Consider the following 45,602-nt stretch of genomic DNA (forward strand, 5'->3'; position numbering starts at 1 on the left):
TGCAGCACGGCCGCGCGCTCAAGACGTATATCGCGTACGTCTGGCCCGAGTACGATTGGGACACGGCGTTTCGCAATTTCATGGACGAGTATTCGCTGACCTGTTCCGTGGAAGATTTCGAAAAGACGCGTGCGCTGGAAATGGTCGCGCGCTGCGTCGTCGAAACCGGCACGGCCACGTTGTATCGCGCGATTGGCGAGTGTTCGGACGAACCCGTGCTCAAAGAGATTACGGACAACATTCGGACCGACGAAGTCCGCCATTACAAGCACTTTTTCAAGTACTTCAAAAAGTACAACGTGATCGAAGGCAATGGCCGTCTGGCCGTGCTCGGCGCGTTGATGCGCCGCGTGATGGAGATCAAGAGCGAGGATTCGGAAATCGCATTGCGGCACGTCTTCGCCATTCGTTATCCCGAGCGCGTGCACGACGACGCCTACAACCGGGCACGCGCCGCACGGATCAGCTCGCTCGTGCGGCGTAATCTGTCGGCCGATATGTGCGTCAAGATGCTGCTCAAGCCGCTCAATATTCCGGCGCGCATTCAGCCCGGCGTGCATTATCCGCTTGCGAAAGTCGCCCAGCATGTCTTCTTCCGTTGAGCCCGCGGCGCTCGCGCTCGCGCAGCGCGTGTTCGACGAATGGCCGCCCGCGTTGCGGGCGCTGTTCGACGGCACGGCGCTCGGATCGAAGGCCGGGTTCACGGTTTCGCTGATTACCTGCGATGCCGGCGGGCATTTGCGTACGTCGCTGCTGGGGATCGGCGAGTTGTATGCGCCGGATGCGAGATCGCTGGCGTTCGCCTTATGGCCGACCTCGCGTGCCGCGCGCACGCTGCGAGCGGCGGCCGAGGCGGGGGCGCATACGCCGGAGCACGGTCGGGGGTGCGCACAGGCCGCGCTCACGTTCGTGCACGACGGGGCGTTTCATCAAGTGCAGTTGGCGGTGGCGCCGTTGGCGAGTGGCGAGGGCGAGTCAGGATGCGGCCCCGCGCTGTTCCTCGCTTCGATCGATACGGGAGAGGCCCAGCAAGTCGGCTATGCGCGCCTGACGAGCGGCATTGCTTTCGAGCTGTCGGGACAGGCGGGCGAGCAACAAGCCGTGCTCGCCCGCTGGGAACGTCAGATCGACGCGTTGCGGCAGGCAGCCGACGGCGCGCGAGGCGCCGGCAGCCGCTGAGCGTTCGAACATCGCTATGGCGCGGCTCGCGGGCGGGGCGGCCGGCTGTCCGCCTGCGACCGCTCTCGGCGCTCGGCGCGAGCCCGATTCACCCGCGTCGGGGCCCCCGATCAGCCGCGGTGACCGTCGCGCGTGGAAGATCCCGTACGCGGCTTGCCGCCGAGCAGCGCGCCCGGGTCGTTTTGACGGCGTCCGCGATCGGCCTGGCTGCCCTGGCCGTCGTTCGCACCGCGATGTTGACCTTCGGCGCGGCCTTGGCCCTGCGGCTTGCCTGACGACTGCGGCCGGCCCTGTTGCCCGTGCGGCTTAGCTTGACCCTGCGGCTTAGCTTGACCCTGCGGTTTGCCCGATCCCTGTGGCTTACCTTGAGACTGCGGTTTGCCCTGACCTTGGCCTGCCCCGCGAGGCTGCGAGGCCTTCGGTTGATGCCCTTGCGGTTTGGCCGCGCGATTTGTTTGGCTGCCCTCGGCGCCCGCTTGCCCGTCGCGTCGCGCCGGCGTCGGGCGCGACGCCGGTTGGCCGGCCTGGGCGCGCGCGTTGTGCTTCGGCTGTTCGGCCGCGCGCGCCTTTCCGCCAGCGCGCGGCTTTTCGCCAGCGCGCGGTTGGCGCCCCGCGTTGCCTTGGCCTCGACGCTGTTGAATCGGCTCAGGCTTCGCATTCGGATCCGGCTCGAAACCCGGAATCACTTCCTGGTCGATCGTGCGCTTGATCAGCTTTTCGATGTCCTTGAGCAATTCGCGCTCGTCGACGCACACGAGCGACACCGCTTCGCCGCTCGCCCCAGCCCGCCCCGTGCGCCCGATGCGGTGCACGTAGTCTTCCGGCACGTTAGGCAGGTCGAAGTTGACCACATGGGGCAACTGATCGATGTCGATGCCGCGCGCGGCGATATCGGTCGCGACGAGCACTTGCAGCGTGCCGTCCTTGAACTCGGCCAAGGCGCGCGTGCGGGCCGATTGGCTCTTGTTGCCGTGGATCGCGAGCGCGCTGATGCCGTCCTTCGTCAGCTGTTCGGCAAGCCGGTTGGCGCCGTGCTTCGTGCGCGTAAAAACGAGCACCTGGAACCATGCGTGCTGGCGGATCAGATGCGTCAGCAGTTCGCGCTTGCGATCGCGATCGACCGGATGGATCTTTTGCGCGACGAGTTCGGCCGTTGTGTTGCGGCGGGCCACTTCGATCAGTGCCGGTGCGTCGAGCAAGCTGTCGGCGAGCGCCTTGATCTCGTCGGAGAACGTTGCGGAGAACAGCAGGTTCTGCCGCTTCTCGGGCAAGCGCGCGAGCACGCGCTTGATGTCGTGAATGAAACCCATGTCGAGCATGCGATCGGCTTCGTCGAGCACGAGGATCTCGAGCCCCGACACGTCGATCGTCTTTTGCTGCATGTGATCGAGCAATCGCCCCGGTGTGGCGACGACGATATCGACGCCGCGCTTGAGCGCGTCGATCTGCGGGTTGATGCCCACGCCGCCGAACAGCACCGTGGATTTGAGCTTCAGATACTTGCCGTAGGCCCGCACGCTTTCCTCGACTTGGGCGGCGAGTTCGCGTGTCGGCGTGAGCACCAGGGCGCGCACCATGCGTTTGCCGCCCGCATTCGTGGGCGTCGGCGCCGCACTCAGACGTTGCAGGATCGGCAGCGTGAAACCGGCCGTCTTGCCGGTGCCGGTTTGCGCGCCGGCGAGCAAGTCGCCGCCGCAGAGCACGGCCGGAATGGCTTGCTGTTGAATCGGCGTGGGCGAGGTATAGCCAAGTTCGTGGACGGCTCGCACCAGGGGTTCGGACAAGCCGAGGGAATCGAATGACATATGGTATCTGTGCAATGCGGTGAGGCAGCCGGCGCGCGTCTTCGTGAGCCTGCCGAAAGACGCTCGTGCGCACGCGGCGCTCGTGGCGCCGGCGGGCCGCTTGGGTCCTGGCGCCGCCGGTTGATCGGCGCCGGAAATGAGAAAGGGCGCGGCCGCGGTTGCCCGCGTGGCCGCGCCCTAGTGTCTCGAGTTTTCCGACTCGAGACACTTTGGCTCTGGCAGTTAGTCGAGCGGCGCCGAGCGCAAGTCGCTGACTTGCTGCGGCGACACCGGCGTACCGTGGTTGCCCCACGACATCCGAATATACGTGACGACCGCGGCGACTTCCTCGTTCGACAGCGACTGCGCGAACGGCGGCATGCCGTACGGATGCGGGTTGCCGTCCGTGCTCGGCGGGTAGCCGCCGTTCAGCACCATACGGATCGGGTTCACGGCCGACGGCATTTGGATCGACTGGTTTGTCGCGAGCGGCGGGTACGCCGGCGGCTTGCCGAGGCCGTTATCGGCGTGGCACTTCGCGCAGTTGTCGGCGTAGACCTTCTTACCCGTTTGCAGCAGCTCGTCGCCGAACTTCTCCGACGTCTCGTACTGCATGGTTTCCGGCGCTTCCTTCTTCTGCGGGATCGTCTTCAGGTACGTCGCCATCGCGCGAATGTCGGTATCCGACATGTACTGCAAGCTGTTGTGGACGACTTCGGCCATCGGGCCGAACACGGCACCGCGCGCCGAGACGCCGTTCTTCAGCAGATCGCTGATGTCCTTGACGTCCCACTCGCCGAGACCGGCTTCCTTGTTCGACGTGAGCGACGGTGCGTACCAGTTTTGCAGCGGGATCAAACCGCCTGCGAACGCCGACGAATTCACCGGGCCGCCCATGAGGTTGATCGACGTATGGCACATCGTGCAGTGGCCGAGGCCTTCGACGAGGTACGCGCCGCGATTCCATTCGACCGATTTCGTCGGATCGTCCTTGTACGTGCCTTCACGGAAGAACAGCGTGCGCCAACCGATCAGCAAGTTGCGGTTGTTGAACGGGAAGCGCAGCTCGTGCGGGCGGCTCGGCACGGCAACCGGCGGCACCGACCGCAGGTAAGCGTAGATCGCGTCCGAATCGGCGCGCGTGACCTTCGTGTAGCTCGCGAACGGGAATGCCGGGTAGAGCTGGGTGCCGGCCTTCGAACGACCGGTATGCAGGGCACGGTAGAAATCGTCCGACGACCACTTGCCGATACCGTATTGGTCGTCCGGCGTGATGTTCGGCGTGTAGAGCGTGCCGAACGGCGTCGCCATCGGCAGGCCGCCGGCGAATTGCTGACCGCCGCGTACCGTGTGGCACGCGATACAGTCGCCTGCGCGCGCGAGGTATTCGCCGCGCTTGATCAGGGCCGCTTGATCGGCCGGGGTGGCCGCTTCGGCCGAACCGTTGTGCAGGTTGTCGCTGCCCGACCAAAGGACAGGCACGAGCGCGGCGGCCGCAACGACGAGCGCCGACAGAGCGAACAGGGACTTGCGTTTCATATCTGTGTCTCTCCTCGCGCTTACTGTGGTTCGCTACCGCAAGCAAGCGGAGTTTTCATCGAGCGGGCCGGAGCCGGGACCGGGTTGGCCGGGGCGGGTTGGGTCGACAGCCATGCGGCGACGGCCGTCACATCCGCGTCCGTCAGGCGCGAGGCGATTTCGTGCATGCAATCGGGCGCGATCGCGTGACGCGTGCCGGACCGCCATGCGCCGAGCTGCGCGCTGATGTAATCGCTATGCAAGCCGACGAGGCCCGGGATGGCGGGCTCCATGCCCGTCAACGCTTTGCCGTGGCAGGCCGCGCAAGCGGGAATCTTCTTGGTTTGGTCGCCGTTCAGGACGATCTGCTTGCCGCGCGCAAGGACGTCGTTGCCCACCGTGGGCTTGCTCGGCGTCGGATACGGCGGACGCTGTTGCGAGAAGTACGTCGCGATCTGGTGCAGGTACTCGTCCGAGAGGTACGTGACGAGGTAGTTCATCGGCGGGTACTTGCGCCGACCCGCACGGAAATTCTCGAGCTGGTTGTACAGATAATCGGCGGGCTTGCCCGCGAGGCGCGGGAAGTAGTCGTTATCGGTTCCTTGGCCATGCGAACCGTGGCATGCCGTGCAACCTTGCACGCGCTGCTCCATCGTATCGGGGGCCTGGGGCTGACTCTGCGCTTGCGCTGCGCTGTAGACACCGGCACTGCCAATCAACAGAAGGGCGAGTAGCGGGCGGAAAATGCGTCTGGAAGACACGCGTAACTCCATCGTTATTCGGGGACCTACCGGGCTGCGATCGGCTCGGTATGGCTCTGTGGCTTGGTATTGACTGTTCGATGCGCGATGTTGCAGCGGCCGAGGCAGGTGCGCTGTCGGCTTGACGCTCGGGCCAAGCCAGGCGCTGCGACGCAGCATTCTATCATCGATGGGGGGCTCAGGCTATTTGCCTCAGGCGCCGTGAAGCCGTCCGAATGCGACGGCGCGACAATATGCCGCGCGTAACGCAGTCGCGGCGTGCGTTTCGGCGTCGGGGCTTGGCCGCGCATCGTTGTCTCCTTTTTGCACACCGGACGCCCTCTCCACGTACACTCACGCCTGCGGCGCGCTCGCACCGGTCGGTTCGTCGAGCGATCCGCCGGTCCGCATTCGCATCGGTTTGCCCGAATGGTTTGCCGGGGCGCCGGCCGCGCATTTCAATGCCCTTTCGATCGACTTCCAATGACGTTTCCTTTCGCGCTTCACCGCCGCGCGCGCGGCGTGCCGCTCATTTGTGCGCTCGTTCGTTTCCAACCGCAAGGATGTTTGCACCGATGAACATGACCGGACTCACGATCGGACAGGTGGCGCTTGCCGCCCTCGTGGACATCGCCTTCGCCTTGGCGATCGGCTCGGCGCTGCTCGAACGCTGGCTCGCCCTCGAAGGACAATTGGCGCGTGTCGCTCGGCAGCGGGCACGCGCGTCGCTCGTCGCCGCGTGCTTCGCGCTCGTATTGGCCGATGTGCTGTGGCTGCTTTACGAGTCGGCTTCGATGAGCGGGCTGCGCTCATGCCCGCCATCGGAACCGTGCCTACCGTGCTAGCCCAGACGCAGGTCGGCCTCGGTTGGTGCATCGCTTTCGCCGGTGCGGTGCTGGCGTTGGCGACGGCGCTCGCGAGTCGGGGCGGTCGCGCCGGCCAGGGTGCGTTCGTCGTTGCCGCCGTCGTCGTGGCGGTGGGCAAGGCATCGATCGGTCATGCGGCCGACGCCGGGCCGTGGTCGGCCGCCGTCGCCGTACACGCGCTGCACATCCTTGCAACGGGCGTATGGGGCGGAATTACGTTGGCCGGCGGGCTCTTCGTCCTGCCGGCGCTCGATCGCTCGACAGCCCGCGGGGCGCTCATTCGCGTTGCCGGGCGTATCTCGTACGCGGCGGGCATGGCGCTGGCCGTCGTGCTCGCGACGGGCTTGTACAACGCCGTGCGAGGCTTGGGCGGATCGCTCGCTTCGCTCTCGGAAAGCGGATGGGGTCACGTACTCACGCTCAAGGGCGCGCTCGTGCTGCTGGCTGTCTTGCTCGGCGCGCTGAACCGCACCTCCGCACTGCCGCGGTTGCGCCGCACGGCTTCGACCACGGACGCGCATACGTTCAACAACGTCCTGCACTTGGAGGCGCTCGTCATGATCGGCGTCTTTATCGTGGCCGCGGTCCTCGCGCATATGGCGCCCGGCTACGCGACGGCGCATTGAACGTCGAACGCGCCGAAGGGGGCGACCGCGCCGCCGAGAATGCGAGCCGTCAAGGATGCGCGGTGCGGTCCGCGATGTCTCATTAACGAGACGACAGCGGGGACGACGGCCGCAAGTTCGCGCGTGCGTTCTGGCGCCGAACCCCGAGGGCTGCGGCAAGGCGCGCGGCTCGACGCGACAAAGCCTGGGCGCGACGGCCGTTACGCGCCCGTGCGCGGGCGCTCGGCGCCGCCGGATGCGGGGCGAGCACGCATCGGCCGAATCGAGTGGGATCATTCATAGCCGAGCCTGTGACTGAGGATGGGCGAGAAAAACAGCGCCATCGCTGCGCCGATCACTTTGCCTTCCAGCTCGGCCGTCGCCGCGTGCACGACATAGCTGTGCGAGAGGACGTCGACGAGTTGCGGCGCGCAGTAAAGGGCCGCCACGCCGATCGCGCATTTTTCGACGATGGCGATCGGCCAACCGCGGTTGAACGCGGTCACCGCGGCCAGGATGCGCGCTACGGCGAAGACGACGAGTGCGCCGACCGCGGCCTGTTCGCGCAATAGATAGTCCGGAATGAATTCCCCCATGGCCCGCTCTCCCTAAGTGGTCGTTGTGCTGGTCGCGACAACGCAAGGAGTGGGCCAACGGCCGGGCGGGGAAGGGGGCAATCGGGCGGTGAAGCTTGTCCGGTAAGGCTTTTGACCGGACGACGCCCGTTCGGGGCAGGCGCCGATTCGTCCCGATGCAGGCGAGCGCGGACCGAAGTGTTACGTTCGTGAACGTAACGCGTCGTGACGCGCCGAGGGCGAGATCGCGCGCTTGGCCGCTTCTTCGGCGATCCGGCTGCGATGAATCGCGAGCATCGCCGCGGCAAGCAGCGACCACGCAAGGCTCAGCGGGACAGGCGTATCGAAAGGCAACGCCGCGCTCGCGGCAAGCGCTAAACCGAGCATCGCGTAATAAGCCACCCCGAAGAGGGCGCCGGCGCGTCCGAGGCAGCTCGCATAGTCGCGCAGCGCGGGGGCCAGGATATTGGGAATAGCCAGGCCGAATCCCAAAAAGAGCGGGAGCGCGGCGAAAGCCCACCCGATGCCCGGGCGCGGCGAGACCAGCACAAGGATCAGTTGGCCGATCGCGCCGGCAAGCACGGCGAGCAGACCATAGCGGACCCGCTGCTCGGTGCCGACCGAAGCGGACAGCCGGCGATTCAAAGCCGCGCCGAGACTGCCGGCCAGCGCCACCGCCAGGCCGATCCAGCCGAAGCCCAAGCCCGGCAGATGCCCCACCATGAAGGGGCCTGCGGCATAGAACGAGAACACGAGCGCATTGAGGCCCGCCACGAGCAGCGCCGCGCGCCACAACGCGCGATCGGTTAGCGTGCGACGCGCCACCGTCAGCATCGGCGCGGTGTCGACGACCGGCGGCCGTGTTTCAGGTACCAGGCACAACCCGCACGAAATCAGCACCGATACCGATACGGCGGTGATCGAGAGCGCACCTCGATACCCGGCGAGATCGGACGCGAGCTGCCCGAGCATCGGCCCGACCGCGGGCGACCAAGCCAGTACCATCCCGATCGTGACGAAGTATTGGGTCAGCGGCGCGCCGCTTAGCCGGTCGCGCAATAGCGTTTGCGTCGTGACCGAGCACGTCGCCATGCCGAGCGCCTGGACGAAGCGTCCGGCCAGCAATGCCGCGTAACTGGGCGCGACGATGCCCCAAGCGGTTCCGGCGAGCGCCAGTGCCAAGCCCAACAGGAGCGCGGGGCGTCGCCCCCATCGATCCGCCACCTGTCCCCACAACAGGACGCCGGCGGAAAAGCCGAGGAAGAATAGGCTCATGACCCATTGCGTATCGGCCGCGCTCAATTGCCAGGCGCGCGCGACGCTGGGTAGCCCCGGGGCCAAGACGGTTTCGGCGATTTGCGGCAACGCAAGACAGGCGATGACGAGCCATGTCGGCGGCAATTCGCGGCTGCGATGGAGGTGAGGGAACGACATGATGCCTTTCTCGTGGGAAAACGAGGAATTGTCTCCGTCATACGGCAGGCATAATCGCGTTGTTCCGACGAAAAACATTGCAGGACAGACATGCCGCGCTGCGAGCCCGACCAAGCTATCGATCCGGACACCGCGCGCTGTCCCGTGGTGGGCCTTGCGATCGACACTCGCAAACACGAGTCGGACTGGCATGCGCATCGAAGAGCGCAGTTGCTGTATTTGGCGCAGGGTGCGGTGACCGTCTACGCGGACGGCCGCGTCGGGCAACTCGCGCCGTCGCAAGCCGTGTGGTTACCCGCCGGGCATCGGCACAAAGCCGTCATGCACGGTCCGTTCGCGTATCGCAGCCTGTATTTCGATGTCGAGGCTTACCCGGATCTGTCCGCGTCGCCCGGTATTGTCGAAATCAATGCGTTGCTCAGGGCACTCATCGTTCGGGTCGCCGAGTGGCCGTCCGATCAGGCGCTGGCGCCCGCGCAGCGCCGCTTGGTCGCCACCTTGCTGGACGAACTCGGCGCGGCCGATCGCGCCGCGCTCCATTTGCCGATGCCGCGCGAGAAGCGGTTGCGGATCGTCGCGCACACGCTGCTGAGCGATCCCGCCGTGTCATGGTCGCTCGACGAGTGGGGCGTGAAGGTCGGCGCCAGCGCGCGCACGCTCGCGCGCGCATTCGTCCGGGAAACGGGGATGACCTTCGCTCAGTGGCGTACGCAATGCCGCTTGCTGGTCGCGCAGACGCGGCTAGCCGAAGGCCTCTCCGTGACGACCGTGGCGCATATGGTCGGATACGCCAGCGATAGTGCCTTCATCGCCATGTATCGCCGCTTGTACGGGGTGCCGCCCGGAAGGAGAGCGAGGGCGAGCACCTTCGGCTGATACGTGTCAGGGCGGCCGGTACTCGCCGTGGGCGCTTCCCGGGCTTGCCGGACGAGCGGCTGCGCCGCTCGCCCTACCGCATTACCACTCGGCGACGCTGCCGTCCGCATGACGCCACACCGGGTTGCGCCAACGGTGGCCGACCTTCGCCATCTCGCGCACTTTCTCCTCGTTGACGTCGATGCCGAGCCCCGGGCCCTTCGGGATGGCGACGAAGCCGCCGTCGTACTTGAAGACTTCGGGGTTGTGCAGGTAGTCGAGCAGATCGTTACCTTGGTTGTAGTGAATGCCGAGGCTTTGCTCTTGGATGAACGCGTTGTAGCTCACCGCGTCCAGCTGCAAGCAAGCGGCCAGCGCGATCGGCCCGAGCGGACAGTGCAGTGCTAGGCCGACGTCGTAGGCTTCGGCCATCGACGCGATCTTGCGGCATTCGGTGATGCCGCCCGCATGGGAGGCATCGGGCTGGATGATGTCGACATAGCCCTCGGAGAGGATCGACTTGAAATCCCAGCGCGAGTACAACCGCTCGCCCAGCGCGATCGGCGTATTGGTTTGATTCACGATGTCGCGCAATGCCTCGACGTTCTCCGACAGCACCGGCTCTTCGATGAACAGCAGCTTGTACGGATCGAGTTCTTTCGCGAGCACTTTCGCCATGGGCTTGTGAACGCGGCCATGGAAATCGACGCCGATGCCCACGTGCGGGCCCACCGCTTCGCGCACCGCGGCGACGTTGGCGATCACCTGTTCGACCTTGTCGTAGGTATCGACGATCTGCACTTCCTCGGAGCCGTTCATCTTGAGCGCCTTGAAGCCGCGTTCGACGACGGCGCGCGCGTTGTTGGCCACGTCGTGCGGGCGATCGCCGCCGATCCACGAATAGACCTTGATCCGATCGCGCACGGCGCCGCCGAGCAGCGCATGCACGGGCACGCCGTGGTGCTTGCCGAGAATGTCCCACAAGGCTTGGTCGATGCCGGCGATCGCGCTCATGAGCACGGGGCCGCCCCGATAAAAGCCCGCGCGATACATGACTTGCCAATGATCTTCGATGTGGCGCGGGTCCTTGCCGACGAGGTAGTCGGCCAACTCTTGCACCGCGGCCTCGACCGTATGGGCGCGGCCTTCGACGACGGGTTCGCCCCAGCCGACGATGCCTTCGTCCGTCTCGATCTTGAGAAACAGCCACCGGGGCGGGACGACGAACGTCTCGAGCTTGGTAATTTTCATGGGGACCTCCTCCTGGTCGGTGTTAACGGCCGCGCAGCCACGCAGGCCAGGGACGCATCGAGGCGCCCGAAACAGTTATCGTACCTCAAAACACCTTGAAGTACTATTAATAGTATTTATTGGTGTCAAATACCCGGTTTTGGGCGACGCAGCGCCCGAACGCTTGCGCTTTGCTGGGCGGCCGCGATAATCGCGTGCAGGGCCGACGCGCACCGCCGCCGAAAGGTAGGCGCCTCGCGCGCGTCCGATCCCGCTGCCGCGAGAGGCCGATTGCCCGCCGCGGACGGCGGGCGGCCCATACGACTAGGGACTAGGGAGAACGATGATTCAACGCGATCTGCACGGGCGCGTCGCCTACATGTTGGCGACGGCTATTTTGCGCGGCGATTACGCACCCGGCGCTTTGTTGCCGCGCGAGGCGGAGCTGATGGAGTCCTTCGGCGTGAGCCGTACGGTATTGCGCGAGGCGCTTCGAACGTTGACGTCGAAGGGGCTTGTCGAATCCAGGCCGAAAGTCGGCACGAAGGTGAGGCGCCGCAGTGCGTGGAATTTGCTCGATGCCGATTTGCTCGAGTGGTACTCGCAGGTCGCGCCGACCGTCGCCTTCGCGTTGAAGCTGCAGGAGGTGCGCGAGATGGTCGAGCCGTATTCCGCCGAACTGGCGGCGCGCGCGCATACGCCCGACACCATCGAGGGGCTCGAACGGGCCCACGCGGCGATGGTCGCGGCGCGCAACGTCGACGAATGGGTGCGCGCCGATCTGCATTTTCACCTCGGTATCTTGGCGGCGTGCAGCAATGAACTGTTGCTGCCCCTCGGCGCGCTGATCGAGCGCACGCTCGAAGCGCAACTGCGCCTGAACGCCAAGCGGGCCGAAGTCTTCAATGCTGCGCTGCATCAGCATACGGCCGTGTACGAGGCGATCCGCGATCGTCGGCCCGAAGACGCCCGTTCGGCCATGGCCGAATTGCTCGGCGTGACGCGCAAGCGCATCGAAGCCTAAGCGCGCGTTCTGGCCACTTTTGCGCCAGGTTCGAAAGCGGTTGCCCGGTCCGCCCGATCGATGCGAGGCGGGCCGCCTCCAAAAGTGTCGCTCATGGTCATGAGCCACTTGCCAAGGAGGCCCCGTGCTCGCTGTCCGTATCGACCGCTACGGTCCCCCCCGAAACGCTTGACGTCGGCCAGGTGCCGACGCTTGGATTCGACGAACGCCACGTTGCAGGGCGAGGGTTGCTGCGGCGGCGCGATTAAATCGCAGAAGTCGTAGAGCGTGCAGGCACTTCCGATAAAATTGTAACGAAGTCTTGTCACGATCATTTCACGAGACTAGGATCGATGAGAATAAATCATCACCGTCTGTTGTGCGTTGCACAACGCGTCTCCCTATGTCCGACGCCTCCACGCAACCGATTGCCGTGCCGCACGATTTCGCGTTCGCGCTCGAGACGCGCAATCGCGGTGTTCCGTTCGATGCATCTTGGATCGACGGTATTCGCGTGAACGCGTCGGCGGTCGAGCGGCGCACCGCCACGCTCGCCGCGCGCCGTTCCGTGAAGAAGGATGCGCAGGCCGCGTGGCTGCTCAAAGCGATCACCTGCATCGATCTGACGACTTTGAGCGGCGACGACACGGAAGGCCGCGTGCGGCGGCTGTGCGCCAAGGCGCGTCGTCCCGTGAGGGACGATTTGATCGAAGCGCTCGGCGTTGCGCCCGAGTCCATCGTGACGGGCGCCGTCTGCGTGTATCACCGTTTCGTCGCGGCGGCCGCCGATGCGTTGGCCGGCACGGGCATTCCCGTCGCGGCGGTGTCCACCGGTTTTCCCGCGGGGCTGAATCCGCCTGCGCTCAAGCTCGAAGAAATCGCGGCATCGGTGGCCGACGGTGCGGCCGAAATCGACATCGTCGTGACGCGAGAACACGTCCTGACCGGCAACTGGCGGGCGCTCTACGACGAAGTGCGCGACTTTCGCGCGGCGTGCGGCGCCGCGCACATGAAGGCGATTTTGGCGACGGGCGATATCCGCACGCTGACCAACATCGCGAAGGCGTCGATGGTCTGCATGATGGCCGGCGCCGATTTCATCAAAACCTCGACGGGCAAGGAGGGCGTCAATGCGACGCTCGACGTCTCGCTCGTCATGGTGCGCATGATCCGCGAGTTTCGCGAACGTACGGGCGCGCGCGTCGGCTTCAAGCCGGCCGGCGGCGTGTCGACGGCGAAATCGGTGCTCGCCTATCAAGTATTGATGAAGGAAGAACTCGGCCGCGACTGGCTCGAACCCACGCTCTTTCGGATCGGCGCATCGAGCCTGCTCGCCGACATCGAGCGTCAGCTCGAGCACCACGTCACCGGCCGCTATTCGGCGTTCAACCGTCACCCCGTAGCGTGAGCGATTCGCGATGAGCGTTGCGCATTACTTTCAGACGATGGATTACGCCCCGGCTCCCGAGGACGATCAGGCCGCGCGCGCCTGGCTCGCGCGGCACGACGCTTCCTTTCGCCATTTCATCGACGGCGGCTGGAAAGCGAGCGTGTCGGGCGAGTGCTTCGCCGTGCGCGCGCCGGCAACCGGCGAGACCCTGGCTCACGTCGCGCAGGGCGGTGCGGCCGATATCGACGCCGCCGTTGCGGCAGCCCGTGCGGCGCAGCCGGCCTGGCTCGCCGCCGGCGGGGCGCAGCGCGCAAGACACCTTTACGCGCTGGCGCGGATGGTGCAGCGGCACAGCCGTCTGTTCGCCGTGCTCGAAGCGCTCGATAACGGCAAGCCGATCCGCGAGACGCGCGATCTGGACGTGCCGCTCGTCGCGCGCCATTTCCTGCATCACGCCGGTTGGGCGCAACTCCAAGAGACTGAGTTCGAGGGCTGGGCGCCGCTTGGCGTCATCGGCCAGATCGTGCCTTGGAATTTCCCGCTGTTGATGCTCGCGTGGAAGGTGGCGCCCGCGATCGCGCTCGGCAACTGCGTCGTGCTCAAGCCGGCCGAGTACACGCCGCTCACCGCGCTGCTGTTCGCCGAACTCGCCAGCCTCGCGGGGTTGCCCGACGGCGTGCTCAACGTCGTGACCGGCGACGGCCGGACTGGCGCGGCGCTCGTCGATCATCCCGGCGTCGACAAGATCGCGTTCACCGGTTCGACCGAAGTCGGCCGGCTCATTCGCACCGCCACGGCCGGGTCGGGCAAGTCGTTGACGCTCGAGCTGGGCGGCAAGTCGCCGTTCATCGTCTTCGACGATGCCGATCTCGATGGCGCGGTGGAGGGTATCGTCGACGCAATCTGGTTCAATCAAGGCCAGGTGTGTTGCGCGGGCTCGCGGCTGCTGGTGCAAGAAGGCGTGCAAGCGCGCTTCATCGCCAAGCTCAAGCGCCGCATGGCGACGCTGCGCGTGGGGCCCTCGCTCGACAAGACGATCGACATGGGAGCAATCGTGGATCCGGTGCAGCTTGCGCGGATCGAATCGCTCGTCGAAACAGGGCGACGGGAGGGCTGCGAGATTTGGCAGCCCGAGCAAGTCGCCCTGCCCGATGCGGGCGGCGCGTACTATCCGCCGACGCTCGTGACGAACGTCGCGCCGGCGGCCACGCTCGCGCGAGAGGAAATCTTCGGTCCTGTACTGACGGCGATGAGCTTTCGCACGCCCGACGAAGCTGTCGCGCTGGCGGGTGACACGCGCTACGGCTTGGCCGCGAGCGTCTGGAGCGAGACGATCGGGCGTGCGCTCGACATCGCTCCCCGGCTCGCGTGCGGCGTCGTCTGGGTCAACGCGACCAATCTATTCGATGCGAGCGTCGGCTTCGGCGGTTATCGCGAGTCGGGCTACGGCCGCGAAGGCGGCCGCGAGGGCGCCTACGAGTATTTGAAGCCGAGCGGCTGGGGCAAGGGCGCGCTGCGCGAAGCGTCGGTGGCGACCTCGCTCGCCGCGGGGCATGACGGGCTCGAACGATCGGCGGCGAATCTCGACTTCGTCGATCGCACCGCGAAGCTTTTCATCGGGGGCAAGCAAGTGCGCGCCGACGGCGGCAACGCGCGCGCGGTGTATGCGCCGAGCGGCGCATTCGTCGGCGAAGTGGCCGACGGCAATCGTAAGGACGTGCGCGATGCGGTTGCCGCGGCGAGAGGCGCGGCGAAGTGGGCCCAGATGAGCGGGCATGCACGGGCGCAAATTCTGTACTACCTCGGCGAAAACCTATCGGCTCGAGCCGAGGAGTTCGCCCGGCAACTGGTTCGGCGCACGCAGTGCGACGAGCACGCGGCGAAACGTGAAGTCGACGCGGCGATCGTGCGGCTGTTCACCTATGCGGCGTGGGCCGACAAGTTCGACGGCGCCGTCCATACGCCGCCGTTGCGCGGCGTCGCGCTCGCCATGCACGAGCCGCTCGGCGTGGTCGGCATCGCGTGTCCGGACGAGGCGCCGTTGCTCGCGCTGGTTTCGCTGATCGGGCCCGCGCTCGCACTCGGCAATCGCGTGGTCGTGTTGCCGAGCGAGACATGCCCGCTTATGGCAACCGATTTGATCCAAGTGATCGAAACGTCGGATATCCCTGCCGGTGTGCTGAATATCGTCACCGGGGCACGCGAGGCGCTGCTGACCACGCTGGCCAAGCACGACGATGTGGACGCGCTATGGTGTTTCGGCCGCGCGCAAGAATCGGCGCTCGTCGAGCGCGAATCGATCGGCAATCTGAAGCGGACGTTCGTCGATCATGGCCGCCGGCTCGATTGGTTCGATCGTGCGAGCGAGGGGATGCCCTTCTTGCGCCAGGCGTCGCAAGTCAAGAATATTTGGATTCCGTATGGCGACTGACGACTGACACGCCCTGGTAGGCGAGCCGCGGCCGAAGCGGCGGCCCGCCGCGCGGCCGAACGACGGGACGACGAAAAAAGGAGACATCGTGCTGAAACATCTGGATCCGCTTCTGAATGCAGACGTACTTCACGCCTTGCGCGCGATGGGACACGGCGACGAACTCGTCGTATGCGACGCCAATTTCCCCGCCGATTCGGTGGCGCGTTCGACGGTGACGGGCAAGCTGCTCCGGATGGACGGCGTCGACGCCGCGCGCGCCGTGCGGGCCGTGTTGTCGGTGCTGCCGCTCGACACGTTCGTCGAAGCGCCGGCGATGCGCATGGAAGTGGTGGGCGATCCGCACGCGATGCCGATGGTTCAGCGCGAGGCGCAAGCCGAAGTCGATGCCGCCGAAGGCCGCGCGGTGCCGTTCGCATCGATCGAGCGGCACGCGTTCTATGCGCGCGCGCGCCGGGCGTATTGCGTGATCGCGACGGGCGAAACGCGCGGCTACGGCTGCTTCGTCTTCACGAAGGGCGTCATCCTCGCCCCCGATGCGCCGCTCGCGGCGAGCGATGGCCGGCCCGCGGAGCGCGGCAAATGAGCGGGCGCGTCGTCATTCTCGGGATCTATGTGACCGATCTCGCGTTTCGCGCGGAGCGCATGCCCGTGATCGGCGAAACGATCGCAGGCTCCGCGTTCGCGATGGGGCCGGGCGGGAAGGGCTCGAACCAAGCCGTCGCGGCCGCCCGCGCCGGCGCCGAGGTGGTGTTTTGCACGCGTCTGGGCAACGACGCGTTCGGCGCGATCGCGCGCGACACGTGGCGAGCGGAAGGCATCGCGGCGCGCGCCACCGTCGTCGACGCAATGGCGACGGGCGCCGCCCATATCTTCGTCGACTCGGCGACCGGTTCCAACGCAATCATCGTGGCAGCCGGCGCAGCGGGCACGCTCGGGCCTGCCGACGTCGAAGCGATCGAAGCCGATATCGCCGGCGCGCAGGTGTTCGTCACGCAATTGGAGCAGCCCGTCGATGCCGCCTATCGCGGGCTAGAGCTGGCGCGCAAGCATGGCGTGACGACGGTGCTGAACCCGGCGCCCGCGCTGCCGCTGCCCGACGACATCTTTCCGCTGTGCGACTACGTGACGCCGAACGAGACCGAAGCCGCGGCGCTGACGGGGATCGCGATCGCGACGCCCGACGATGCGCGCCGCGCGGCCGACGCGCTGCTTGCCAAAGGCGCGGGCGCGGCGATCGTCACGCTCGGGGAGACGGGCGCGCTGCTGCACACGCGCACGCAATCGGTGCTCGTGCCGGCGTTTCGCTGCGGGGCGGTGGTCGAGACGGCCGGGGCCGGCGACGGATTCACCGGCGGATTCGCCGCGGCGCTCGCGCGCGGCATGGTGCCGGTCGACGCGGTGCGCTTCGGCTGCGCGCTGGCGGGGCTATCCGTGACGCGGGCCGGCACGGCCCCTTCGATGCCGACGTTGAGCGAAATCAACGCGCTGCTGGGCGCGGCGTCGATCGTGTCGGCTTAGGCGAGGAACGGCGCGGCGGATCGCCTTTGCACCGAATCTCGCGCATCGGTCTTAGGCATTGGCTTTCTGGCATTGCGTCTCAGGTATCGCGTCTCACGTCTCACGTCTCACGCTTCACGCTTCACGCTTCACGAAAAGGGCGGCATTCATGAAAGGCTCGTTCGTAATCGGCAAGTGGTTCGGCGACAGGCAGTTGAATTTCCTGCTGGGCGTCAACGCGCTCGTCGCGATCGTTGCCGTCTGGCTCTCGCATGGCCAGTTCGTCGGCATCGACAATTTGCAGTCGATGGGATCGCAACTGCCCGAGGTCGGTTTGCTCGCGCTCGGCATCATGCTGTCGATGCTGTCCGGCAACGGCGGTATCGATCTTTCCGGGGTAGGGCTCGCGAATCTGTCCGGCATGATCGCCGCGCTCGTCGTGCCGAAATGGGTCAGCGGCGACGATTCGCCGGTGCTTTATACGACGCTGTTTGGCGCGATCGTCGTGACGATGGGGCTGCTCGGCGGCTTCATCAACGGGCTCGTGATCGCACGGCTGCGGCTCACGCCGATCCTATGCACGCTCGGCACGCAGCTTCTGTTCACGGGCATTGCCGTCGCGCTGAGCAACGGGGCCTCGGTGCACGTCGACTATGTCGAGCCGCTCGCCGACATCGGCAACGGCACGGTGCTTAACGTGCCGATTTCGTTTTGCATCTTCATCGCGGCCGTCTTGCTGCTCGGCTGGCTCTTGAAGCGCACACCGTTCGGATTGCGGCTGTACCTCATGGGCACGAATCCGCGTGCGGCGTTTTATGCCGGGATCGGATGCGAACGCATGCTGATCGCCACCTACACGATGTGCGGCGTGCTCGCCTCGCTGGCCGGCCTCGTGAGTGTGTCGCACACGCTCAGTGCGAAATGGGATTACGGCAGCTCGTATCTGCTGATCGCGATTCTGATCGCGGTCATGGGCGGCGTGAATCCCGCCGGCGGGTACGGCCGCGTCGTCTGCGTGTTCTTCGCCGCCACGGTGCTCCAATTGCTCTCCAGTCTGTTCAATTTGCTCGGTGTCTCGCAGTTCTTCGGCGATTGCACGTGGGGTTTCCTGCTGCTGGTTTCGCTCGCGTTTGCCGATGGCGAGTCGTTGCGGGCGATCGTGCGCTTCGGGCGCACGACCAAGGCCCGGCATGGGCCGGGCGGCCCGCACGGAGCGGGCGGATGAGCGCCTATTAAAGCGGGATCGGGAATCGGTCTGGTAGTCGGCGGACGTCTGGCCTCGGGCGACCGTCAGCAAACAAGGGGCGTCGCGGAAACACGAAGGAGACAACGCAGATGAAGCTGAAACGAACGAGCCTCGCGCTCGCCGCTTGCGCGCTCGGCGCGGGCGTCATTTTCGCCGCGCAGGCGGCGACGAATGAAACGATCGTCACTGTCGTGAAGGTGACGGGCATCAGTTGGTTCAATCGGATGGACGAGGGCGTCAAACAGTTCGCGAAAGACAACCCCGGCATCACGACCTACCAGACCGGGCCCGGCCAGGCCGATGCCGCGCAGCAATTGCGGATCATCGAGGACCTGATCGCGAAGAAGGTCAACGCGATCGCGGTGGTGCCCTACGATCCGCCGACGCTCGAGCCTGCCTTGAAGAAGGCGATGGATCGCGGGATCAAGGTCGTCACGCACGAGGCGGACAACGAGAAGAACACAATGGTCGACGTGGAAGCGTTCGACAACAGCGCCTACGGCGCCGCGCTCAACGATCGGCTGGCGACGTGCATGCACGACGAAGGCAAGTGGGCGACGTTCGTCGGCTCGCTCGGCAGCCGCTCTCAGGTGCAATGGGCGGACGGCGGCATCGACAACGCGAAGAAGAAGTATCCGAAGATGCAGCTCGTGGAAACCAATCTCGAAACCAACAACGACGGCGAGCGGGCGTACGAGCAGGCGAAGGAAGTGCTGCGCAAGCATCCCGACATCAAGGGCTTCCAAGGCTCGTCCTCGCTTGACGTACTCGGTATCGGCCGCGCGGTCGAGGAGGCCGGGCTCGTGGGTAAGGTTTGCGTGTACGGCACGGGCTTGCCGACCGAGGCCGGCAAGTTCTTGGAAAGCGGGGCGATCAACGGCATCGCGTTCTGGGATCCGAAGCTCGCGGGCCTCGCGATGAACAAGATCGCGAAGCGGTTGCTCGACGGCAAGACGGTGCAAAACGGCGACAACCTCGGCCTGCCCGGCTACGAGAAGGTGACGGTGTCGAAGGGACCCGGCAAAGGCATCATCGTGCGCGGGCAAGGGTGGGTCAGCGTGGACAAGTCGAACTACAAGCAATACAACTTCTGACGAAGGGAAGGCCGCGGCGCGGGCGACGCGAATCGCCCGCGCCGCGGCGCTTTCGCTGCGAGTGCAGGTAGGACGAACGACGACGAACGAAGACGATGAGCGACGCCCCTGTTTCGGATCCTTGGCTTGAAGTAATCGGCGTGCACAAGCGCTTTACGGGCGTGCACGCGCTGCGCGGCGTGACGCTCACGTTCGCGCGCGGGCAGATCTATCACCTGCTCGGCGAAAACGGCTGCGGCAAGAGCACGCTGATCAAGATCATCTCGGGCGCGCAGCCGCCCGACGAGGGCGAACTGGCGATCGAAGGCCGGCGCCATACCCGGCTCACGCCGCTGGAGGCGCTCGCGGCCGGCATCGAAACGGTCTACCAGGATCTGTCGCTGCTGCCCAACATGAGCGTGGCGGAAAACGTCGCGTTGACCTCGGAGTTGGCCGAGCACGGCGGGCGCCTCGCGCGCACGTTCGATCGGCGCGCGTTGGCCGAGCGGGCCGCGCGTGCGCTCGCGGCGGTCGGCTTGCCGTCGGATGCGCCGTTCCAAGCGACGATCGTGGAAACGCTGCCGCTCGCGACACGGCAACTCGTGGCGATTGCGCGCGCGATCGCCACCGAGGCCAAGTTCGTCATCATGGACGAACCCACGACCTCGCTGACGCAAAAGGAAGTGGCCAATCTGATCGGCGTGCTGACCGCCTTGCGAGCGCAAGGGGTCACCGTGCTGTTCGTGAGCCACAAGCTCGACGAATGCTATGCGATCGGCGGCGAAGTCATCGTCCTGCGCGACGGCCGCAAGGTGGCGCAAGGGCCGATCGCCGACTATACGAAAGCGCAACTGAGCGAACTCATGACGGGGCGCGAACTTGCGCATTCCCGCTACCGGGCCCATGCACCGGACGCAGCCGAGGTGGTTTTCGCCGTGCGCGGGCTCGGACGCGGCCGCCAGTTCCGCGAGGTGTCGTTCGCGCTGCGGCGCGGCGAAATTCTGGGCGTCACGGGGCTGCTCGATTCCGGCCGCAACGAGCTCGCGCGCGCGCTGGCGGGCGTGGCGCCGGCCGATAGCGGGACGATCTCGCTCGACGGTAGGCCGATCGCGCTGTCGAGCCCGGGCGATGCCAAGCGTCACCGGATCGGCTACGTGCCCGAGGATCGCTTAAGCGAGGGCTTGTTTCTGGACAAGTCGATCCGCGACAACGTCGTGACGGCGATGATCTCGAGCCTGCGCAACCGCTTCGGCGGGCTCGACCCAAAACGTGCGCGCGCGCTGGCCCAACGCACGGTCACGGATCTGCAAATCGCGACGCCCGATATCGATAAACCCGTCCAATCGCTCTCGGGCGGCAACCAGCAGCGCGTGTTGATCGGCCGTTGGCTCGCGATCGACCCGCGCGTGTTGATCTTGCATGGGCCGACGGTGGGCGTCGACGTGGGGTCGAAAGACATCATCTATCGCATCATGCAGTCGCTGTCGGAGCGCGGCATCGGCATCGTGCTGATCAGCGACGATTTGCCCGAGCTGCTGCAAAACTGCGATCGGATTTTGATGATGAACAAAGGGCGCGTGACGGGCGAGTACGCCGCGCAGGGCTTGACGGAAGCCGAGCTTTATCGCGCGTTGCTCGCGCAGGCCGCATGAAGCCGAACGCCGTGTGCGTTCGGGCAGGTGTCAGAATCGAATCGAACAGCGAATCAACATGAATCAGACGATGAGTTCAACCGATACCGTCGACGTGGCCGGCCGGCGCCGCCCGGGCGATTGGCGCGCGAAGCTCGCGCGCCGTCCCGAATGGCTGCCCGCGGGGCTGATTGTCGTGTCGTGCATCGTGGTGGCGGCGATCAATCCGCGCTTTTTGCAATGGGCGACGCTATTCGATTTGCTTCACTCGGCGACGACCACGTCGCTGTTCGCGCTCGGCACGCTCGTCGTGCTCGCATCGGGCGGGATCGACGTGTCGTTCACCGCGATCGGCGCGTTGACGATGTATTCGATCACGAAAGCCGTCTTCGCCTGGTGGCCCGATGCGCCGTTCGGCTTGATCCTGCTCGTCGGCGCCGTGGGCGGCGTGCTGCTCGGGCTCGTGAACGGGATGCTCGTGCACCGGCTGAAAGCGCCTTCGCTGATCGTCACGATCGGCACGCAGTATCTGTATCGCGGGATCTTGCTGACGTTCGTCGGCACAACCTTCTTCATGAACATCCCGCACAGCATGGATCGGTTCGGCCGCATTCCGCTGTTGGCGTACCGCACGGTGGATGGGCTCGACGCCGTCTTGCCGGTGTCGGTGGTGGCGCTGTTGGCGGCGGCCCTTGCGACGTGGTGGCTGCTCAATCGGACGATGATGGGGCGTGCCGTTTATGCGATGGGCGGCAGCCTCGCGATTGCGCAGCGGCTCGGCTATAACGTGCGGGCCGTGCATCTGTTCGTGTTCGGCTACACGGGCATGCTGGCGGGTATCGCCGGGATTTTGCACGTGTCGAACAATCGGCTCGCGAATCCGTTCGACCTCGTGGGTTCCGAACTGGACGTGATCGCCGCCGTCATTCTTGGCGGTGCACGCATTACGGGCGGCAGCGGCACGGTACTGGGCACCTTGCTCGGCGTCGCGCTCGTGACGCTCGTCGACAACACGTTGATTCTCGTCGGCGTGCCGAGCACGTGGCAGAAGATCATCGTCGGCGGGTTTATCCTCGTGGCCGGCATCCTGTTCGCACTACGCCGGCGCGGCTGAATTCGACACCGTGCGCGGCTCGCCCGCCGCGCATGAGCGCTTCGCTTCACGCGCTGCGCTGACGCCGCTCCTGCCCCTTCTCGGTAATGATCGAATCGAAGGCGTCGACCTGCGAGAACCGCACGGCCTTCACGACGCCGAACTTGCTCGTATCGGCTACGAGATGGCTTTCGACCGCGCTCGTCATCGCGGCTTGCTTGATCGCCACCTCATGAAAATTCCAACAGGTCACGCCCCGCGCGGTATCGATGCCGCCCGCGGAAATGAAGGCCTTGTTGATGCCCATGCGACGCAGCATCTCGAGGCTTTCGTCCCCGGTAAAGGAATCCGACGACGGCACGTACACCCCGCCGAGCAAGATCATCCGCACATTGGACATGCGTCGCAAGATTTCGGCGATATTGAGCGAATAGCAAACGACGGTGATTTGGATATCGGCCGGAATCAGACGCGCGAGCGTGGTTAAGGTCGTACCGCAATCGATGAAGATCGTTTCGTTATCGGCAATCAGTTGCGCCGCATGTGCCGACGCCTGAGCCTTCGCTTGGGCGAAATGATCCTGCTCTTGCTCGAGCGAGTAGCCGGCCGCGTTCGGTACATTGGCCGCGCTGACGATATACCCGCCGAGATAGGTGAAACGTTCCGGATTGGCCGAGATATCGCGCCGCACGGTCATTTCCGACACGCCGAGCAAGGCGGCGGCATCGCGTAGCCGCATGACGCTATGTTTGGCCAGCGCGTCGGCCAGTGCGCGTAGACGATCGGTTTTGAGCATCGATTCGATGAACGAAGGCGCTTGGCTTGCGGGTGAAGTGAGCCGCGGATCGGGTACGTTCGAAAGGGGGCGTTCGAAGACGTTACGTTCTTAGCGGAAGATTGATCGAATTATAACAAGCTACGCACCTGTGCGCGTAAGAGAGATCGGTTGCCGTTCGGTCCGCCCATGCCACCGATTATCGAGGTGTCCCTAAATCAAGTCGATCTGAAATAGGGTTCGATAACAAACCATAAAAAAACAAACGTTTCCGCTAACGTTTGCGCCGTATGTAAACGTTTTCTGCGTTCGGGTTTATGAGTACTTCAGATTTGACGGCCGGGGCCGTTATACCGAACGTGGTTACGAAGGAATATCCAAAAAATGGGATTGCCGGTATTGGTGGTGGACGATTCGACGCTCGCCCGCCGACTGCTGATCAACGCGCTGCCTGAGGCGTGGGACGTCGAAATTTCTCAGGCCGCCAATGGGGCGGATGCACTGGCCGCGTACCGCGAGGGCCGTGCCTCGGTGATGTTTCTCGATCTGACGATGCCGGGCATGACGGGCTTCGACGTGCTCGAGACGGTGCGCGCCGAAGGGCTCGACAGCTTCGTCATCGTTGTATCGGCCGATATCCAGCCGGAAGCGAAAGCGCGCGTCAAGGCGCTCGGCGCCGTGGCATTCATCGACAAGCCGGTTACGAGTTCGAAGCTGTTGCCTGTCCTGAAAGAGTACGGATTGTATGAGTGAGCCTATCCTCACCGAAGACCAGCGCGATGCGCTGCAAGAGATCGCGAACATTGGCATGGGCCAAGCGGGCGCGCGACTTGCCGCGTTGCTCGGGCGCTTCGTGCATTTGTCGGTGCCGCGCATCCGTATGGTCGATACGGATACGCTGCCGTCCGCCGTGCGCGACATGCTCGATTTCACCGAACCGGTGACGGCGTTGCGCCAGAGTTTTCGGTGCGAGATCGCCGGCGAGGCCATTTCGCTGTTCGACAGCCGCAGCGCCGACCACATGAAGTTCGTCTTCCGCTCCGACGACATGCAAGCGGAAGAGCGCTTCGAGGATATGTCGGAAGCCGAAGTGCTCTCCGACGTGGCCAACTTGATTGCAGGCGCTTGCTTGACGGGCCTGTTCGAACAGCTCGGGCAATTGCCGACCTTTACGCCGCCGCGTTTGATCGGCGTGCAACTCGATCTTGAAGAAGTCTTGCATCCGTCGAAGCTGCCGTGGGACCGTGCGCTGTTGCTCGAGGTCAACTTGCAGACCGAGGATGGCGTGTTCGGTTCGCATTTGTTGACGCTGATGACGGCCAAAGCCGTGCAGTCGCTTGTCTCGGCGCTCGACGGCTTTCTCGCCAATCTTTGAACGTATCGAAGTCGCAGATGGACATCCCAAGCACCGCTCGCTTGAGCGAGCTCGCGCTGGAGCGCGTGGGACTCGGCATTTTTGCCGTGGATCGCGAATATCGCATCGTGCTCTGGAATCGCTTCATGGACGAGCACAGCGGCGTGGCCGCCGCGCAAGCGATCGGCCGCAGCTTCTTCGATTGTTTTCCCGATTCGCCCCGTGCTTGGCTCAAGCGCAAGTTCGATACGGTCTTTCTGCTGCATAGCGGTTCGTTCTCGACGTGGCAGCACCGCCCTTGGCTGCTGCCGTTCGAACACGATTGCCCCATCACGGGCTCGCTCGATCTGATGCAGCAAGACTGCTCGTTCATGCCGCTGATCGAGAACGGCGAAGTCGTGGCCGTGTGCGTGACGATCGCGGATGTGACCGAGCTTGCGGTGGCGTGGAAGGAACGCGAGGCCGCGCTCGAAGCGTTGCGCGACTCCTCGGAGCGCGACGCGCTCACCGGCCTTTACAACCGCCGCCATGTCGATCGCCGCCTGCTGGCGGAATACAACAGTTGGACGCGCCATCACGATGCGTTCGCGGTCCTGCTGTTCGACATCGATCACTTCAAGCGCATCAACGATACCTACGGCCACCCGACCGGCGACGCCGTGCTGCGCAAGATCGCCGCGACCGTGTCGCCGCAACTGCGCAACAGCGACATTCTAGGGCGCTACGGTGGCGAGGAATTCATGGTGATTCTGCCGCATTGCGACGAAGCAGGCGCAGCGGTGGTGGCCGAGAAGATTCGCCACGCCATCGAGTGCGATGGGCTCGAAGTCGGCGCGGGAACGTTGAAGGTGACCGTGAGCGTCGGCGGCTGTACCGCAGCCGACGGATTGACGGGCGTCGCCGCCCTGGTGGCGGAGGCCGATCAGGCGTTGTACGACGCCAAACATGCGGGCCGTAACCAAGTGTGCATCGCGGTTCATCACGCATAAGGCCACTGCCGCCGCGGCGATGCCGCGCGCGGCCTCAATGCCCTTCGGAGCGCGCGGCGATCCAGTCCATCGCGGCGAACAGCACGCCCGAGACGATGAAGGTCAAATGCAAAATGACGAGCCAGCGGATGCGCGTTTCGTCGAGCGGCTGGTCGATCTCCGTGAGGCTCATGAACGCGCGCAGCAGCGAAATCGCTGAAATCGCGACGATCGAGCCGATCAGCTTCATCTTCAAGCCCGAGAAATCGAGCGTCCCCATCCAGCTCGGGCGATCTTCGCTATCGCCCGTGTCGATCTTCGAAATGAAGTTTTCGTAACCGGAAAAAATCACGATCACGACCAGGTTGGCGGCGAGCGACAGGTCGATCAGCGAGAGCGTCGCGAGAATGATCTGCTCGGGGCGCGCGTGCAACGCGCCCGTCAACGCATGCACGAGTTCGCCGACGAAGGCGATCAACAGCATGACGAGCGAGAACACGAGGCCGACGTAGAACGGCGCGAGCAGCCAGCGCGATTTGAAGAGCGAAAACTCGAGTAGCTTTTCGAGCGAATTGCGTCGATGCATGGGGCGTTGTTCCTGTTGTTGTGCGGGCACCCAATGAGCGCGCCGCGCGAGATGCCGGACGAAACGGCGATTTTACCGGTTCCTTGCCGTTTGCTTTCGATCTCGCGGCGCTACGCCCCAAAGGCCATCGATCCCGCGCCCCGACAGCTATTCGCCATCAATGCAGCAGCCCGAACACCGCCACCCCGTTCGTCGCCCCGACGTACACGCGACCGTGCGCGATCATCGGCGTGATGAACTTGTTGCCGGCGCCGAACGTGTCGCGCGAACCTGCCTGGTTGCTGTTGTATAGCTCGCGCCCTAGATTGCTTGCGTCGAATGCGTGCAAGGCGCCGACATTGCCGTTTTCGGCGGCCCATACGATCGCGTTCCGTGCGCCGTTGGCCGAGATGCTCGGTGTCGCTCCCGGATAGGGGAAGGTGTTCGCACTCTTCGAGCTGGGCGCCGTCGCCAATCGCGCTGACGCAATGGGGAACGCCTTCAGGTTGTCGCCGACAGCGCCGTAGTAGACGGTGTTGCCGTAATAGGCCGGCATGCTGAAAACGCCGCCGGCGAGCTGGCCGTCGATCTCCTGCCAGATTGCATTGCGGTTGGCATTGAATCGGCCCATCGCATCGCGATCGACGACATAGATTTTCGAATCCTTGCCCGCGCCCACCGCGAGATGCCGTGTCGCGCCGCTCGCATCGACGAAATCGGGCAGCACGAGCGCGCCGCCCGAGCCGAGGTCCACATCCTGGTTCGATTCGGCCACGGTGTTGAACGGGGCGAAGTAATCGGCGACCGATAGATTCGGCGAAGTCGACAGCTTCAGAAACGTGTTGCCGAAGTCGCCGCTTGCGGGAAATCCACTGCCGTTCAGCGTGCCGTCGAACGTACCGTTGGCGGAGAGCAGATAGAGCGACGTGCCGTCCGAGGCCATTCCCGCGCCGCTCATCCACACGGAGCCCTCGCTACCGTTGGGCGTGAGATTCAGTGCACTCGTCTGCGCCAGCGTGGCGGCGCTGTAGGCCATGACCCAACCGCCATAGGCGCCCTGGTCGCAGTGGGAGGTCCAAGCGAGGTACAGATTGCCGTTCACGAGCGCGAGCGCCTGGCGCTCGGCGTATTGCCCGGGATTGAATGCAGTGACGCCGTTTGTGCTATTCGCGCCGTTGCCGGGATAAGTCGCCGCGATATCCTTGGGGCCGCCGAGCAACTCCGCGCCCGTAGACAAATCCAGCGCATGCAACCGCTGATGGTAGGCCCCGTTGCTATCCTTGCTCATCGCCACGGCATAGATCGCGCCGTTTGCCCCGCGCGACCGGTCGACGACCGGGGTCGACGTCACGCCGATTTCGGGCGTAATTTGCGAGCAGTTTCGGTTGTCGCTCGTGGTTTCGCCACTGCCGAGCAACGAGCGTTGCCATAGCAGTGTGTCGCTGTCGGCATCGAAGGCGAACAGCGTATCGTGTTCGGTCGCGACGTACACCACGTTATGGAGGGCGCCGCCCATCGACACGTTGCTGACGTAAAGCGGCTGCGCATCGACTTTGCCGTCGGCGGCAAGAAACGCGACCTTGCCGAACTGCGCGGCATTCACATTGGCGGGGGTCAGAGCGGTCTCGGCCAGGTATTGACCCGTTCGTGCCGCGTCGTTGTGATAGGTCAGGACATCGGCTGGCGATGCCATGGCGGTCGACCCGCCGCCGCTCGAGCCGCCGCCTGAACCTGTGCTCCCCGCGCCGCCGGCTCCGCTCCCCGCGCCGCCAGCGCCGGTCGAGCCCGTTGCCCCTCCCGAGCCGCCGCCGCACGAGGTAACGATTGCCGTCACGATGCAGACGATTGCGCCGCATTTAGCGGCTCGCGACTTCGAGTCAAAACCGTGCATGCGATCCATGAGCGTCTCCGAGAGGAGGATGGCTCAAACTAGAGCATTTCCCATACCGAAGCGGCCGCTACTGAGAAGGCAAGCCGATCCGACGAACGCGCGGGCGCCGCCGTGCGCTGAAATGGCGCGCGTCCAATACGCAAGAGTAGGGGCGATTGGCAGCGTGGCCTAGGACGGAATGTCGTTCGGAAAAGCCAAGCATTCGATGAAACGTGGGCTCGCCCTCTACCAACGACTCGCCGTTATTGCCGAAGCAGACGGTTCGCGCGATGCTTCCATGTATGGAACGAACCGGGGCGGTTCACGGCGCGGCGGGAGGTGCACCATGTTCTCGAATGGCAGTTTGAAACGGTTGTTGGCCGCGGCGACGATCGCCTTTACCGCCGCTTGCTCGCAAATGGGGCCGTCCGCATCCAACACCGATGCGGCCGGCGCGGCCAAGACGACCGGCGCCGCTTGCCGGGCGCCGGACGGCAGCATGGTGTCCGACAGCACCGTCGTCTACCGCTGCGCCGTACCGGGACAAGGCATCACCTCGTGCCCGCGCTACACCTGCCGTCGATGCACGAATGGCGCCTGGAGCGGCGAATACAGTTGCCGGTTCCAGTGAGCGGCGGCCGGTTCAAGCCGGCTGCGGGCCGTCGTACCCCTCGACGATGACGAGATCGATCGTCGAGGCCGGCAGCCGGAATGCGATTGCCGCTTGATATTCGGGCGAATGCCAGCAGTCGTGCGCCGCCTGGAACGACGGGAATTCGACGATCACGTTTCGCGCACGCGTGACGCCTTCCGGGACTTCGTACCGGCCGCCCCGTGCCAAAAACCGCGCCCCATATTTCTTGAGTGGAGCGGCATTCGCCGCGACGTACGCCTTGTATTGTTCTTGATCGGTTACATCGACGCGGACGATCCAGTAGCCTTTTTGCATTCGTTTCTCCTATCGCAGCGATATGTCGGTATGAAGACGGACAGCGGCTCGATTATCGCCTAAACCGGTCTGTCTTGTACGGTGGGCCGGTTATCAGTCGGCAAGGTATTCCGCCTGTGATCGACCGTAAGAATATTTTTTATCGGGCATAGAGAGCCGAGCCGACAACCGAGCGGGAATTCGGCGATAATGCCACGCTATCCTCCTGCGCTGCCCGTTATTCCATTGTTTTGCCTTTCGCCGAATGGGATGGGAGCAATGGATGGATAAAGCCGTCTGCCACGACAACATACTCATTAATATGGCCAGATTCGTTATTCCGAGGAAATTCGCTGTCTCCTTTGCACTATTGCTGGTCGCGCTCGCGAGTCGAGCCTCGCCTCCGAGCGCCCAACTCGGCGTCGACCGCTTGGGCGCGGCAAGCCATGCGGCCGCAGCCGTCCCCGTATCGACGCCGCGCGACGCCGACATCCCGATTGCGCTCTGGAACGATCCCCGCTGGATCGAGGGGCCGGCAGCCGTGCAGCTCGGCCGGGTCGCTACCTTCGCCGTGCCGGTCGGTTTTCGTGTGCTGCCGCCGTCTGGGCAAGCGGGCACGAGCGCGTCCGATCCTTCCGCGGATGCGGTGGGCGACGAGGACGAGCCCATCACGGCACTCGTCGCGCCGGACGACGGCAGTTGGTCCATGGGCGTTCAGATCAATCGGGTCGGTTATATCGATACCGGTTCGGTGCATTTGGATCCCGTCGCGTTGGCTTCGACGATGGAGGCTCGAGGCGCGGCTTCGCCGTTCGACCCGTCGTCACGCTCGTCGGTCGCGGCCGCGGCCGCGAAGAAGGTCGACTGGGTGAGGCCGCCGCGATGGGATGCGGGTCAGCACGAACTCGATTGGGTCGTCGAGCAGAAGGTGGCCAGCACCGGGGATGCCTCGGACACGACCTACCTGAATGCGGTGAAGCTGGGACGGCGCGACGCGGTGAGCTTGCAACTCGAACTCGACGGCGACGACAGCAAGCACCGCGCGATCGAATTGACAAAGACGTTCGACGAACTGGTCGGCCGGCTATCGCTGCGGGCCGGGCAAACCTATGCGGACTATCGCGACGGCGACGCCACCGCATCGATTGCGCTCACCGATTACATCACGGGGCCCGAAACGGACCGGGAAAAAGCCGACGACGCGCGCATCGCGGGCGCGCTCGGCTTCGATTGGGCGGGCTTTTTCGAGCGCATTCTTCCGTTGGTCGGTGTTGCGCTCGCCGGCCTTGGCGCAAGGCGTTGGAAGCAGGCCCGGCGCAATGCGAGCGGAGCGCGCTGACCGCACTAGCTGCCTGGGCCACGACGTAAAACACTCGCCATGTACTCGCTATTGCCCGCATTCGTTTCTGTGTTGTTTCTCGGGTTCGGCCTATACGTGTTGACCACGGAGGGTGTCACGCGCGTCTCGATCCCGTTCGCTGGAATGTGCGCGGCGACGTTCGTTTGGCAGGGCGCGTGGGCGTTTCTGTTCCAAACCACCAGTGCGCAGGCGGCCGACATTCTCGTCAAGGTGGGCTATCTCTTTATCTTGTTCTTGCCCACGACGCTTTATCACTTCTCGATCGAAATCGTGTCCCGCCACGGCGAACGGCCGGCTCTGTTCGCATCGTACGCGCTGTGCGTCGCGCTGGCGATCCTGCTGGCTACCGGCAACGGGATCGTCGATGGCTACAGCCCGCATTTTTTCGGCGATTACCCCAAAGCAGGCCGGCTTCATCCGATCCATGTGGTGCAAACGCTGGCCGTTGTGTGCCGCAGCGCTTGGTTGATCTACAGCGCGCGCCGCCGTGCGCGCTCCGGGGCAGGCCGCAGGCTTCTCGGGCTCTGTTTGGCCGGCATTCTCGTTTATTCGTGTGCCGCCGCCGATTACGCCGTCAACTACGGTTACGGTTTCTATCCGCCCGGATTCATCTTTATCACGTTGAGCCTGGGCATCATCGCGCTGGTTCGCTATGGGTTGCTCGGCCCGTACATTGCCTTGGCGACGATGGCACATGAGGTTGCGACGCCGCTCGCGACGATCGGTCTGCACGCGGAAGAACTGCAGGCAGCGCTGCCCGAACTCGTGCGGGGGTATCGGTTGGCGGTGCAGCACGGCTTATGCGAGGACCGGCAGTGTTTGTTGGAGGAGCCGCACAGACTGGAGGACGCCGCGCGCGCGATTCGCGGCCAAACGACTAGCGCGAACGTGATCGTCGAGATGTCCCTTGCATCGGCCACGTTACATCGGCTCGACAGGCGCGGTTTCGCGGCGCATTCGATCGGTGCGTGCATCGCTCAGGCTCTCGATCGCTTCCCGTTTCGCGCCGGCGAACGGGCGCTCGTCTCACCGGTGCGAATCGACCCGGACGTTCGTTTCTTCGGTTCGGACACGCTGCTGATCTTCGTGCTCTTCAATTTACTCAAGAATGCGCTGCAGGCCATTCATGAGCACGGCAAAGGGCACATCGAAATCGGCGCCCATACGAGCGAGGGCTACTGCATCTTGCGCTTCAGCGACACGGGGCCGGGTATGCCGCCCGACGTACTACGGCAGATTTTCGAGCCTTTCTACTCGACGAAGCCGCATGGCCGGGGCTCCGGTGTGGGATTGACGTTCTGCAGGCGCGTTTGCCACGCGTTCGGCGGCAGCATCTCGTGCGAATCGGAACTCGATGTGCATACGACTTTCACGTTGCGGCTGCCTGCGGCCGTTTCTCCATTTCATTGTTCGAGAGCGAGATGAGCCCCTTTGTCAGTCAACCGATATGGCATCCGGTGTCGGTCGTCTTTCTGGACGACAACGAGGATTTTCTGCGCGCTCTGCAGGGTCTCTTTCGCGAGCGGGCGTTGAACCATTTCTTCTCGAAGCCGCAAGCGGCGTTGGATTTTACGTTGTCGCGCCACCATCGCGCGCCGCGCCTGCGCATGGCGGGGACGAACCTTTCGGAGATCGAACGGGCGGGGAACGCTTTGGGGACCGACGCGTTGATCGACGAAACTCGGTTCGAAGCGATTGCTGCGGTAGTGGTCGATTACGACATGCCGGACATCGACGGCATTCGATTCCTTGGGTCGATCGGCGAGGTCGAATGCACGAAGATCTTGCTGACCGGCGCGGCAGGCTACCGGGAGGCGGTGGAGGCCTTCAATGCCGGATTGATCGACGTGTACCTGCGCAAGACCGAAGCCGATCTGCCGCGCAAGCTGGCCGACGCATTGGCGCTTGCAAAGAAAAAGCATTGCGCGTCGCGCGGCTATATCGGCATGCACGACATCGGTACGGCCTATTCGAACCCCAGCGTGGTGCGGCTGATCGAGGAACTGGCTGCGCGCGAGAACGTGGTGGAGTATTACTGGCGTCCGGAGCAGAACGCGGTGCTGATGTTCGACGGGGCATCCCAGGCGAGTGTGTTCATCGCTTGGGATGCGGAAGAATGGGCGTTTCAGATCGATGCGGTGGCGGATGCGGGCGGCCCGCGGTGGTTGCGTCAGGGCTTGCTCGCGCGCGAGATACTGCCGCTTTTCTGGCCGCATCAAGCGTATCGGCCGGACTTGACCGCCATTCCTACCGCCCAGCCCCTACCCGTACCGGGCTGCGAAGACACGTTCTATTGCCTTGCGCGGCTCGACATACCCGGTATCGATGCAGGGCTGACCACGTTCGCTAAATGGCGGCGAGCGAAGCTCGACAGTGCGAATGGCCGACAACACGCAGCGCGCTGACGCCGCCTAAAGAGACGTTCGAGACGTGTCGCCGAGATTAAAAGCGCGGCTCGGCGTCGAGCATGCGATCTTGCGGGTTCGTGGCGCGTCCGACTCCGTCGCGAATCGCTGCGACGCGGCGCGTGAGGCGCGGATGCGTGCGCGAGATTTCGGTCAGAAAGCCGAAGATCGGCGGCACCATGCTTTCTTGTTCCATGAAGGCGTCGCAGTTCATCTGCGCATTGAGACGGCGGCAACCGCACCCGAGCATTTGTAGCGCGGTGCGCGATGCATGCAGATCTTTCGAGAGATAGGCGCCGATGCTGTCGCAGGTATATTCGCGCGAGCGCGAATAGGCTTTGCCGAGGAACGGAACCATGAACGCCGGCAGCTTGAGCGCGTTGAGCCAGGGATTCAAGTGGCCGGCGGCGTGATGTCCGATTTCGTGACCGATGACGAACCGTACTTGAGCGTCGTTGTTCGCATCGACGAGTGCCGAGGTGAGAAAGACATAGCGGCCGCCTAGCAAGCGCCGCGCAAAGGCGTTGAATAGGCCGTTCGAGTTGTAGATGAACGTCGTGGGCGGTTTGGACAAACCGATCTCGCGCGCACTATCGACGACCATTTGGTGCAGCTCGGGAAATTGACGCGGCCCGACCAGAATCATGTTGCCGAAGGCCAACGCGCGGTAGGCGGCGCTTGCCATCCACACGAATAGGGCGATAGCGACCGCGTACCCAACGTAGAGCTTCACGAAAGACCCTACCTTCGGCGCGTTCCAATCGTTCCATACCGCGTATGCGACCAATGCCCAGAGAATCAGGCCCAGGACGATCATTAGGAATTGGTATCGCTTCTCGCGCTTATGGCGCAGCGAATTTATGGTGATCGACATTGAATTCTCCTCAATCGTTTTGACGGAAACCCCGGGCGCGGGCGCGATTCGGCTCGGATCGCGATGGAATGCGCGATTCCATGAGCGAAGTCAGACGCTTGAATTCCCGGTGGGGCGGTACGTTACACGTGAAAGACGATTTGCGCTAGCGCGATAAAGAAAAGGTATACGGACGAGTAGGGCGGCGCAGGGGTGATATCGATTTCACGCGGTTTGTTCATGTATAGTGACGCGTGCCAAGTCATGGTGTGGGAGCATCAAGGCTTACCGAGGCGATTCGATTTTCATCGATCGATGTCGTGCCAATAAAACTCGATGCAGATTACGGCTCATGAGCCAGCAAAGAACCACGTTGATCGATACGACGCTCGTGCGTATCGAGACCAATCTCATTCGTCGCCGGGCGGGCCAGAAAACCGCCCAACTCTATCGCGTGACCACGGGCGAGGGTTGTTATTTCGCCGCTCGCGCAGACATGGATCGAGAAGACTTCGATCGCATCGAAGCGTTGCAGCCTGGCACGCGCGTGCGCGTGTGCGTGTTCGAGCGGCGTGGGCGCCGCCACATTGCTTGGATCAGGAGTTCGGGGCGGAGCATCGCGCCTTATGACGTACTTGGACAACGGCAGGCGAATTTTAAGTTGCTTCCTATTTCGTTGGGCATTCTGGCGGTATGTCTCGGCGCGATGGGAATACCCGTGGCACTGATTGCGGTGCTGGCCATTTTTGTGGGCATCATCAGCTTCTTGGGATGTTTGGTCGCTATCGGCGGCTTCATCGATTCTCTGAATCCGATACGGGTCGAAGCTCAGGAGCGTTGGCAGGGCGAACCGTATCGGTTCGTGGTGGAGGGAGAGGATCGATGAAGGGCGCCGAAATAACGGTCGTATCCGGTAGTGTGATATCGGTTGGCCAGGAAACGGTCTCGATTGAAGTATGGAGTCCGAATATCGGCCCCACCACCGATCAAGACGAACAAGTCACGTTGCGGCTCGATTCGGTCGACCGTCCGCTCATCCTCAAGACCGGCAATACGAACGATGTGTTTGTCTGCACCGGCGACCCGTTGGACGTGGCATGTATCGAAGCGCCGGATCGCTTTGCGATCTTGGGCATCCGGAACAGGAAGGACGGCTCGGTGTATCTGGTACGAACGGCGAATGTCGTGAGTGCGCGTCGGGAACTCTATACGACGTTTTTCACGGTCATCGCTGTCGGTGTTGTTTCGGGCATGATGTGTTTCGTCCAAAGGAGCACGTCCTTTGTACTCCATGCATTCCTGTATTTTGCTGCGGCCAGTGTCGGGCTTGGTGCTTTGGGCCCGATCGTTCGATTGTTGTCCGGGCAGAGCATATGGCCGGACATCAGAAAGCTCTTACAGCCGGGCGGAAAGCGCGAGATGGACGCCGCGCGCAAAGCGCTGGCGTTTGACGTGAACGAAGTGCGTGCGATCCGGTTTCTATGAATGCGATGCGGAGCGGGACGCGTCCCGCTTCTGGGGCGAGGGAGAGGGTTTCGGCTCCTTTTGCTGACGCGACGGCCTTCAGTCCGGGCGACTGACGACAACCATTCCGACACCCATTTACGCCCATTTCCTGGCGCAGCCGTGGGATTCGTTGGGTGTGCACTGGCGGAGCTTTCCGCGAGGATATTCAGCAGCAGCGATGATTTTGTCGCCGCGTATTGACAGTAGCTACACAGTCCTCTACGAGGTATATCTGTTGTGTATACGTTAGGAGAGGGCCATGCGTGACGCCTCCATCAACTTGCGTGCGCCGCCGGAGCAGCGCGACTTAATCGACCATGCCGCCAGCCTGCTAGACAAGAATCGCTCAGACTTCATGCTGGAAGCGGCGTGCGAACGCCCGAAAGCGATTGTGCTGGATCAGGTCTTTTTCAGCCTGGACGAGGATCGATTCCGGCAGTTCACTGCGATGCTCGATGCGCCACAAGATGCCAATCCGGGCCTTGATCGGTTGATGGCAATTAAGGCCCCATGGAGCACAGGCAAGGCGTGAACATGCAGCTTTCGGCACCGCAGTCGCTCGCCGCGACGCATCGACTCGATGGGTTCAACTGCGGCGAGCCATCGCTGGACGATTGGCTGAAGCGGCGCGCGTTGACCAACCATTTGAACGGAGCCAGCCGCACTTTCGTCGTGACGGATTCTGACCAGCGCGTCGTTGGATACTATGCTTTGGCGGCAGGGGCTGTTGCGCACAAAGTGGCTACCAGCGCCGTCAGGCGCAACATGCCCGACCCTGTGCCGGTGATGGTGCTTGCTAGGCTCGCTGTAGATGCTCGCGCCCAAGGTATCACGCTTGGGGCGGCCTTGCTCCAAGACGCGGTAACGCGCGTGCAATCCGTTGCAGAGAATGCTCGTGTTCGGGCGCTGCTCGTCCGTGCGTTACACGAGCGCGCGAAGCAGTTCTACGAGCACTACGGTTTTCGCGCGTCGCCGGTCCACCCGATGACCTTGATGCTCCCTCTGAAAGCGCGTTCGCTTTGACAGGATTTCCCCAAACTACTGAAGGGGAAACCAGACGTGCTTTGTTATAGCGGGCACTCGGCGGGACGGGCGCTCTGCGCGGACGGTATCAACTGTGTACCGATCCCGCAAGTGTCAACCACCGTGTCGGGTTGGCTCAAAAGGATTCACGCGATGCCCGTTTAGCGGGCGGAAATTGCACGATTGCCAACAACGATTGCCCTTTCACAATACACACCGCAAGCTGGAGGTCTTCGAGTTCAGTGTGCGCGTACCCAGCCAAAGGATGCCTCCAACTGACGTAACACGTCAAATGTATCGCGAATATTGACGCCGAAATTTTGGCAAACGTTCGGGATCTTCACTCTCGTAGAGTTTTCGCTGTATTGCTCATGGGTCGCAACACCCCAGCCCATAGTTCGAGCTTTAGCAATGAGCCAAGGATCTGCTCCACCGAGGAAAAGATCCTTGTTGGGGCGCGTGTAGCGCGCGACCGACTCGACATGCTCAACAACTTCGCCAAAGGAGGCCTGGGTCGGTCCATCCGACACGTCGAGAAACCAAGGGGTGCCTCGACGGGCCTCTATCCAATGCGCAAGATGATCGCCACGTCCTGCGAGTTCGTCGAATACCTCGCCAATGCTGGCGATGAGCCCGCGTGCGTTAGCATGGTCTAGCCAGTCCCAAAAGCCCGGGCAAATGTCACTGGCGTAGTAACGATTTTGGGCTTCAATGAAGATATTGGTATCCAGCAGATACATTATTATTCTTCTCCGTACACGCTGCTTGCGAGCTTCCTCAGATTTGCAGGGGCGACTCCTAGCAGGCTTCCAGCATCACGCAACAGCATCCGGCCCTCAAATGCTGTTTCTAGCACGGCCTTCGTCAGAAGCTTTCCATTCCTCACCGCAGAAGTTTTATATGGGTTCCCACCAGAGGATTGGCGCGCAGCGGCGGCAGCCCATGCTTCGCGTTCAGCCCGGTAGAAAGCAGCAAACTCATCCCACGGGGCAAGCCGGAGCTCAACGGCCCGCCTGCCGACAACCACACCGCTAACCTTAAACATCCGCGCGAACTCGCGAACCTGGGCGACAAACCCGATTCGATTGTTCCATCGGGCTCGAAACTCGGCAGCCGGAACTAAAAACTCTGCGGCTGTTGCATTACACAATCGTTCAACATCCCCGCCGTGCTGTTGCGCGGTACCGATCCGTTCGTTAGAAACCCCGCTTTCGCCAAGCCATAGGTGCGCGAGTTCGTGAATGAGGGTGAAGATCTGAGCGGCCTTCGCATCCTTGCCGTTAAGAAACACGACCGGCGCATAGGGGTCCGCGACAACAAATCCGCGAAACTCGTCGACCGACAGCGGGCGATGCGTATTGTTTCCAACAATCCCCGACCGCATGACTAGAACGCCCGCGTCCTCGATCCGTGCGATCAGCAGCCTAAGGTACTCTTCCCAGCCCGCGCAGTTAGCACGATCTTGTCCCGTAATTCGCAACGTCCGACCGATATCGGTCGCGATGTCGGCTGCTGCGCTGCGACCGTTGAATCGCCCGATAAACGGTAACGGTTCCTCGAAGTGCTGCTGTCGATATTCTCGGAACCAACCTTGCTTCCGCATAACATCGTTGAATATGTCGCGAAAGTCAGGACTTAGCGGTCGTACCGGATCGTCTCCTACCGTCCGAAAATCTGCGATCGGCAAAGCTTCCGTGGGCGGTTCGGGCAGGTAGAAGTAGCCGAAGGGAACGTGAGTGATCTCGGCGATGCGCTTGGCTTGGCGGAAGGTTGGCTTGCGCTCTCCCGCTTCCCAGGATTCCACCCGGGAGGCGGCAGTCCCGAGCTTGTCAGCCAACACGAGCGCGTCAATGCCGGAGCGCTGAAGCGCCCAAGTCAGTATCGCGGGATTGATCTGTGCTTCGGCCATGATTCGTATGGGTCGCTTAGACTCACGCTGTTCTCGTCTTGGGCTTGTCCATGCCGGACAACTCCGCGGGTCCGGTACAAAATCATACCGGATGGCGGCTACGAACGGCGTGTGCTCAAAACCCTAACAGCGTACGCAATCGCCGTTGACAGTCACCAGAAACGACAAAGGGTTAGCCGAAGCTAACCCTTTGTTTTGTTTGGTGGCGAATCAGGGATTCGAACCCCGGACCTGCGGATTATGATTCCGTCGCTCTAACCGACTGAGCTAATTCGCCGAAGAAGGCAGATTATGGTGAAGACGCGGCGCGCTGTCAACCCCTTTGCGCGACACCCCATCGCACCTGCCCGCATGCGGCCGTCCATGGGCGAACGGGGCGAACCGCCCCACGCACCCCCCGCAACACCCGTTCAGTCCCTCGAATAAATGTTCGAGTCCTTGGTCTCCTTGACGAACAGCATCCCGATCACGAACGTCCCCAGCGCCACGATCACGGGGTACCAAAGCCCCGAATAGATGTTGCCCTGCGCCGCCACGATCGCGAACGCCGTCGCCGGCAGGAAGCCGCCGAACCAGCCGTTGCCGATGTGGTACGGAAGCGACATCGACGTATACCGAATCCGCGTCGGGAACATTTCAACCAGCATCGCCGCGATCGGCCCGTACACCATCGTCACGTAGATCACGAGCAACGCCAAGATCGCCACCGTCATCGGCCAATTCAACTGCGACGGATCGGCCTTGGCCGGATACCCGGCGCTCTTGAGCGTACCGGCCAAAGACTTGTCGAACGCCTTGGCTTTGTCCTTTGCATCCGCCGCCTTGCCGTCGTACGTGTCGATCACCGTATCGCCCACCTTGATCTGCGCCATCGTCCCCGCGGGCGCCGCCACGTTCGCATAGTTCAAGCCCGATTTCGCCAAGGCGCTCTTCGCGATGTCGCACGAACTCGTGAATTTGGCCGTGCCCACCGGGTTGAACTGGAACGAGCACTCGTCCGGGTTGGCGATCACCACGATCGGCGCCTTCTGTTCGGCCGCTTCGAGCGTCGGATTGGCGTAGTGCGTCAACGCCTTGAACAACGGGAAGTACGTCAGCGCGGCAATCAAGCAGCCCGCCATGATCACGGGCTTGCGGCCGATGCGGTCCGACAACGAGCCGAAGAACACGAAGAATGGCGTGCCGATCAAGAGCCCCAGCGCGATCAGGATGTTAGCGCTCGTGCCGTCCACCTTCAGCGTCTGCGTCAGGAAGAACAGGGCGTAGAACTGCCCCGTGTACCACACCACCGCTTGCCCGGCGGTCAGGCCGATCAGCGCGAGGATGACGACTTTCAGGTTCCGCCATTGGCCGAACGCTTCGGTCAGCGGCGCCTTCGACGTCTTGCCTTCGGCCTTGATGCGCTCGAACGCCGGCGATTCGCTCAATTGCAGGCGAATCCAGACCGAGATGGCCAGCAAGATCAACGAGGCGACGAACGGAATGCGCCAACCCCAGGCGCCGAATGCGGTTTCGCCCATCGCCGTGCGCACGCCCAGAATAACGAGCAGCGACAGGAACAGACCGAGCGTCGCTGTCGTTTGTATCCACGAGGTGTAGTAGCCGCGGCGGTTCGCCGGCGCATGCTCCGCGACGTAGGTCGCCGCGCCGCCGTACTCGCCGCCGAGCGCCAACCCCTGCAGCAGCCGCATGGCGATGAAGATGACCGGCGAGGCGAAGCCGATCGTCGCATAGCCCGGCAGGAAGCCGACGATGAAGGTCGACAAGCCCATGATCATGATGGTGATCAAGAACGTGTACTTGCGGCCGACCATGTCGCCGAGCCGGCCGAACACGAGCGCGCCGAACGGACGCACGGCGAAGCCCGCCGCGAAGCCGAGCAACGTGAAAATGAAAGCCGCCGTCGGGTTGATGCCGGAAAAAAAGCTCTTGCTGATATAGGCCGCGAGCGAACCCGCTAGATAGAAGTCGTACCACTCGAACACGGTGCCGAGCGATGACGCGAAGATCACTCGCTTCTCGTCGCTCGTCATCGGCGCGTGCGAAATTTGCCCGCCAAGGGTTGCCATGAGTCGTCTCCAATAATTTTGATCCATTCGTTCGTAGGCGGCGGTACCCGGCCCGCACCCCCTGACGATTATTGGAACGAAAACTTACGGCTAACTGACGAATGACGCGTTTTCGTTATGAAGTGGTTAGGGAAAGGTCGGTAAATTGTCGTGTCATTCTGTCGGCAATTCCGATCAACATCGGCGAAAAGCCCGCTTTCTACGAATTGGCGGCGCACGGGGGCCGCGCTGGCCCCGGTGTATCAGGGTAAGCTCGGGGTCTCGGGCGAGATCGGCAAACAGATGCGGACCAGCGTGCCCGTGAGGCGCGGCGTTTCCTGGTACACGTGGTCGCCGAGCGTGAGGGTGCCGCCGTGCATCGCGGCGATTTCTTTGACGATCGCCAGGCCAAGCCCGCTGCCGTCGCCTTCTCGGCCGAGAATCCGATAGAACCGCTCGACCACCTTCGGCCGTTCGGCGGGCGCGATGCCGGGGCCGGTGTCTTCCACCTCGATCCAGGCCTCTGCCGTTTCGCGTTTCGGGCGCACTCGCACGGTGATCCGGCCGCCGGGCGGCGTGTAGCGGATGGCGTTGTCGATGACGTTCGAGAGCATTTCTCTGAGCATCACGGGATTGCCGTCGACGAAAACCGGCTCGTCGGGCCCCTCGTAGCCGAGGTCCATCTGCTTGGCGAGCGCGGCGCGCACCCAGTCGCGTACGGCCAGCCGGGCCAGGTGCGCCATCTCGACCTGGGTGAAGACTTGGCCGGAACTGCGGTTTTCCGCGCGCGCCAGGGCCAGCAGTTGCGTCACGAGGCGCGCGGCTTGATCGGCACCGGTCGCGATCTGTTCGAGCGAGAGGCGTACCTCGGGCGAGACGTCGTCGCGCAGCGCAAGTTCGGCCTGGGTGTGCAAGCCCGCCAGCGGTGTCTTCATTTGATGTGCCGCATCGGCGATAAAGCGCTTTTGCAAATCGATGTTTTGCGCGAGCCGCGTCAGCAAGTCGTTGAACGAAGTTACCAGCGGTTCGATTTCGGGCGGCGCGCTCGACGCTTCGAGCGGCGACAGGTCGTCGGGCCGGCGCGCGCGCAAATTTGCCTGGAGCGACGTGAGCGGCGCGAGTCCGCGCGAAAGCCCGAACCAAACGAGCACGATCGCCAACGGCAGAATGACGAACTGCGGCAGGATCACGCCTTTGATGATCTCGTTCGCGAGCGCACTGCGTTTGTCGAACGTCTCGCCCACTTGCACGAGCACCGACTGGCCGTCGCCGTTGGTATCGTTTGCGCCGTTCGCACCGCTGTTCGACGGCAACGCTACCGTCGTATAAGCGATGCGGACGTCGTTGCCGTGCAGCGTCGCATCGCGAAATTCGACGAGGCCCGGTTGCGGCCGGTCGTCCTCGCTCGGCAGCGGCATATCGGACACGCCCGCGACGAGTTCGCCGCGCGTGCCGATCACTTGATAGAAGACTTTGTCGACGTTGTCGCCGCTCAGAAAATCGCGGGCGGCATCGGGCAGCGTGAGCGTGGCGACGCCGTTGACCGGATGAATTTGCCGCGCGAGGACATAGGCGTCGGTTTCGAGGCCGCGATCGAACGGCCCGTTCGCGATCGTCTTCGCCACCAGGTACGTGACGGCGATGCTCATCGGCCAGAGCAGTAGCAATGGCGCGAGCATCCAGTCGAGAATTTCGCCGAACAGCGAGCGCGGCCGGCTCGGCGCGGTCGGCTCGATTTCGTCGGGCGGCGCGAACGGATTGGTGCGCGTGGCGTCGTCGCGCGGCGCATTCGGTGCATTCGGCGCGGGCGGCGCGGGCGGCGTGGGCGGAAGCGATCCGGCCGCACTCGACGCGCCGTCGTTCGAGGAAGCGGGAGAGGCCACGGCGGACCTACTTGGGTCGGGCGTTTGCAGCAGGGTCGCCTGGGGCTGGGGGCGGCACGGGCACACCCGCGACGGCTGGCGCCGCGGGCACGGCGGAACCGGCCGCGGGGGCGCCGGCCGCGGGTTTTTCCAGGCAGTAGCCGAGCCCGCGTACGGTGATGATCCGCACGCCGCTCGGCTCGATCTTCTTGCGCAGGCGATGGACGTACACCTCGATCGCGTTGTTGCTGACTTCTTCGCCCCATTCGCACAGGTGATCGACGAGCTGTTCCTTCGATACGAGCCGTCCGATCCGTTGCAGGAGGACTTCGAGCACGCCCACCTCGCGGGCCGACAGTTCGAGCACCTGATCGTTGACCGACGCGATACGCCCCACTTGATCGTAAGCGAGCGAACCGTGCTTGAGCATCGTGGGCCCGCCGCCGCTGCCGCGCCGTGTCAGGGCGCGCACGCGCGCTTCGAGTTCGTTCAGATGAAACGGCTTGCTCATGTAATCGTCGGCGCCGAGATCGAGCCCTTTCACGCGCTCGTCGACACCGTCCACAGCCGTCAAGATCAGCACAGGCAACGCCGAATTGCGCGCGCGCAGGCGCCGCAGCACTTCGAGCCCCGACATGCGCGGCAGCCCGAGGTCGAGAATCAGCAGGTCGAACGTCTGCATCGAGAGCGCAGCGTCGGCCTCGCTCCCGGTCTTGACGTGATCGACGGCATAGCCCGATTGGCGGAATGATCGGACGAGGCCGTCCGCGAGTATGCTGTCGTCTTCGGCAATGAGTATTCGCATGATGCGCCGCGCGGCCGGCCAGCCTTTCGTGCCGGCGCCGGGCGGGTGTCTCCGATGGTCTTATAGGAATCCGACGTTCGGACGGCTTCGCGAGGCGCCGCGCCGATGCTTCGTTGCCGCGACGCAAATCCGCCCGCATCGGGCTTGCAAAGAACCCTGTTTTTTTATACAGTATCTGCGTTTCGTGCGCCAGCCGGGGAATAGCACCCGCTCGGGCCGCCACTCGGGGCTGAAGTCGTAGCACCGGTCACGGCCTGAGCCGCGTGTCGATCACGTATCGGTCGCGTTTCATCGCGTTTCGTTACGTGTCGCCGTGCCTCATTGCCCGGCCCGCCCGTCGCAGACGCCCGCTCATCATAGCAAAGGACGATTCATGGAAGAAAGCAAGAAAGGCTCGGCTGGACTGACTGCTGAAAAGAGCAAGGCGCTGGCTGCCGCGCTCGCGCAGATCGAAAAGCAGTTCGGCAAAGGGTCGGTCATGCGGCTCGGCGACGGCGAAGTGGCCGAGGACATTCAAGTGGTGTCGACGGGCTCGCTGGGTCTCGATATCGCCCTGGGCGTCGGCGGCTTGCCGCGCGGGCGCGTCGTGGAGATCTACGGGCCGGAATCGTCGGGTAAGACCACGTTGACGCTGCAAGTCATCGCCGAAATGCAAAAGCTCGGCGGCACGGCGGCGTTCATCGATGCCGAACACGCGCTCGACATCCAATACGCCCAAAAGCTCGGCGTGAACGTGAGCGATCTGCTCGTGTCGCAGCCCGACACGGGCGAGCAGGCCCTCGAAATCGCCGATGCGCTCGTGCGCTCGGGCTCGATCGACATGATCGTCATCGATTCGGTCGCGGCGCTCGTGCCGAAGGCGGAAATCGAAGGCGAAATGGGCGATTCGCTGCCTGGTTTGCAGGCGCGTCTGATGTCGCAGGCGCTGCGCAAGCTGACGGGCACGATCAAACGCACGAACTGCCTCGTGATCTTCATCAACCAGATTCGGATGAAGATCGGCGTCATGTTCGGCAACCCCGAAACCACCACGGGCGGCAACGCGCTGAAGTTCTACGCATCGGTGCGGCTCGACATTCGCCGTATCGGTTCGATCAAGAAGAACGACGAAGTGATCGGCAACGAAACGCGGGTGAAGGTGGTGAAGAACAAGGTGTCGCCGCCGTTCCGCGAAGCGATCTTCGACATTCTCTACGGCGAAGGCATCTCGCGCCAAGGCGAGATCATCGATCTCGGCGTGCAGGCGAAGATCGTCGACAAAGCGGGTGCCTGGTACAGCTATAGCGGCGAACGCATCGGCCAAGGCAAGGACAACGCCCGCGAGTTCCTGCGCGAGAATCCCGACATCGCGCGCGAAATCGAAAACCGGATCCGCGAGTCGCTCGGTGTCAACGCGATGCCGGTGGGCAACGGTGGCGACGTCGAAGTAGCCGGCGAAGAAGAGTAAGCCGCACGTGATACGGAAAGGGCGGACGGCGCCGGCCGGCCAGCACGCCGGGCGCCGGTTCGGGTTCCGTGAGCCGCGGCGCGACGATGCGGTAAGCAACGAGGCGCCGTGCGCCGAGGCCCAGCGTGAGCGGGGCGCGAATGCGCCGCGCGGATCTACTCGGTTCGAGTCCGATCCGCTCGATCCCTTGTCCGATCACGAAGCGCCCGATTCCTCGTCGTCGTCCTCATCGTCCGTTTCAGAGCAAGCCGGCCGTTCGCGCCGGCCGGCTCGATCGCTGAAGATGCGAGCGATCGACTACCTATCGCGGCGCGAATATAGTCGCGCCGAACTCACCCGAAAGTTGGCTCCGTTTGTCGAAGAGGGCGATGCCCTCGATCCGCTGCTCGATGCCCTCGAGCGCGAGGGCTGGCTATCCGAAGCCCGCTTCGCCGAGAGCGTGATGAATCGGCGTTCGGCCCGAATGGGCACGACCCGTATCGTGAACGAGTTGCGTCAACATGGGCTCGACGACACCTTGATCGAATCGGTCGGCTCGAAGCTTCGCGAGACCGAGCGGGCACGTGCGTTAGCCGTGTGGCGCAAGAAGTTCGGTCGACTGCCGGGCTCGCCCGCCGATCGCGTGAAGCAAACGCGTTTTCTGGCGATGCGCGGCTTCTCGCATGCCACGATCGCGCAGATTCTCAAGGGCGAGCACGATTGGAACGGCGAGTTGGACGACGGCTTGGACGACCAGTAGGCGCGTAGGGAAGTCGCCCAGCGCCTCGCGTGCCAACGAGCGTTCCGAGTTGCGCCGGCCGTGTGCTGGGTGCAACCGGTGCGCGCGGTTTCCGCGTACCACAAGATGGGCTGCGGGCGGGCTACCGGCGCCTGCCATACTCAGTATGCTAAAATCCGAGAGTTTTCCTCTCCAGCCGTTCCCCTCGCATGCCGCTTTCGCCGCCCGTCTCCCGCCAGTTGCGCCATCGTCGCGCAATCCGAGCGGAAGCCTTCGAGCGAGACGACGGCTTGTGGGATCTCGAGGCGTGTCTGACCGACCATAAGCCGCGCGATGTTGCATTGGCGCCCGGTGTCCGGCCCAAGGGCCTACCGATCCATGAACTCTGGCTTCGCATCACCATCGACCGTCAGCTCACCATCGTCGACGCCGAAGCGTCGTCGGAATGGGTGCCGTATCCCGGTCACTGCGAAGCTGCCAATCCCGCCTACCGCGCGCTCATCGGTCTCAACCTCCTCCAAGATTTTCGCCGCCAAGCACGGCGCTTGCTCGCCGGAACGGCAGGCTGCACACATCTCACCGAACTCTGCTCCATCTTGCCGACCGCCGCGATCCAAGCGTTCGCGGGCGAGGTATGGAGCACGCGCGACAGCGCCACGGATAGGCCGGCCGGCGTATCCGGCCATGAAGGCGCGCACCGCGAACCGCCGTTTCAGCTCGATCGCTGCCATGCATTGCGCTTCGACGGCGAGGCGGTGCGGCGCTTCTATCCGCGCTGGCACGGTCACGTACCGCGTAGCGTTGCGGCGGGCCACGCTTCGGCGGGCGCGGCAACGGTGCCAGCCGATGCCGCGCAACCCGGCATGGCCGGCTCGCGGCCCGCGAGCAGTCCGAATCACGATCACGATCACGAAGTTCAATCCAACTCTCAGACTGAAGGGAATCACGCATGAAGATTCACGAGTACCAGGGTAAGGAAATCCTGCGGAAATTCGGCGTCGCGGTACCGCGCGGCAAGCCGGTGTTTTCGGTGGATGACGCGGTCAAGGCCGC

At 63.8% G+C, this 45,602-nt stretch carries 43 protein-coding genes, 1 tRNA gene and 1 pseudogene; 28 read left to right on the forward strand and 17 right to left on the reverse strand.

Annotation, left to right across the window (positions count from 1 at the left end; all coding sequences use genetic code 11):
* A partial coding sequence (locus ACTHN9_RS15800) for a ferritin-like domain-containing protein (RefSeq protein ID WP_440537718.1) occupies positions 1–602 on the forward strand: 602 nt, incomplete at its 5' end.
* Positions 586–1,179 (forward strand): hypothetical protein, encoded by a 594-nt coding sequence (locus ACTHN9_RS15805; RefSeq protein WP_440537719.1) that lies wholly within the window; start codon positions 586–588, stop codon positions 1,177–1,179. The genes ACTHN9_RS15800 and ACTHN9_RS15805, both read left to right, overlap by 17 nt.
* 110 nt (positions 1,180–1,289) lie before the next feature.
* On the opposite strand, the gene ACTHN9_RS15810 is transcribed toward ACTHN9_RS15805, so the two are convergent.
* The 3 genes from ACTHN9_RS15810 to ACTHN9_RS15820 all read right to left on the reverse strand — a co-directional run bounded on the left by ACTHN9_RS15810 (position 1,290) and on the right by ACTHN9_RS15820 (position 5,254).
* Positions 1,290–2,984 carry a DEAD/DEAH box helicase gene (locus tag ACTHN9_RS15810; RefSeq protein ID WP_440537720.1) on the reverse strand — a complete coding sequence of 565 codons (1,695 nt, stop codon included), beginning with the start codon at positions 2,982–2,984 and terminating at the stop codon, positions 1,290–1,292.
* 222 nt (positions 2,985–3,206) lie between these two features.
* Positions 3,207–4,502, reverse strand: a complete 1,296-nt coding sequence (locus tag ACTHN9_RS15815; protein ID WP_440537721.1) for a c-type cytochrome — start codon at positions 4,500–4,502, stop codon at positions 3,207–3,209.
* 20 nt (positions 4,503–4,522) lie between these two features.
* The gene (locus ACTHN9_RS15820) at positions 4,523–5,254 is read right to left on the reverse strand and encodes a c-type cytochrome (RefSeq protein ID WP_440537722.1); all 732 of its coding nucleotides are present in this window, start codon (positions 5,252–5,254) and stop codon (positions 4,523–4,525) included.
* Positions 5,255–5,796: 542 nt separating this feature from the next.
* Between ACTHN9_RS15820 and ACTHN9_RS15825 the strand changes: the two are divergent.
* Positions 5,797–6,713 (forward strand): annotated as a pseudogene (locus tag ACTHN9_RS15825) (CopD family protein).
* A 272-nt stretch (positions 6,714–6,985) separates the two neighbouring features.
* On the opposite strand, the gene ACTHN9_RS15830 reads toward ACTHN9_RS15825, so the two are convergent.
* Together ACTHN9_RS15830 and ACTHN9_RS15835 are read right to left on the reverse strand one after the other, a co-directional pair.
* Positions 6,986–7,288, reverse strand: coding sequence for a hypothetical protein (locus tag ACTHN9_RS15830; protein WP_440537723.1), 303 nt, complete (start codon positions 7,286–7,288; stop codon positions 6,986–6,988).
* A gap of 180 nt (positions 7,289–7,468) precedes the next feature.
* Positions 7,469–8,701, reverse strand: coding sequence for an MFS transporter (locus ACTHN9_RS15835; protein WP_440537724.1), 1,233 nt, complete (start codon positions 8,699–8,701; stop codon positions 7,469–7,471).
* Positions 8,702–8,791: 90 nt separating this feature from the next.
* Here ACTHN9_RS15835 and ACTHN9_RS15840 point away from each other — a divergent pair, with 90 nt between their 5' ends.
* Positions 8,792–9,577: an AraC family transcriptional regulator gene (locus ACTHN9_RS15840; RefSeq protein WP_440537725.1), complete on the forward strand. Its 786-nt coding sequence runs from the start codon at positions 8,792–8,794 to the stop codon at positions 9,575–9,577.
* A gap of 81 nt (positions 9,578–9,658) precedes the next feature.
* On the opposite strand, the gene dgoD is transcribed toward ACTHN9_RS15840, so the two are convergent.
* Positions 9,659–10,807 (reverse strand): galactonate dehydratase, encoded by a 1,149-nt coding sequence (gene dgoD / locus ACTHN9_RS15845; protein WP_440537726.1) that lies wholly within the window; start codon positions 10,805–10,807, stop codon positions 9,659–9,661.
* Positions 10,808–11,129: 322 nt separating this feature from the next.
* Here dgoD and ACTHN9_RS15850 point away from each other — a divergent pair, with 322 nt between their 5' ends.
* From ACTHN9_RS15850 to ACTHN9_RS15890, 9 genes are all read left to right on the forward strand, one after another.
* Positions 11,130–11,810 (forward strand): FadR/GntR family transcriptional regulator, encoded by a 681-nt coding sequence (locus ACTHN9_RS15850; RefSeq protein WP_440537727.1) that lies wholly within the window; start codon positions 11,130–11,132, stop codon positions 11,808–11,810.
* Between the two features lie 382 nt (positions 11,811–12,192).
* Positions 12,193–13,197, forward strand: coding sequence for a deoxyribose-phosphate aldolase (gene deoC / locus ACTHN9_RS15855; protein ID WP_440537728.1), 1,005 nt, complete (start codon positions 12,193–12,195; stop codon positions 13,195–13,197).
* Positions 13,198–13,207: 10 nt separating this feature from the next.
* Positions 13,208–15,610: an aldehyde dehydrogenase family protein gene (locus tag ACTHN9_RS15860; RefSeq protein WP_440537729.1), complete on the forward strand. Its 2,403-nt coding sequence runs from the start codon at positions 13,208–13,210 to the stop codon at positions 15,608–15,610.
* Positions 15,611–15,698: 88 nt separating this feature from the next.
* Entirely contained in the window at positions 15,699–16,196 is a 498-nt protein-coding gene (locus ACTHN9_RS15865; RefSeq protein ID WP_440537730.1) for an RbsD/FucU family protein, read from the forward strand.
* On the forward strand, positions 16,193–17,131 hold the full coding sequence (gene rbsK / locus ACTHN9_RS15870; RefSeq protein WP_440537731.1) for a ribokinase: 939 nt from the start codon (positions 16,193–16,195) through the stop codon (positions 17,129–17,131). The genes ACTHN9_RS15865 and rbsK overlap by 4 nt, the downstream gene beginning before the upstream one ends.
* Before the next feature lie 148 nt (positions 17,132–17,279).
* Complete coding sequence (locus tag ACTHN9_RS15875; protein ID WP_440537732.1) at positions 17,280–18,335, forward strand: ABC transporter permease; 1,056 nt, start codon at positions 17,280–17,282, stop codon at positions 18,333–18,335.
* Positions 18,336–18,445: 110 nt separating this feature from the next.
* The gene (locus ACTHN9_RS15880; RefSeq protein WP_440537733.1) at positions 18,446–19,450 is read left to right on the forward strand and encodes an autoinducer 2 ABC transporter substrate-binding protein; all 1,005 of its coding nucleotides are present in this window, start codon (positions 18,446–18,448) and stop codon (positions 19,448–19,450) included.
* Positions 19,451–19,545: 95 nt separating this feature from the next.
* Positions 19,546–21,081 carry a sugar ABC transporter ATP-binding protein gene (locus ACTHN9_RS15885; RefSeq protein WP_440537734.1) on the forward strand — a complete coding sequence of 512 codons (1,536 nt, stop codon included), beginning with the start codon at positions 19,546–19,548 and terminating at the stop codon, positions 21,079–21,081.
* Between the two features lie 58 nt (positions 21,082–21,139).
* Complete coding sequence (locus tag ACTHN9_RS15890; protein WP_440537735.1) at positions 21,140–22,174, forward strand: ABC transporter permease; 1,035 nt, start codon at positions 21,140–21,142, stop codon at positions 22,172–22,174.
* Positions 22,175–22,220: 46 nt separating this feature from the next.
* On the opposite strand, the gene ACTHN9_RS15895 is transcribed toward ACTHN9_RS15890, so the two are convergent.
* Positions 22,221–22,949 (reverse strand): DeoR/GlpR family DNA-binding transcription regulator, encoded by a 729-nt coding sequence (locus ACTHN9_RS15895; protein WP_440537736.1) that lies wholly within the window; start codon positions 22,947–22,949, stop codon positions 22,221–22,223.
* A gap of 363 nt (positions 22,950–23,312) precedes the next feature.
* Here ACTHN9_RS15895 and ACTHN9_RS15900 point away from each other — a divergent pair, with 363 nt between their 5' ends.
* The 3 genes from ACTHN9_RS15900 to ACTHN9_RS15910 are packed head-to-tail and all read left to right on the forward strand — an operon-like array spanning position 23,313 to position 25,271.
* Complete coding sequence (locus ACTHN9_RS15900; protein WP_440537737.1) at positions 23,313–23,681, forward strand: response regulator; 369 nt, start codon at positions 23,313–23,315, stop codon at positions 23,679–23,681.
* Complete coding sequence (locus ACTHN9_RS15905) at positions 23,674–24,303, forward strand: chemotaxis protein CheC (protein WP_440537738.1); 630 nt, start codon at positions 23,674–23,676, stop codon at positions 24,301–24,303. Before ACTHN9_RS15900 ends, ACTHN9_RS15905 begins: the two co-directional genes overlap by 8 nt.
* A 17-nt stretch (positions 24,304–24,320) precedes the next feature.
* Entirely contained in the window at positions 24,321–25,271 is a 951-nt protein-coding gene (locus ACTHN9_RS15910; RefSeq protein ID WP_440537739.1) for a sensor domain-containing diguanylate cyclase, read from the forward strand.
* Positions 25,272–25,305: 34 nt separating this feature from the next.
* Here ACTHN9_RS15910 and ACTHN9_RS15915 read toward each other — a convergent pair whose 3' ends face one another.
* Both ACTHN9_RS15915 and ACTHN9_RS15920 read right to left on the reverse strand, forming a co-directional pair.
* Entirely contained in the window at positions 25,306–25,836 is a 531-nt protein-coding gene (locus ACTHN9_RS15915) for a TIGR00645 family protein (protein ID WP_440537740.1), read from the reverse strand.
* Positions 25,837–25,993: 157 nt separating this feature from the next.
* Entirely contained in the window at positions 25,994–27,706 is a 1,713-nt protein-coding gene (locus ACTHN9_RS15920; protein ID WP_440537758.1) for a pyrrolo-quinoline quinone, read from the reverse strand.
* Between the two features lie 325 nt (positions 27,707–28,031).
* Between ACTHN9_RS15920 and ACTHN9_RS15925 the strand changes: the two genes are divergently transcribed.
* Complete coding sequence (locus ACTHN9_RS15925; RefSeq protein ID WP_440537741.1) at positions 28,032–28,316, forward strand: hypothetical protein; 285 nt, start codon at positions 28,032–28,034, stop codon at positions 28,314–28,316.
* Positions 28,317–28,328: 12 nt separating this feature from the next.
* Here ACTHN9_RS15925 and ACTHN9_RS15930 read toward each other — a convergent pair whose 3' ends face one another.
* Positions 28,329–28,634: a DUF1330 domain-containing protein gene (locus tag ACTHN9_RS15930; RefSeq protein WP_440537742.1), complete on the reverse strand. Its 306-nt coding sequence runs from the start codon at positions 28,632–28,634 to the stop codon at positions 28,329–28,331.
* Between the two features lie 262 nt (positions 28,635–28,896).
* On the opposite strand from ACTHN9_RS15930, the gene ACTHN9_RS15935 reads away from it, so the two are divergent.
* From ACTHN9_RS15935 to ACTHN9_RS15945, 3 genes are read left to right on the forward strand one after another with little or no spacing between them, the layout of a single operon-like run.
* Complete coding sequence (locus ACTHN9_RS15935) at positions 28,897–29,952, forward strand: DUF2167 domain-containing protein (RefSeq protein WP_440537743.1); 1,056 nt, start codon at positions 28,897–28,899, stop codon at positions 29,950–29,952.
* A gap of 39 nt (positions 29,953–29,991) precedes the next feature.
* Entirely contained in the window at positions 29,992–31,398 is a 1,407-nt protein-coding gene (locus ACTHN9_RS15940) for an ATP-binding protein (RefSeq protein ID WP_440537744.1), read from the forward strand.
* Complete coding sequence (locus ACTHN9_RS15945; RefSeq protein ID WP_440537745.1) at positions 31,395–32,378, forward strand: response regulator; 984 nt, start codon at positions 31,395–31,397, stop codon at positions 32,376–32,378. The genes ACTHN9_RS15940 and ACTHN9_RS15945 overlap by 4 nt, the downstream gene beginning before the upstream one ends.
* Before the next feature lie 37 nt (positions 32,379–32,415).
* Here the strand turns inward: ACTHN9_RS15945 and ACTHN9_RS15950 are convergent, their stop codons facing one another.
* Complete coding sequence (locus ACTHN9_RS15950) at positions 32,416–33,252, reverse strand: M48 family metallopeptidase (protein ID WP_440537746.1); 837 nt, start codon at positions 33,250–33,252, stop codon at positions 32,416–32,418.
* Between the two features lie 331 nt (positions 33,253–33,583).
* Here ACTHN9_RS15950 and ACTHN9_RS15955 point away from each other — a divergent pair, with 331 nt between their 5' ends.
* The 4 genes from ACTHN9_RS15955 (at position 33,584) to ACTHN9_RS15970 (ending at position 35,760) form a co-directional block, all read left to right on the forward strand.
* Entirely contained in the window at positions 33,584–34,117 is a 534-nt protein-coding gene (locus ACTHN9_RS15955) for a hypothetical protein (RefSeq protein WP_440537747.1), read from the forward strand.
* Entirely contained in the window at positions 34,114–34,716 is a 603-nt protein-coding gene (locus ACTHN9_RS15960) for a hypothetical protein (protein WP_440537748.1), read from the forward strand. Before ACTHN9_RS15955 ends, ACTHN9_RS15960 begins: the two co-directional genes overlap by 4 nt.
* A 280-nt stretch (positions 34,717–34,996) precedes the next feature.
* Entirely contained in the window at positions 34,997–35,269 is a 273-nt protein-coding gene (locus ACTHN9_RS15965) for a DUF1778 domain-containing protein (RefSeq protein WP_440537749.1), read from the forward strand.
* A gap of 2 nt (positions 35,270–35,271) precedes the next feature.
* Positions 35,272–35,760 carry a GNAT family N-acetyltransferase gene (locus ACTHN9_RS15970; protein ID WP_440537750.1) on the forward strand — a complete coding sequence of 163 codons (489 nt, stop codon included), beginning with the start codon at positions 35,272–35,274 and terminating at the stop codon, positions 35,758–35,760.
* A gap of 239 nt (positions 35,761–35,999) precedes the next feature.
* On the opposite strand, the gene ACTHN9_RS15975 is transcribed toward ACTHN9_RS15970, so the two are convergent.
* The 6 genes from ACTHN9_RS15975 to ACTHN9_RS16000 all read right to left on the reverse strand — a co-directional run bounded on the left by ACTHN9_RS15975 (position 36,000) and on the right by ACTHN9_RS16000 (position 42,384).
* A complete protein-coding gene (locus ACTHN9_RS15975) occupies positions 36,000–36,500 on the reverse strand; it encodes a DUF4411 family protein (RefSeq protein ID WP_440537751.1) in 501 nt (166 codons plus the stop codon).
* Positions 36,501–36,502: 2 nt separating this feature from the next.
* Positions 36,503–37,669 (reverse strand): XRE family transcriptional regulator, encoded by a 1,167-nt coding sequence (locus ACTHN9_RS15980; RefSeq protein WP_440537752.1) that lies wholly within the window; start codon positions 37,667–37,669, stop codon positions 36,503–36,505.
* A 200-nt stretch (positions 37,670–37,869) separates the two neighbouring features.
* Positions 37,870–37,946, reverse strand: a tRNA-Met gene (locus ACTHN9_RS15985).
* A 133-nt stretch (positions 37,947–38,079) separates the two neighbouring features.
* A complete protein-coding gene (locus ACTHN9_RS15990; RefSeq protein ID WP_440537753.1) occupies positions 38,080–39,738 on the reverse strand; it encodes an MFS transporter in 1,659 nt (552 codons plus the stop codon).
* A 242-nt stretch (positions 39,739–39,980) separates the two neighbouring features.
* Positions 39,981–41,630 (reverse strand): sensor histidine kinase N-terminal domain-containing protein, encoded by a 1,650-nt coding sequence (locus tag ACTHN9_RS15995; protein ID WP_440537759.1) that lies wholly within the window; start codon positions 41,628–41,630, stop codon positions 39,981–39,983.
* Positions 41,608–42,384 carry a response regulator gene (locus ACTHN9_RS16000; RefSeq protein WP_440537754.1) on the reverse strand — a complete coding sequence of 259 codons (777 nt, stop codon included), beginning with the start codon at positions 42,382–42,384 and terminating at the stop codon, positions 41,608–41,610. The genes ACTHN9_RS15995 and ACTHN9_RS16000 overlap by 23 nt, the downstream gene beginning before the upstream one ends.
* A 373-nt stretch (positions 42,385–42,757) precedes the next feature.
* On the opposite strand from ACTHN9_RS16000, the gene recA reads away from it, so the two are divergent.
* The 4 genes from recA to ACTHN9_RS16020 form a co-directional block, all read left to right on the forward strand.
* Positions 42,758–43,831 (forward strand): recombinase RecA, encoded by a 1,074-nt coding sequence (gene recA, locus ACTHN9_RS16005; RefSeq protein ID WP_440537755.1) that lies wholly within the window; start codon positions 42,758–42,760, stop codon positions 43,829–43,831.
* 7 nt (positions 43,832–43,838) lie between these two features.
* Complete coding sequence (gene recX / locus ACTHN9_RS16010; RefSeq protein ID WP_440537756.1) at positions 43,839–44,570, forward strand: recombination regulator RecX; 732 nt, start codon at positions 43,839–43,841, stop codon at positions 44,568–44,570.
* A 188-nt stretch (positions 44,571–44,758) separates the two neighbouring features.
* A complete protein-coding gene (locus ACTHN9_RS16015; protein WP_440537757.1) occupies positions 44,759–45,502 on the forward strand; it encodes a DUF2889 domain-containing protein in 744 nt (247 codons plus the stop codon).
* Positions 45,499–45,602: ATP-grasp domain-containing protein (locus tag ACTHN9_RS16020; RefSeq protein WP_424069775.1), on the forward strand; the 104-nt coding region annotated here is incomplete at its 3' end. The genes ACTHN9_RS16015 and ACTHN9_RS16020, both read left to right, overlap by 4 nt.

It is taken from the genome of Trinickia sp. (genome assembly GCF_051953405.1).
GTDB lineage: Bacteria > Pseudomonadota > Gammaproteobacteria > Burkholderiales > Burkholderiaceae > Trinickia.

What these genes read in the sequence shown, in the direction of transcription:
- ACTHN9_RS16000 (WP_440537754.1), bottom strand. Translation starts at nt 42,384, where the DNA reads ATGCGAATACTCATTGCCGAAGACGACAGCATACTCGCGGACGGCCTC.
- ACTHN9_RS15810 (WP_440537720.1), bottom strand. Translation starts at nt 2,984, where the DNA reads ATGTCATTCGATTCCCTCGGCTTGTCCGAACCCCTGGTGCGAGCCGTC.
- recA (WP_440537755.1), top strand. Translation starts at nt 42,758, where the DNA reads ATGGAAGAAAGCAAGAAAGGCTCGGCTGGACTGACTGCTGAAAAGAGC.
- ACTHN9_RS15990 (WP_440537753.1), bottom strand. Translation starts at nt 39,738, where the DNA reads ATGGCAACCCTTGGCGGGCAAATTTCGCACGCGCCGATGACGAGCGAC.
- ACTHN9_RS16015 (WP_440537757.1), top strand. Translation starts at nt 44,759, where the DNA reads ATGCCGCTTTCGCCGCCCGTCTCCCGCCAGTTGCGCCATCGTCGCGCA.
- ACTHN9_RS15860 (WP_440537729.1), top strand. Translation starts at nt 13,208, where the DNA reads ATGAGCGTTGCGCATTACTTTCAGACGATGGATTACGCCCCGGCTCCC.
- ACTHN9_RS15830 (WP_440537723.1), bottom strand. Translation starts at nt 7,288, where the DNA reads ATGGGGGAATTCATTCCGGACTATCTATTGCGCGAACAGGCCGCGGTC.
- ACTHN9_RS15920 (WP_440537758.1), bottom strand. Translation starts at nt 27,706, where the DNA reads ATGCACGGTTTTGACTCGAAGTCGCGAGCCGCTAAATGCGGCGCAATC.
- ACTHN9_RS15910 (WP_440537739.1), top strand. Translation starts at nt 24,321, where the DNA reads ATGGACATCCCAAGCACCGCTCGCTTGAGCGAGCTCGCGCTGGAGCGC.
- ACTHN9_RS15965 (WP_440537749.1), top strand. Translation starts at nt 34,997, where the DNA reads ATGCGTGACGCCTCCATCAACTTGCGTGCGCCGCCGGAGCAGCGCGAC.
- ACTHN9_RS15895 (WP_440537736.1), bottom strand. Translation starts at nt 22,949, where the DNA reads ATGCTCAAAACCGATCGTCTACGCGCACTGGCCGACGCGCTGGCCAAA.
- ACTHN9_RS15815 (WP_440537721.1), bottom strand. Translation starts at nt 4,502, where the DNA reads ATGAAACGCAAGTCCCTGTTCGCTCTGTCGGCGCTCGTCGTTGCGGCC.
- ACTHN9_RS15905 (WP_440537738.1), top strand. Translation starts at nt 23,674, where the DNA reads ATGAGTGAGCCTATCCTCACCGAAGACCAGCGCGATGCGCTGCAAGAG.
- ACTHN9_RS15975 (WP_440537751.1), bottom strand. Translation starts at nt 36,500, where the DNA reads ATGTATCTGCTGGATACCAATATCTTCATTGAAGCCCAAAATCGTTAC.
- ACTHN9_RS15930 (WP_440537742.1), bottom strand. Translation starts at nt 28,634, where the DNA reads ATGCAAAAAGGCTACTGGATCGTCCGCGTCGATGTAACCGATCAAGAA.
- ACTHN9_RS15945 (WP_440537745.1), top strand. Translation starts at nt 31,395, where the DNA reads ATGAGCCCCTTTGTCAGTCAACCGATATGGCATCCGGTGTCGGTCGTC.
- ACTHN9_RS15885 (WP_440537734.1), top strand. Translation starts at nt 19,546, where the DNA reads ATGAGCGACGCCCCTGTTTCGGATCCTTGGCTTGAAGTAATCGGCGTG.
- ACTHN9_RS15915 (WP_440537740.1), bottom strand. Translation starts at nt 25,836, where the DNA reads ATGCATCGACGCAATTCGCTCGAAAAGCTACTCGAGTTTTCGCTCTTC.
- ACTHN9_RS15820 (WP_440537722.1), bottom strand. Translation starts at nt 5,254, where the DNA reads ATGGAGTTACGCGTGTCTTCCAGACGCATTTTCCGCCCGCTACTCGCC.
- ACTHN9_RS15925 (WP_440537741.1), top strand. Translation starts at nt 28,032, where the DNA reads ATGTTCTCGAATGGCAGTTTGAAACGGTTGTTGGCCGCGGCGACGATC.
- ACTHN9_RS15960 (WP_440537748.1), top strand. Translation starts at nt 34,114, where the DNA reads ATGAAGGGCGCCGAAATAACGGTCGTATCCGGTAGTGTGATATCGGTT.
- ACTHN9_RS15980 (WP_440537752.1), bottom strand. Translation starts at nt 37,669, where the DNA reads ATGGCCGAAGCACAGATCAATCCCGCGATACTGACTTGGGCGCTTCAG.
- ACTHN9_RS15950 (WP_440537746.1), bottom strand. Translation starts at nt 33,252, where the DNA reads ATGTCGATCACCATAAATTCGCTGCGCCATAAGCGCGAGAAGCGATAC.
- ACTHN9_RS15805 (WP_440537719.1), top strand. Translation starts at nt 586, where the DNA reads ATGTCTTCTTCCGTTGAGCCCGCGGCGCTCGCGCTCGCGCAGCGCGTG.
- rbsK (WP_440537731.1), top strand. Translation starts at nt 16,193, where the DNA reads ATGAGCGGGCGCGTCGTCATTCTCGGGATCTATGTGACCGATCTCGCG.
- ACTHN9_RS15940 (WP_440537744.1), top strand. Translation starts at nt 29,992, where the DNA reads ATGTACTCGCTATTGCCCGCATTCGTTTCTGTGTTGTTTCTCGGGTTC.
- ACTHN9_RS15935 (WP_440537743.1), top strand. Translation starts at nt 28,897, where the DNA reads ATGGATAAAGCCGTCTGCCACGACAACATACTCATTAATATGGCCAGA.
- ACTHN9_RS15835 (WP_440537724.1), bottom strand. Translation starts at nt 8,701, where the DNA reads ATGTCGTTCCCTCACCTCCATCGCAGCCGCGAATTGCCGCCGACATGG.
- deoC (WP_440537728.1), top strand. Translation starts at nt 12,193, where the DNA reads ATGTCCGACGCCTCCACGCAACCGATTGCCGTGCCGCACGATTTCGCG.
- ACTHN9_RS15875 (WP_440537732.1), top strand. Translation starts at nt 17,280, where the DNA reads ATGAAAGGCTCGTTCGTAATCGGCAAGTGGTTCGGCGACAGGCAGTTG.
- dgoD (WP_440537726.1), bottom strand. Translation starts at nt 10,807, where the DNA reads ATGAAAATTACCAAGCTCGAGACGTTCGTCGTCCCGCCCCGGTGGCTG.
- ACTHN9_RS15850 (WP_440537727.1), top strand. Translation starts at nt 11,130, where the DNA reads ATGATTCAACGCGATCTGCACGGGCGCGTCGCCTACATGTTGGCGACG.
- ACTHN9_RS15900 (WP_440537737.1), top strand. Translation starts at nt 23,313, where the DNA reads ATGGGATTGCCGGTATTGGTGGTGGACGATTCGACGCTCGCCCGCCGA.
- ACTHN9_RS15890 (WP_440537735.1), top strand. Translation starts at nt 21,140, where the DNA reads ATGAATCAGACGATGAGTTCAACCGATACCGTCGACGTGGCCGGCCGG.
- ACTHN9_RS15880 (WP_440537733.1), top strand. Translation starts at nt 18,446, where the DNA reads ATGAAGCTGAAACGAACGAGCCTCGCGCTCGCCGCTTGCGCGCTCGGC.
- ACTHN9_RS15955 (WP_440537747.1), top strand. Translation starts at nt 33,584, where the DNA reads ATGAGCCAGCAAAGAACCACGTTGATCGATACGACGCTCGTGCGTATC.
- ACTHN9_RS15840 (WP_440537725.1), top strand. Translation starts at nt 8,792, where the DNA reads ATGCCGCGCTGCGAGCCCGACCAAGCTATCGATCCGGACACCGCGCGC.
- ACTHN9_RS15970 (WP_440537750.1), top strand. Translation starts at nt 35,272, where the DNA reads ATGCAGCTTTCGGCACCGCAGTCGCTCGCCGCGACGCATCGACTCGAT.